The 48601-nt window shown below is 73.0% G+C and carries 37 protein-coding genes and 2 tRNA genes; 20 read left to right on the plus strand and 19 right to left on the minus strand.

The genetic code is table 11. The features are described from left to right. The first annotated feature begins 56 nt into the window (after positions 1 to 56). The 3 genes from ACIQOW_RS36245 (at position 57) to ACIQOW_RS36255 (ending at position 3870) form a co-directional block, all read left to right on the plus strand. Positions 57 to 1580 (plus strand): MFS transporter, encoded by a 1524-nt coding sequence (locus ACIQOW_RS36245; RefSeq protein WP_401092101.1) that lies wholly within the window; start codon positions 57 to 59, stop codon positions 1578 to 1580. Positions 1581 to 1742: 162 nt separating this feature from the next. Further along, a complete protein-coding gene (locus tag ACIQOW_RS36250; protein WP_401092102.1) occupies positions 1743 to 2387 on the plus strand; it encodes a dihydrofolate reductase family protein in 645 nt (214 codons plus the stop codon). Between the two features lie 472 nt (positions 2388 to 2859). Then, positions 2860 to 3870 carry a methyltransferase domain-containing protein gene (locus ACIQOW_RS36255; protein ID WP_401092103.1) on the plus strand — a complete coding sequence of 337 codons (1011 nt, stop codon included), beginning with the start codon at positions 2860 to 2862 and terminating at the stop codon, positions 3868 to 3870. Positions 3871 to 3972: 102 nt separating this feature from the next. Here ACIQOW_RS36255 and ACIQOW_RS36260 read toward each other — a convergent pair whose 3' ends face one another. The 4 genes from ACIQOW_RS36260 to snpA (ACIQOW_RS36275) form a co-directional block, all read right to left on the minus strand. Further along, positions 3973 to 6057, minus strand: a complete 2085-nt coding sequence (locus ACIQOW_RS36260; RefSeq protein ID WP_401092104.1) for a phosphocholine-specific phospholipase C — start codon at positions 6055 to 6057, stop codon at positions 3973 to 3975. 199 nt (positions 6058 to 6256) lie between these two features. Next, positions 6257 to 6916, minus strand: a complete 660-nt coding sequence (locus tag ACIQOW_RS36265) for a pentapeptide repeat-containing protein (RefSeq protein ID WP_401092105.1) — start codon at positions 6914 to 6916, stop codon at positions 6257 to 6259. Positions 6917 to 7146: 230 nt separating this feature from the next. Continuing rightward, the gene (gene snpA, locus ACIQOW_RS36270) at positions 7147 to 7770 is read right to left on the minus strand and encodes a snapalysin (protein WP_401092106.1); all 624 of its coding nucleotides are present in this window, start codon (positions 7768 to 7770) and stop codon (positions 7147 to 7149) included. 312 nt (positions 7771 to 8082) lie between these two features. Further along, positions 8083 to 8733 (minus strand): snapalysin, encoded by a 651-nt coding sequence (gene snpA, locus ACIQOW_RS36275; RefSeq protein WP_401092107.1) that lies wholly within the window; start codon positions 8731 to 8733, stop codon positions 8083 to 8085. A gap of 404 nt (positions 8734 to 9137) precedes the next feature. On the opposite strand from snpA (ACIQOW_RS36275), the gene ACIQOW_RS36280 reads away from it, so the two are divergent. Next, the gene (locus tag ACIQOW_RS36280; protein WP_401092108.1) at positions 9138 to 10115 is read left to right on the plus strand and encodes a LysR family transcriptional regulator; all 978 of its coding nucleotides are present in this window, start codon (positions 9138 to 9140) and stop codon (positions 10113 to 10115) included. 20 nt (positions 10116 to 10135) lie between these two features. Here the strand turns inward: ACIQOW_RS36280 and ACIQOW_RS36285 are convergent, their stop codons facing one another. Together ACIQOW_RS36285 and ACIQOW_RS36290 are read right to left on the minus strand one after the other, a co-directional pair. Further along, a complete protein-coding gene (locus tag ACIQOW_RS36285) occupies positions 10136 to 11350 on the minus strand; it encodes a low temperature requirement protein A (protein WP_401092109.1) in 1215 nt (404 codons plus the stop codon). 493 nt (positions 11351 to 11843) lie between these two features. Beyond that, positions 11844 to 13550: an ABC transporter family substrate-binding protein gene (locus ACIQOW_RS36290; RefSeq protein ID WP_401092110.1), complete on the minus strand. Its 1707-nt coding sequence runs from the start codon at positions 13548 to 13550 to the stop codon at positions 11844 to 11846. 340 nt (positions 13551 to 13890) lie between these two features. Here ACIQOW_RS36290 and ACIQOW_RS36295 point away from each other — a divergent pair, with 340 nt between their 5' ends. The 5 genes from ACIQOW_RS36295 to ACIQOW_RS36315 all read left to right on the plus strand — a co-directional run bounded on the left by ACIQOW_RS36295 (position 13891) and on the right by ACIQOW_RS36315 (position 18900). Next, positions 13891 to 14871: an ABC transporter permease gene (locus tag ACIQOW_RS36295; protein WP_401092111.1), complete on the plus strand. Its 981-nt coding sequence runs from the start codon at positions 13891 to 13893 to the stop codon at positions 14869 to 14871. A gap of 16 nt (positions 14872 to 14887) precedes the next feature. Continuing rightward, the gene (locus ACIQOW_RS36300) at positions 14888 to 15901 is read left to right on the plus strand and encodes an ABC transporter permease (RefSeq protein WP_401092112.1); all 1014 of its coding nucleotides are present in this window, start codon (positions 14888 to 14890) and stop codon (positions 15899 to 15901) included. Further along, on the plus strand, positions 15898 to 17982 hold the full coding sequence (locus tag ACIQOW_RS36305; protein WP_401092113.1) for a dipeptide ABC transporter ATP-binding protein: 2085 nt from the start codon (positions 15898 to 15900) through the stop codon (positions 17980 to 17982). Before ACIQOW_RS36300 ends, ACIQOW_RS36305 begins: the two co-directional genes overlap by 4 nt. Positions 17983 to 18042: 60 nt before the next feature. Continuing rightward, positions 18043 to 18116: transfer RNA gene (locus tag ACIQOW_RS36310), tRNA-Lys, on the plus strand. Positions 18117 to 18189: 73 nt separating this feature from the next. Next, on the plus strand, positions 18190 to 18900 hold the full coding sequence (locus tag ACIQOW_RS36315; protein WP_401092114.1) for a GPP34 family phosphoprotein: 711 nt from the start codon (positions 18190 to 18192) through the stop codon (positions 18898 to 18900). Positions 18901 to 18978: 78 nt separating this feature from the next. Here ACIQOW_RS36315 and ACIQOW_RS36320 read toward each other — a convergent pair whose 3' ends face one another. Together ACIQOW_RS36320 and ACIQOW_RS36325 are read right to left on the minus strand one after the other, a co-directional pair. Next, the gene (locus tag ACIQOW_RS36320; RefSeq protein ID WP_401092115.1) at positions 18979 to 19860 is read right to left on the minus strand and encodes an alpha/beta fold hydrolase; all 882 of its coding nucleotides are present in this window, start codon (positions 19858 to 19860) and stop codon (positions 18979 to 18981) included. Further along, entirely contained in the window at positions 19857 to 20654 is a 798-nt protein-coding gene (locus ACIQOW_RS36325) for a DUF998 domain-containing protein (protein ID WP_401092134.1), read from the minus strand. Before ACIQOW_RS36325 ends, ACIQOW_RS36320 begins: the two co-directional genes overlap by 4 nt. A 221-nt stretch (positions 20655 to 20875) precedes the next feature. On the opposite strand from ACIQOW_RS36325, the gene ACIQOW_RS36330 reads away from it, so the two are divergent. The 3 genes from ACIQOW_RS36330 (at position 20876) to ACIQOW_RS36340 (ending at position 24890) form a co-directional block, all read left to right on the plus strand. Then, positions 20876 to 20949: transfer RNA gene (locus tag ACIQOW_RS36330), tRNA-Lys, on the plus strand. A gap of 224 nt (positions 20950 to 21173) precedes the next feature. Beyond that, the gene (locus ACIQOW_RS36335; RefSeq protein ID WP_401092116.1) at positions 21174 to 23621 is read left to right on the plus strand and encodes a transglycosylase domain-containing protein; all 2448 of its coding nucleotides are present in this window, start codon (positions 21174 to 21176) and stop codon (positions 23619 to 23621) included. 165 nt (positions 23622 to 23786) lie between these two features. After that, positions 23787 to 24890 carry an EamA family transporter gene (locus tag ACIQOW_RS36340; protein ID WP_401092117.1) on the plus strand — a complete coding sequence of 368 codons (1104 nt, stop codon included), beginning with the start codon at positions 23787 to 23789 and terminating at the stop codon, positions 24888 to 24890. On the opposite strand, the gene lepB is transcribed toward ACIQOW_RS36340, so the two are convergent. Both lepB and ACIQOW_RS36350 read right to left on the minus strand, forming a co-directional pair. Further along, entirely contained in the window at positions 24853 to 25629 is a 777-nt protein-coding gene (gene lepB, locus ACIQOW_RS36345) for a signal peptidase I (RefSeq protein ID WP_401092118.1), read from the minus strand. The two genes, ACIQOW_RS36340 and lepB, sit on opposite strands and share 38 nt — an antisense overlap. Positions 25630 to 25772: 143 nt before the next feature. Then, the gene (locus tag ACIQOW_RS36350; RefSeq protein WP_188295319.1) at positions 25773 to 26108 is read right to left on the minus strand and encodes a chorismate mutase; all 336 of its coding nucleotides are present in this window, start codon (positions 26106 to 26108) and stop codon (positions 25773 to 25775) included. A gap of 280 nt (positions 26109 to 26388) precedes the next feature. On the opposite strand from ACIQOW_RS36350, the gene ACIQOW_RS36355 reads away from it, so the two are divergent. After that, positions 26389 to 26814, plus strand: coding sequence for an OsmC family protein (locus tag ACIQOW_RS36355; protein WP_401092119.1), 426 nt, complete (start codon positions 26389 to 26391; stop codon positions 26812 to 26814). A 679-nt stretch (positions 26815 to 27493) separates the two neighbouring features. After that, positions 27494 to 29359: a putative bifunctional diguanylate cyclase/phosphodiesterase gene (locus ACIQOW_RS36360; RefSeq protein ID WP_401092135.1), complete on the plus strand. Its 1866-nt coding sequence runs from the start codon at positions 27494 to 27496 to the stop codon at positions 29357 to 29359. A 50-nt stretch (positions 29360 to 29409) separates the two neighbouring features. On the opposite strand, the gene ACIQOW_RS36365 is transcribed toward ACIQOW_RS36360, so the two are convergent. Continuing rightward, positions 29410 to 30501 carry an LLM class flavin-dependent oxidoreductase gene (locus ACIQOW_RS36365; protein WP_401092120.1) on the minus strand — a complete coding sequence of 364 codons (1092 nt, stop codon included), beginning with the start codon at positions 30499 to 30501 and terminating at the stop codon, positions 29410 to 29412. Positions 30502 to 31144: 643 nt separating this feature from the next. Between ACIQOW_RS36365 and ACIQOW_RS36370 the strand changes: the two genes are divergently transcribed. Both ACIQOW_RS36370 and ACIQOW_RS36375 read left to right on the plus strand, forming a co-directional pair. Beyond that, the gene (locus ACIQOW_RS36370; protein ID WP_317619947.1) at positions 31145 to 31732 is read left to right on the plus strand and encodes a VTT domain-containing protein; all 588 of its coding nucleotides are present in this window, start codon (positions 31145 to 31147) and stop codon (positions 31730 to 31732) included. Between the two features lie 449 nt (positions 31733 to 32181). Further along, on the plus strand, positions 32182 to 33459 hold the full coding sequence (locus tag ACIQOW_RS36375; RefSeq protein ID WP_401092121.1) for a hypothetical protein: 1278 nt from the start codon (positions 32182 to 32184) through the stop codon (positions 33457 to 33459). Positions 33460 to 33555: 96 nt separating this feature from the next. On the opposite strand, the gene ACIQOW_RS36380 is transcribed toward ACIQOW_RS36375, so the two are convergent. The 6 genes from ACIQOW_RS36380 to ACIQOW_RS36405 form a co-directional block, all read right to left on the minus strand. Next, positions 33556 to 34461 carry an alpha/beta fold hydrolase gene (locus ACIQOW_RS36380; protein ID WP_401092122.1) on the minus strand — a complete coding sequence of 302 codons (906 nt, stop codon included), beginning with the start codon at positions 34459 to 34461 and terminating at the stop codon, positions 33556 to 33558. Next, the gene (locus ACIQOW_RS36385; RefSeq protein ID WP_401092136.1) at positions 34458 to 35585 is read right to left on the minus strand and encodes a branched-chain amino acid ABC transporter permease; all 1128 of its coding nucleotides are present in this window, start codon (positions 35583 to 35585) and stop codon (positions 34458 to 34460) included. The genes ACIQOW_RS36380 and ACIQOW_RS36385 overlap by 4 nt, the downstream gene beginning before the upstream one ends. A 206-nt stretch (positions 35586 to 35791) precedes the next feature. Further along, positions 35792 to 36658: a branched-chain amino acid ABC transporter permease gene (locus ACIQOW_RS36390; protein WP_074005092.1), complete on the minus strand. Its 867-nt coding sequence runs from the start codon at positions 36656 to 36658 to the stop codon at positions 35792 to 35794. Then, positions 36658 to 37473 carry an ABC transporter ATP-binding protein gene (locus ACIQOW_RS36395; protein ID WP_401092137.1) on the minus strand — a complete coding sequence of 272 codons (816 nt, stop codon included), beginning with the start codon at positions 37471 to 37473 and terminating at the stop codon, positions 36658 to 36660. Before ACIQOW_RS36395 ends, ACIQOW_RS36390 begins: the two co-directional genes overlap by 1 nt. 56 nt (positions 37474 to 37529) lie before the next feature. Beyond that, positions 37530 to 38345 (minus strand): ABC transporter ATP-binding protein, encoded by an 816-nt coding sequence (locus tag ACIQOW_RS36400; RefSeq protein WP_401092123.1) that lies wholly within the window; start codon positions 38343 to 38345, stop codon positions 37530 to 37532. Positions 38346 to 38350: 5 nt separating this feature from the next. Then, complete coding sequence (locus ACIQOW_RS36405) at positions 38351 to 39622, minus strand: substrate-binding domain-containing protein (RefSeq protein WP_401092124.1); 1272 nt, start codon at positions 39620 to 39622, stop codon at positions 38351 to 38353. 516 nt (positions 39623 to 40138) lie between these two features. Here ACIQOW_RS36405 and ACIQOW_RS36410 point away from each other — a divergent pair. The 4 genes from ACIQOW_RS36410 (at position 40139) to ACIQOW_RS36425 (ending at position 46353) form a co-directional block, all read left to right on the plus strand. Further along, positions 40139 to 40900, plus strand: coding sequence for a CoA transferase subunit A (locus tag ACIQOW_RS36410; protein ID WP_401092125.1), 762 nt, complete (start codon positions 40139 to 40141; stop codon positions 40898 to 40900). 4 nt (positions 40901 to 40904) lie between these two features. Then, the gene (locus ACIQOW_RS36415) at positions 40905 to 41630 is read left to right on the plus strand and encodes a 3-oxoacid CoA-transferase subunit B (RefSeq protein WP_401092126.1); all 726 of its coding nucleotides are present in this window, start codon (positions 40905 to 40907) and stop codon (positions 41628 to 41630) included. Between the two features lie 564 nt (positions 41631 to 42194). Next, positions 42195 to 44327, plus strand: coding sequence for a glycosyltransferase family 2 protein (locus ACIQOW_RS36420; protein WP_401092127.1), 2133 nt, complete (start codon positions 42195 to 42197; stop codon positions 44325 to 44327). Positions 44328 to 44421: 94 nt separating this feature from the next. Beyond that, on the plus strand, positions 44422 to 46353 hold the full coding sequence (locus tag ACIQOW_RS36425) for a galactose oxidase-like domain-containing protein (protein WP_401092128.1): 1932 nt from the start codon (positions 44422 to 44424) through the stop codon (positions 46351 to 46353). 95 nt (positions 46354 to 46448) lie between these two features. Here the strand turns inward: ACIQOW_RS36425 and ACIQOW_RS36430 are convergent, their stop codons facing one another. After that, complete coding sequence (locus ACIQOW_RS36430; protein WP_401092129.1) at positions 46449 to 47486, minus strand: glycoside hydrolase family 6 protein; 1038 nt, start codon at positions 47484 to 47486, stop codon at positions 46449 to 46451. 227 nt (positions 47487 to 47713) lie between these two features. Beyond that, positions 47714 to 48439, minus strand: a complete 726-nt coding sequence (locus ACIQOW_RS36435) for a uracil-DNA glycosylase (RefSeq protein ID WP_401092130.1) — start codon at positions 48437 to 48439, stop codon at positions 47714 to 47716. Positions 48440 to 48601 lie beyond the last annotated feature (162 nt).

Below are 48601 nucleotides of genomic sequence, written 5' to 3' on the forward strand. Positions count from 1 at the left end.
TGTGGAGGTCTTGCCCACTCACTCCGGGAGTTCGTTTCATGCGTATCTGGGGGCCCTTGGCAGCGATCTGCCTGGGCACGTTCATGCTGCTGGTCGATGTCACCATCGTGCTGGTCGCCCTGCCGTCCGTGTCCGGATCGCTGGACGCGTCCTTGTCGCAACTGCAGTGGGTGGCCGACGGCTACGCGCTGGCGGTCGCCGCCACCCTGCTGGGCGCGGGCATGCTCGCCGACCTGCACGGCCGGCGCCGCGTGTACGCGGCGGGCCTGCTCGTCTTCGCCCTCGCCTCCGTCGCCTGTGCGCTGTCGCCGGACATGGGCCGGCTGATCGCCGCCCGCCTGGTGCAGGGCATCGGCGCGGCCGCCATGTTCGCCACCACCATCTCCCTGATCGGCACCCTGTACTCGGGGCGCCGGCTGGGGACGGCCTTCGGCATCTGGGCGGCGGTGGCCGCCAGCGCTGCCGCGCTCGGCCCGGTCCTGGGCGGCCTCCTCACCGAGGCCCTGGACTGGCGGTGGATCTTCTACGTCAACGTGCCCGTCACCGCGCTCGCCCTGTGGATGACCTTCCGCTACGTCCCCCGCTCCACCCCGGCCAAGGACGCCGCCCGGCGTCTGGACGTGCCTGGTCTGCTGCTCTTCGCCGTCGGCGCGGGCGGCCTGGTCTACGCCCTGACCGGGTCGCACTCCCACGGCTGGACCACCCCGGCCACTCTGGTCCCCCTCGGTGTGGCCCTGCTCGCGCTCGTGGCCTTCGTCGGCGTGCAGAGGCGCGGCGTCCACCCGCTGCTGGACCTCTCGCTCTTCCGTCGGCCCGCGTTCACCGCGGCGATGATCACCATCGCCGTCGGGGAGGCGGCGGTGTACGGGATCCTTCCCTACACCTCGATGTGGCTTCAGTCCGTTCAGCACCTCTCCCCGGTCGGCGCCGGCCTGGTCGTTCTGCCGCACGCCCTGGCCGCCGCCCTGGTCGCGATCGTGAGCGGCCGGTGGATGCCCAGGCCCTCCCCCCGGGTGGGCGCCACCCTCGGCCTGTTCCTCGCGGGCCTCGGGGTGTCGGCGGAGGGCTTCCTGGGCCCCGACTCCGGGTGGCCCGTCCTGGTCGGCGGCCTCGCGCTGAGCGGCCTCGGCATGGGTCTGGTCTTCCAGGTCGCCGCCGCCCTCGCCCTGGGCTCGGTGCCGTACGACCGCGCCGGAATGGCCGGCGGCACCTACAGCACCTTCGAACAGCTCGGCTACGCCTTCGGCGTCGCCGTCTTCGGCACACTGGCCGTCTCCACCATGGGCCGATCCATGGAGGGCAAGGTCACCGACCCGCACCAGGCCGCCCAAGCCCTGTCCGGCGGCGGAGCCGACGGCCTGATCGCTGCCGCTCCGGCCGGGGGGCGCGGTGCCCTGGAGGACACCCTGCGCGCGGTGTTCGCCACCGGGCACAACACCCTCGCCCTGACCGCGGGTGCCCTCGCCATGGCCGGTGCGGCCCTGGTCCTGTTCCTCACCCGGCACACCGGCGGCGAACCGCCCGCCGCCGACGACCGGGAACAGCCGGCGGACCCGGAACTCCAGACCACGGGCGGCTGACCCCCGCAGCGCCGGGCGGGCTCACCGCCCGCCCGACGCCGGCGGGGCCACTCCGGAAACGTCTGGAAAAAAGTCCCGCCCCGGTGTCAAGGCTGCCGGGTCCGCTCCGACGTCATGGTGTGCGGCGTCCGGCCGCACGACGGTGCGACAGGAGCTTCAGCCATGGAACAACTGCTCAGAGTCATGAACTTCAACGTCTCGAGCGACGGCGTCGCCGCCGGCGAGCACCAGACCCTCGAACTGCCGTTCGGCCTCGACCGCGCCGAGCGGCTGTTCTCCTGGGCGGGCGCCACGGCGAGCTGGCCGATGCGCACCGATCCCGGAGGCAGCCGGGGTCTGGACGACTACTTCACCCGGGACTTCGCCCGCAACATCGGGGCCGAGATCATGGGCCGCAACAAGTTCGGGCCCCAGCGCGGGCCCTGGCAGGACCACGAGTGGCAGGGCTGGTGGGGTGGCCAACCCCCCTTCCACACCCCGGTGTTCGTGATGACCCACCACCCGCGCCCGTCGTTCACGCTCTCCGACACCACGTTCCACTTCGTCGACGGCGACCCGGCCACGGTCCTCGCACGGGCCCGGGCGGCCGCCGACGGCAAGGACGTCCGGCTCGGCGGCGGCGTCACCACCATCCGGCAGTTCCTCGACGCCGGTCTCGTCGACACCCTGCACGTGGCGGTCTCCCCGGTGAAGCTCGGGTCCGGACTGAAGCTCTGGGACTCCCCCGACGAGCTGCTCGACCGCTTCGACCTGGAGGTCGTGCCCAGCCCGAGCGGCGTGGCGCACCACCTCTTCTGGCGGCGCTGACACGAAGGCCCCACTGCCCGACGGGGGTGGGCGGTGGGGCCCGCGGCCTCAGCCGGCGGCACCGGCCCCCGGGTGGCCGGTGAACCGCCCGGTTCCGGGGCGCCGGAGCAGCCGGTGTTGCGGCGCATCCGGGCGACGGTCAGTATCGAATGGCCGACCCGAGAACCGAAGGGCACCGTCCCCACGAGTGGGAGGCCCAACGGAAGAACCCCTTCGGTGGTCGGGTGGGGAGGCCGCTTCGAGCGCCGCCCGCACACGGCAGGGGCGAAGCCCCACCTCCCCCGTCCGGGTGTGAGCCGTGTCCCTCCTCGGGGGAGTGAGTCGCGAGCACCGGATACGACGGACATCGCTCCATCCGTAGCCGGGGAACCCGCTCGCGCCGGGCCTGGTGTTCGCCACCGTGCCGCGACGCCCCGTCGCCGCACCGGTCGGCGGGCACCGGCGCCACCCGCCTTCGGAAGGAGATCCCCCCATGCCTGACACGTACCTTCCGTCCATGTCACTGGATGCCTACCTCCGCACCATCGCGAGCGACCATGCCCAGCTGAGTTCCCTGATCGACCGTGCCCGGCTGCGGGAGGTCGCCGTGGACGGCGGTCTCGCCGCCTGCGACAACGAGTTCGAGTCCGACGCCACCGGCCGGGGCGACTCCTACCGCCGCGCCCAGCAGGACGCCTCCGTCCGCTGGACCGGAGCGCGCCGGCTGCTGGAACTCGCCGCACCGGCCCACGCGGCCGGTGACGCCACGGTGCTCGACGTCCTGGGCGGGGACGGGACCATCGCACGGGCGCTGACCGCGCACGGCGACGGCGCGAGCGCGAGGCTGCGGATCCTGACCGGTGACATCTCGGGCGCGATGGTGGAGCGGGCGCTCGCCTACGGGCTGTCCGCGCTCCGGCAGTCCGCCGAGGCGCTGATCCTCAGGGACGACTCCGTCAGCGCCGTGCTCCTGGCCTACGGCACCCACCACATCGCCCCCGAGCGACGCCCGCTCGCCATCGCCGAGGCCGTCCGCGTGGCGAGGCCCGGAGGCCGGGTCGTGGTGCACGACTTCGACGACTCCAGTCCCATGGCCGGGTTCTTCGGCGAGGTCGTCCACTCGTACTCGGCGGTGGGCCACCCGTACGAGCATTTCAGCCGGGCCCGGATGGTGGCCCTCTTCGACGGGCTCGACGTGCCCGTCAGCGTCTCGGACGTCTACGACCCCCTGATCGTCCGGGCGGAGACCGAGGACGAGGCCCGCCGGCGGATGTGCGACTACCTCGCCGACATGTACGGCATCCATGCCTTCTTCGCTCAGTTGGACCGGAACGAGGCCTGGCACCGCGTCCGGCAGCACTTCGACCACACCGCCTACCTCGCCGGCACCGATGCGCCACCGGGCACCCGGGTCCGCCCCACGACGTACCGCGTGGACGGCGGCTACGCGGCCGAGGTACCCCGGATGGCACTCGCGGCCGTGGCCACGAAGGCACCGGCCTGAGTCGGACGACGGCACCGGGCACAGCGGCGTGGCGGACCACCTGTTCCGGCGCCGCCGGCGCGAAGGCCCCACCGCCCGGCGCGGGCGGTGGGGCCCGCGGCCTCAGCCGGTGACGCTGGCGGCGCCCGTCTCCAGGTGGCCGGTGAAGCGCTGGGACCAGCTGCCGTCGGCGTCGACCGTCACGGTGAAGTCGTACCAGCCGTTGGTGTAGGCCACGGCGTTGAAGAAGTCGGTCACGCTGCCGCCGGCCGGGACCTGGTACGTCCAGGGACCGTCCGTGCGGTAGTTGTCGGACGCGATGGTGAAGGTCAGCGGCGTGGTGCCGGAGTTGGCGAGCCTGAAGTACACCGCCGGCTTGCCCGTGCCCGGCTCGACCGCGTACGAGGCGGTGACCGCCGCGTTCTTGCCCGCCTTCGTCGCGTCGCCCTTGAATCGGCGCAGGAAGCGGTTGGGGCCGACCACCGTGAGGTCGTACGGGCCGCCGCCGAAGCCGCTGCCGCAGTTGAAGAAGTCGCTGGTGCTGCCGCCCGGGTCGACCGTGTACTGCCAGGGGCCGCCGCCGCGGTAGGCGTTGGCGTACGCGGCGAAGTGCGCGGACTTCGCCGCCGGCGCCCCCACGTTGGCCATCGTGATCCAGACCTTCATCAACCCGCCCGAGCCGAACTCCAGGTGGTCCAGGTTGGCGTTGGGCTGGTACGGCAGGGCCCGCGCGGGCCGGGTGCCGGGCTCCTGCACCGGGAGCTGGTTGTTCACCGGGGCCGGGTTGGGCAGCGGACCGCAGGCGGCGAGGCCGATGGTCTGCGAGGTGTCGGGCAGTGCGGGCAGGCCGTACACCGGGTTGGCGAAGTCGAACACGCCGGTCAGGTCGCCGCAGACGCGGCGGCGCCAGTCGCTGATGTTCGGGCAGGTGGCGGGCTTGCCGAGGGCGGCCGTCCAGGACTCCAGGAAGCGCAGCACCGAGGTGTGGTCGAAGGTCTCGGAGTTGACCCAGCCGCCGCGGGTCCAGGGCGAGACGGCGATCATCGGGACGCGGAAGCCGAGGCCGATGTTGGTGCCGCCGTAGAACTCGCCCGGGGTTCCGGCCGGGGCGGCCGGCGGCGGGACGTGGTCGAAGAAGCCGTCGTTCTCGTCGTAGTTGATGAACAGGATCGACGAGTCGAAGACGTTCGGGTCAGCGTTGAGCGCGTCGATCACCATGTGGACGAAGTGCGCGCCGTCCACCGGGGTGGAGTACGGGTGCTCGGAGGAGGCCTGGTCGGGGACGATCCAGGAGACCTGCGGGAGCGTGCCGGCCAGCACGTCGGCCTTGATCGCGGCGGCGATGTCGTCCGGGGTCCTGCCGGTGACCTTGGGCACCGAGCCCATGCCCTTGACCGCGAGCGGGCTGCCGGCCGGGGCGCCGGAGAACTGGCTGAAATAGGCCAGCGCGTTGTCGCCGTAGTTGTCGGCGGCGTTCTGGTAGACCTTCCAGCTCACCCCGGCGCTCTCCAGCGCCTCGGCGTAGGTCTGCCAGCGCAGGCCCTTCTCGTCGCCGCCGTCGTAGGCCGGGCCGCCCGCGGTGCCGGCCGGGTCGATCTGGCCGGACCAGTGGTAGGTGCGGTTGGGGCCGGTCGCGCTCAGGACGGAGCAGTGGTAGGCGTCGCAGATGGTCCAGTTCTCGGCGAGCGCGTAGTGGAACGGGAGGTCCTGGCGGGTGAGGAAGCCGAGCGTGCGGACGTTGCCCTTGGCGGCGACCCAGGAGTCCATCCTGCCGCCGTTCCAGGCCTTGTGCTGATCCAGCCATCCGTGGCTGAGGTCGCCGTTGCATTGGGCGAGGCGCTCGGGGTCGGCACCGCCGGCCGGCTTGGTCAGGCTGAACTGCCACGGGTACTGGCGGGAGAGCAGGCCGTTCGGCTGGTTGAAGACGCTGTAGCCGCCGGAGATCTGGATGGCGCTGCGGTCGGCGAAGCCGCGCACGCCGCGCAGCGTGCCGAAGTAGTGGTCGAAGCTGCGGTTCTCCTGCATCAGGATCACCACGTGCTGGGCGTCGCGGATGGTGCCGGTGGTGCTGAGCGCGGTGGTGGCGGCCGTCGCGGCCGGGCCGCCCGGGGCGGCACCCGCGGCGCCGGCACCGGTGCCGGCCACGGCGAGGCCCGCCGCGGCGGCACCGGACAGCGTGACGAACTTCCTACGACTCAACTCGGCCATCAGAACCGGTCCGTCCCTTCGCTGGCGATGTTGTGCACACAAGTCGGGGCCATCGATCGCGGAGAAGTCTCCACCGCGGCCGAACCGGGCCACCAGATGCGGGCGCCAGGGTTGGCGGACTGTTCGCCGGAACGCCACCGGGGTTCGCCCGGTCGTCACCGAGCGACGCCCGGCTGAACGGACGAAGGGGCCGGGGTGCTCAGCGGTCCTTGACGTCGATCCCCAGCGCCTGGGCGAACTGGGGGGCCAGCTCCATCAGTTGGAGGGAGCTGATGACCGCGCCGCGCAGCCCCTGGTGGCCGTCGGTCAGACCGAGCCGGACGGCCCCGCGCAGGTCGGTCTTGCTCAGCGTCGCGCCGCGCAGCCGGACCTCCTCCAGCGTGGAGCCGGGGAAGGACACCCCGGTCAGCTTCGCCTCGCCGAAGTCCACGTCGCGCAGCAGGCAGTCCTCGAAGACGACGTCCCGCAGGACGGCCGAGCGCAGGTTGACCGCCTCCAGCTTGCAGCCCCGGAACACCACCCGGCGCAGCGCCGAGCCGTACCCGGCGACCCCGGCGAGCACCCCGCCGACGAAGGAGCTGTCCTGCCACTCGGAGCCGCTCAGGTCGCAGGCGACCCAGCGGCCGGCCTGCACCCAGACCTCGTTGAACCGGGCCTGGCGCAGCTTGACCCCGTTGAGCGCGACGCCGGTGAAGGCGCACTCCAGGAAGGACCCGCCGGCGCCGGACTCGTCGGTGTGCTCGCCGCCGTCGAAGTGCGCGGTGTCGTACCGCTCGTCACTGCGCAGCGGCCCGGTGTGCGGGCTCAGCAGTTCGGCGTACGGGAGGTCGGCGAGCCGGTCGGGGACGGCACGGGACATGGCGGTGGCTCCTGCGGTCGGGGGCGGATGGATCTCGCCCGCATGCTCGCACGCGGCACCGACAACGGCCCGTACCGACAACTGCCCGCACCGACGACGGCCGCCCTGCAACGGGCCGCCCGTACCGACGACGCCTGCCGCGGCCCCGCCCTGCGACACGCCGCCCGACAACCGCGGCGCCCCGGACCGGCCGCGTCGAGGCGGCCGGTCCGGGGCGCTCACCGCTCGGGTCAGCCGCGCGCCCAGAGCGAGTTGACGCGGCTGCGCTCGGTGGTGTTCGGGTAGGCGTTGGTGCAGGAGGTGCCGGGGCCGCCGCCCGACATCAGCTCGCTGCACGGGCCGGAGTAGTGGTCCGGCAGGCCGAGCACGTGCCCGGTCTCGTGCGCCACCACGCGCACCGAGCTGTACTGCTGGTTCTGCTGGTAGTCCAGGAAGACGTAGCCGCGCCCGTGGCCGTCGGTGCTGGCGTACGAGCCGCGGCTGTCGTTGCCCTCGTAGTAGCGGAAGTCGGCGGCCGAGCCGGACTGCAGCTTGACGTTGGCGACCGAGCCGTTCCAGATCTGCGCGGACTGGGATATCTGGTTGCGGAAGGACGGGGCGGAGCTGGCGTCGTAGGTGACGGTGACGACCGCCAGGCCGGGGTTGGCCGCCTGCTTGGCCTTGGCGGAGGCCATCACGGCCTGGAAGAAGGCCTGGTTGTTGGCCGTCTCCTCGGCCGAGCCCGCGTACGTCGTGGCGGTGTAGCCCTGGACGGCCGGGGCGGCCGGCGCCGCGGCGGCGGCAGTGGTGGGCAGGACCGCGAGGCCGGCCGCGAGGGCGAGGCCGAGGGTGGCGGACAGCACGGATCGCTTCATGTGGGGGCTCCGATTCGTGGGGTGTCGTGGCCGGTTGGGGGCCGGCCCGGGGGAACACCTGGTCAACGGATGGTGTCCCCAGAGCTTCGGGCAACCCGGTGCGCCCGCGGATGATGGCAACCCGCGATAGCACCGTCCAATACCCTGCCGGCGGAGCCGAATTGAGTGGCCTTTTCCTCGCCTTGACCCAATCGTGCCCCTGGCATTCAGTTCCGGTGGCGGCTAGGCTCCGGTCCGGGGAAGTACCCGGAGTGGCGGGCCGACCGATTCCGGCCGGACGGCCCGCCGCGCCGAACTTACCTGCCGGACATGTCAGTTCCGGGCCGCGAGACCGTTGGCCCAGAGGTAGTCGACCTGGCTGCGCTCGTTGCCGTCGGGATAGGGATTGGTGCAGGACGGGCCGGGGCCGCCGCCCGACATCAGCTCGCTGCACGGGCCGGCGTAGTCGTCGGGCAGGCCGAGCACGTGCCCGGTCTCGTGCGCCACCACGCGCAGCGAGCTGTACTGCTGGTTCTGCTGGTAGTCGAGGAAGACGTAGCCGTGGCCGTGGCCGTCGGTGCTGGCGTACGAGCCGCGGCTGTCGCTGCCCTCGTAGTACGAGAAGTCGCCGTTGCCGCCGGTCTCCTGGAGCCGCACTCCGCTCACCGAGCCGTTCCAGATCTGCGCGGCCTGGGATATCTGGCTCGCGAAGGAGGGCGCGTTCGCGGTGTCGTAGGTGACGGTGACGCTCAGCAGCCACGGGTTCGCGGCCTGCCGCGCCTTGGCCGAGGCCATCACGGCCCGGAAGAAGGCCTGGTTGTCCGCGGTCTCCGCGGCCGGGGCGGCGTGTGTCGAGGGGGTGTAGCCCTGGACGGCGGGGGCGGCGGGCGCTGCCGGTGCCGCGGTGGCGGCGGTGACGGGCAGGGTCGCGAGGCCGGCCGCGAGGGCCAGGCCCAGGGCGGCGGACAGCACGGATCGCTTCATGTGGGGGCTCCGATTCGCGGTGCGCCGGCTCGCGGGGGCCGGTGGGGGCCGGGCCCGGCGACGGCGCACGGTGGGGGCCGCCCCACGGGTGTGACCGGGGGCGGGTTGCTGCTCCCGAGCTTCGACCCGCCCGGGGCCGTCACGGATGATGTCAACCGGCGATAGCACCGCCGCATGCCGGCCGGGCCCGGCACGCGGTCCGGCCGGGCTGACCCCACCGGACGAACCCGTCGAGCGAACCCCCCGGACGAACCCGCCGCACGAACCCACCCCACGTCCGCCACACGTCCACCGCACGTCCGCCGCACACGACGCCGGCCGTTCCGTCGGCCGGCTCCCCGACACGCCTTGAATGCCTGTCATGTCCTTGGCGAGACGGTGGGGCGGCGTCTATGCTCCCGGACGTGGAGCTCGACGTGAGACACCTCCGGGTGCTGTGCGCGATCGCCGACACCGGCAGCCTCCGCAAGGCCGCGCTCCAGCTCGGCATGACCCAGCCCTCCCTCACCACCCAGCTGCACCGCATCGAACGGGCCATCGGCGGCACCCTGTTCACCCGTGAACAGACCGGCAGCCGGCCCACCGCGCTCGGCCACTCGGTGCTCTCCCGGGCCCGGCCGGTGATCACCGAGATGGCCGCCCTGGTGGCCGCCGCCCGCCAGGAGGCCAGGGACTCGGCCGGGCCGGGCCGGCAGCGACGGCTGCGGATCGGCAGCGTCGGCAGCCGGGCGGTCGCGGCCTGGCTGCGCCGGGTGCACGAGCGGCTGCCGGACACCGACACCACCATCCACGTGGACATCTCGGCCAGCGCGCTGCTGCGGATGGTCGCCGCCGACCAGTTGGACGTGGCCTTCGTGTACGAGAGCGAGGGCTTCCCGCTGCGGGTGCCGCCGGACGCGGAGCAGCGGGTGCTGATGGCCAGGGAGCCGCAGTTCGTCGCGCTCGCCGCCGGGCATCCGGCCGCCGCCCGGCCGGTCGTCCACCTGGCCGACCTCGCCGAGGACACCTGGATGGTCGACCCGACCGCCGACCACGAGTACGCGGCGATGCGCCGGGTGTTCAGCGAGGCCGGGCTCAACCCCCGGGTGCTCCAGGTGCGGGACAACGCCACCGCCGCCGAGCTGGTCGCCTCCGGCGAGGCCGTCCGCCCCTGCCAGCCGACCTCGCTGCCCGGGCCCGGCACGGTGGTCCGCCCGGTGCACGGGGACCCGCTGGCCGTCCGGCTGCTGTTCACCTGGCGTCCGCGCGTGCTCAGCGCGCCCGCGCTGGACGCGCTGTACGGCGAACTGCGGGCCGCCTACCTGGATCTGGCCAAGGTCAACCCGGCCTACCTGGCCTGGCTGGCCCGGCACGAACCGGTACTGCTGGGGCGGGCCGGCTAGCCCGTCCTCGCGGGAGGGAGTCAGCGGGCGATCCCGTGCCTGCTCTCCCGGCCGTGGACCAGCACGCCACCCGCCACCATCAGCGCGCAGACCAGGCCCGCCGCGAGCACCCCGGAACCGCCGAGCGCGGTGCAGGCCAGCACCAGCACGGCCCCGGCCGGGGCCAGCGACTGGGCCACCACGCCCCGCTTGGTGTGCCGGGAGTGCAGGAGCCAGACCGTGACCAGGAAGACCGCGGTGGGCACGGTGACCGTCGCGGTGGCGGCGGTCTCGGAGATGTGCGCCTGGTGCACCGCCGACTCCACGGCCACCTCCAGCCCCGCGCCGATCGCCGCCGCCGAGCCGAACACCAGGTAGTGCCCGTAACCCCAGACCAGCGCCTGCCGGTTGGAGCGCAGGTGGTCGTGGACGGGCCGGGCGAAGTAGATCCACCAGGCGGCGAAGCAGATCAGCAGCCCGCCGATCGCCACCGGCACCAGCCGGCCCAGCTCCTCGTGCTCGTCCACCGCCGACTGCACCGCGACGGTCGCCGCCGCCACCGTCTCGCCGAGCACGATCAGGGTGAACAGCCCGTACCGCTCGGCGATGTGGTGCGGGTGCCAGGAGGTCCGCATCCGCAGCTCGGCGACCACCGGCACGGCCAGCTCGCACAGCACCCCGACCGGGATGGCGTAGGGCCGGGCGCCGGGCGGGAGGAACAGCATCACCACCCAGCCGATCTGGCAGAGCGTGATCCCGGCCGCGTAGCCCAGCGCGACCCGGCGTGCCGTGCCCTGCTCGCTGGCGGCCGCCCGCAGCCACTGGGTGACCATGGCCAGGCGCATCACCACGTAGCCGGCGATCGCCAGCGACAGGTCCTGGGTGGCGAACAGCCGTGGCACCCCGGCGGCCAGGATCAGCACCCCGGCGATCTGCACCAGGGTGGTGACCCGGTACGGCACGTCGTCGACGTCGTACGCGGAGGCGAACCAGGTGAAGTTCATCCAGGCCCACCAGATGGCGAAAAATGACAGGGCATAGCCGGTTCCGCCCGCTCCGTAGTCCCCGGCTGCCAGGGAGTGGGCCAGTTCCCGCCCGGCCTGGCCGACCGCGACCACGAAACAGAGGTCGAAGAAGAGTTCCAGCGGGGTGGCGACCCGGTGCGGCTCGTGGCGGTCGCGCGGAACCATCCGGCGCACCGGCGGCGGGTCGACGGGGTGGCTGCGGGGTACCGCGGCGGCGGGGTCACTGGCCATCGGAGCTGCTCCGGGGGTGTGCGGGAGGGATCGTCCCGGGCATCCTGGCAGCGGCCCTGGCCCGGCGCACGTACCGGCGCGGCAGCTGTGCACGCACCGGCACATCAGTGTGCACGCTCCGGCGCACTCCTGGACTACCGCACGCCCCCGCCGTGATCGACCCGAATGTCCGCTTTTTTTCCTTGCCGTCAGCCCCAGTTGACGCTTCGGTGCGCGAACCGGGTGACAGCGCGGCGGGATTCCGGGCGCGTCCCGCGCGCTGCGCCGCGGGCGGCCGGAGCGCCGCTAGATTCTTCCCCGGTTGGAAGAGCGCGGGTCCTGCCGGGCCCCACGACACGGGTGGCGTGCGGGCAACGCGGAAGGTCAAGGCGGGTGGCGGGACAGCGGGGGCGGCGGAGCCGATCCTCCCGCGTCCGCGCCACCGGCCTCGTGATCACCGCGCTGCTCGCCAGCGCCTGCCGCGCGGCCCGACCGGCCCCGGCCGTGGCGGCGGCTACTTCTCCCAGCCGAGCACGCTGTAGTCCTCCGTGGCGAGGCCGAAGGCGCCGTAGTTGGCCAGTCCCTTGCGGGTCGCCACCACGGAGGGCCGCTGGTAGAGCTCGACGGTGTGGCCGAGCTCCCAGATCTTCGCGTCCGCCTGGTTGTAGAGCTTCGCGGCCTCCACCGGGTCGACCGTCCCGGCCGCCTTCTTCAGCAGCGCGTCGATCTCCGGAGTGCCCAGCCGCGAGGGGTTGCTGAAGGTGTTGTCGCCCACCGGCAGGCGGAAGTTGGCCAGGCCCTTGGAGTTCGGGAACGAGTCGGTGTTGCGCCAGCTCGCGATGTCGAACTTGCCCGGGGTGACGTACTTGGCGAAGTAGTCGTTGGCGGCCACCTTGTCCAGGTCGACCTTGACCCCGACCGTCTGCCACATCGCCGCCGCCGCGGTGGCCAGGTCGAGCTGGGCCTGCGTGGTGCCGTCGCTGAGCACCCAGTGCAGTTCCAGCGGCCTGCCGTCCCTGGTGCGCGGCCGGCCGCCGCCGGACTCCTTCCAGCCGGCCTCGTCCAGCAGCGCCTTGGCCGCGGCCGGGTCGAACTTCGCCCAGTCACCCGAGTTGTCCTGGTAGCCCGCCTGGTTGGGCATGATGATGTGGTTGCCGAGCGGCTTGAACTCCACCGGCACCCCGTTGTTGGCGATCTTGATCAGCGCCGAGCGGTCGAGCGCCCTGCCGAGCGCCTGGCGGACCTTCCGGTCGGCCAGCGCGCCGGTGCCGCCGAAGGAGATGTGCACCTCGTCCCACGGGCTGGCGGCCCGGATCACGGTGTCCTTGGCGTTCTTGAGCTGCCCGTACGCGGTGGCGGTGCCCGCCGAGGCCAGGTCGATCTCGTTGTTGAGGTACGCCTGGATGCTCGCGGCCTTGTCCATCACCCGGAAGGTGATCCGGTCGAGCTTGGCCCGGGCGCCCCACCAGGCCGGATCGGGGACGAGGCTGAGGGTCTGCGCGGTCTTGTCCGCGACGCCGATCTTCAGCGGGCCGGCGGTGATCGGGATCCTCTCCACCCAGCCCTTGTTGAAGTCGTCCGGGGTGGCGATGCCGGCCGCCGGGATCAGCGGGCGGAACAGGTTCTGCCAGTCCGCGTACGGCTCCGAGAAGGTGACCTCGACCTCGCCCGGGCCGGCGCCCTGCTCGACCGCGGAGATCAGCTCGTAGCCGGACGGGTCGTAGATGTTGTACGCCGGATCCTTGCCGCTGCCCGCCTGCCAGTCGGCCCTGAAGTCCAGGTAGCTCAGCGGCTTGCCGTCCGACCACACCGCCTTGGGGTTCAGCCGGTACGTGATCACCTGCGGCGAGGTCGAGGTGACCTTGGCCTCCACCAGGTAGCCCGGGTTCGGCCGGAAGGTTCCGGAGGCGTCGGTGCGGAAGAGCGAGGGCTCCAGGGCGCGGATGAGGTTCACCGTGTCGGTGTAGGAGCCGCCGTCCACCTGGAGCGGGTTCCACTGGGTGATCCACTGGTCCAGCTGGAGGCGCACCTCGCCGCCGTCCTTGACCTGGTCCGGCGGCCTGGCGTTGATGTCCTCGGAGTCCTGTCTCGGCGGCTCGCTCTTGGCCGCGCTGTCGGCCGAACCGCCACCGCCCGAGGTGCACGCGGTGACCGCGAGCACGACGGCGACGGCGAGGGCGGCCGCCCGGCCGAGACGGCGGGCCGTGGTGGAAGCGTCCATGAGGGTCCCCCTGGGACTGGTGACGGGAGTCGGGGCGCGCGAGGTGTGACGGGTCTTGATCGTGGGCAGCCAATTCGGCACCGGGCCAGCAGAACGTAACAGCGGATCAGATCCGCCACCAGGGGGAGGAGCGCACACCTGATCGAGACGTCACGCGCGGCAACACCGCCGCAACACCCCCTCAGTGCGCCGGTGCTTCACTCTGACCTGCGCGTCCCCAATTCCCTTGTCGCAAAAGTCATCTGACACCAAAACAGGAACACGACAGGACCCGGACCGGAGGCCACCACCCGATGCCCACCAGACGCGTCGGCCCCACCCGCACCACGGACGGCCGTTGATGCTCCGCTACCTGGCGAAACGGCTGGGCTACTACGCGGCACTGCTGGTCGCCGCCGTCTTCCTGGCGTACGCGGTCTCCGCGACCGCCCTGCAGCCGCGCACCTACTTCGAGGCCAAGGTGCCCCGGCCGTCCGCCGAGTCGGTCGAGCGCCAGCTCACCGCGCTCAACCTGAACGACCGCACGCCGGTGGTCGAGCGCTTCGGCCACTGGGCCGGCGGGCTGCTCGACGGCGACCTCGGCCGGAGCATCCACGACACGCCGGTCACCGACGACTTCGGCCGCCGGGTCCTGGTCTCGCTGCGGCTGCTGCTGCTCGGCAGCCTGCTGGGCATGGTCCTCGGCGTCGCCGCCGGCGCGTGGAGCGCGGTGCGCCAGTACCGGATCTCCGACCGGCTGCTCACCGTGCTGTCCTTCGTGCTGCTCTCCACCCCGGTCTTCCTGGTCGCGCTGTTCCTCAAGAACGGCGCCATCGCCGCCAAGGACGCGGCCGGCCACGAGGTCGTCCCGTTCACCGGCTACGAGACCCCGGGGCTCGCCGGCGGCCTCGGCGCCCACCTCGCCGACTGGGCACTGCACCTGCTGCTGCCCACCATCTCGCTGGCCCTCGGCGGACTCGCCACCTACAGCCGCTACCAGCGCGGCACCATGCTCGACGTGCTCGGCTCCGACTACCTGCGCACCGCCGAGGCCAAGGGCCTGACCCGCGGCCGGGCGCTGCTCAGGCACGGCCTGCGGACCGCGGTGATCCCCATGTCGACCATGTTCGCCTACAGCTTCCTGGGCATCTTCACCGGCGCGATCTTCACCGAGACGATCTTCGGCTGGCACGGCATGGGCGAGTGGCTGATCAAGTCGATCAACGAACAGGACGTCAACTCGGTGGTGGCGATCAACCTGTTCACCGCCGTCGTCGTGCTCGCCTCCGGCTTCCTCGCCGACACCCTGCACGCCGCCCTCGACCCGCGCGTGCGGTCCTGACCGGAGGAGAGCCGAGTTGACCACCACCGCCACCGCCACCGCCGGACCGGCCGGCCCCGACGACCCCTCTGGTCCCGCCGGTCGCGGCCGGCTCGTCCTCTCCCGGCTGCTCGCCGCCCGCGGCGCCGTGGCCGGCGCCGTCGTGGTGCTGCTGCTGTTCGCGCTCGCCTTCGGCGGGCCGTACCTGACGCACTGGGACTACGCCGCCCCCGACTTCTCCGCACTGCACCGGCCGCCCTCCGCCGAGCACCTGTTCGGCACCAACGGAGTCGGCCAGGACGTCTTCGCGCAGACCGTCCGCGGCTTGCAGAAGTCCCTGGTCATCGGCCTGCTGGTGGCCCTGTTCTCCACCGCGCTGGCCTCCGTGGTCGGCGCCTGCGCCGGCTACTTCGGCGGCTGGGCCGACCGGGCGCTGATGTTCCTGGTGGACCTGCTGCTGGTCTTCCCGGCCTTCCTGGTCATCACCATCGTCTCGTCCCGGCTGAAGAGCGCCGGCTGGATCGCCTTCGTCCTGCTGCTCGCGCTGTTCAACTGGATGATCACCGCCCGGGTGGTCCGCTCGATGACCATCTCCCTGCGCGAGCGCGAATTCGTCCGCGCCGCACGGTTCATGGGCGTCCGGCCGCTGCGGATCATCAGCCGGCACATCCTGCCGAACGTCGCCTCCTTCCTCGTCATCGACGCCACCATCGCGGTCGGCGGCGCCGTGATGAGCGAGACCGCGCTCTCCTACTTCGGCTTCGGGGTCAAGGCGCCGGACGTCTCGCTCGGCACCCTGCTCGCCGCCGGGACCGGCGAAGCCCCGGTGTTCCCCTGGCTGTTCTACTTCGCCGCCGCGCTGCTGGTGCTGTTCGTCCTCGCCGTCAACCTGATCGGGGACGGGCTGCGCGACGCCCTCGACCCCACCTCCGGTGCCGCGCCCCGCCGTTCGCGGGCCACCCGTCGTTCCCGCCGTTCCACCGACCGTTCCACCGACCGCTCCGCCGGCCGGTCCACCAGCCAGTCCGCGAGTCGTAGGAAGCGCCCGTGACCACCACCGTCGACACCCCGCTGCTCGCCGTCCGTGGCCTCCGGGTGGACTTCGCCGGGCCCGCGGGCCCGGTCCCCGCCGTCCGCGGGGTGGACCTCACCCTGCGGCGCGGCGAGACCCTCGGCATCGTCGGCGAGTCCGGCTCGGGGAAGTCCGTCACCGCGCTGTCCGTGCTCGGGCTGCTGCCCGGCACCGCGAGCCTCAGCGGCTCGGTGCGGCTGGACGGACGGGAACTGGTCGGACTGCCAGGCCGGGAGCTCGCCGCGATCCGCGGCCGCCGGATCGCCATGGTCTTCCAGGACCCGCTCTCCGCGTTCACCCCGGTCTACCGGATCGGCGACCAGATCGCCGAGGCGGTCCGGATCCACCAGCGGGTGGACAAGGCCGCCGCACGGCGAAGGGCCGCCGAGCTGCTCGACCTGGTCGGCATCCCGGCACCCGGCCGGGCCCTGGACAGCTTCCCGCACGAGTTCTCCGGCGGCATGCGCCAGCGCGCGATGATCGCCATGGCGGTCGCCAACGAGCCCGACATCCTGCTCGCCGACGAGCCCACCACCGCGCTCGACGTCACCATCCAGGCCCAGGTGCTGGACGTGCTGCGCACCGCCCGGCGGGAGACCGGCGCGGCGCTCGTCCTGGTCAGCCACGACCTCGGGGTGATCGCCGGAACCGCCGACCGGGTCGCGGTGATGTACGCCGGACGGGTGGTCGAGACGGCCGGGGTGGACGAGCTGTTCGCGGCCCCGCGCCACCCGTACTCGCTCGGCCTGATCGGCGCGCTGCCCCGGCTCGACGGGCGCGGCGGTCCGCTCGTACCGATCCCCGGCACCCCGGCGCCGACGGCCGAACTGCCCCCGGGCTGCCCGTTCGCGGCGCGCTGCCCGCTGGCGGAGGAGCGCTGCACGGCGGCCGAGCCGGCCCTGGAGGGGGCGGCCGGTCATCTGTCGGCGTGCGTCCGGTCGGCGGAACTCGCCGACCGGCGGCCCGCACCGGCCGAGGTCTACCCCGTCCCCGAGCCGCCGCCCGTCGCCGGCCCCGGCGACCGCTCGTCCCGGACACCGGTGCTGTCGGTGAGCGGGCTGGGAAAAACGTTCCCTCTCCTCAAGGGAACGGTGTTCAAGCGCAAGGTCGGCGAGGTGTACGCGGTGGACGGCGTCGACCTGGACCTGCGGGAGGGCGAGACCCTCGGCCTGGTCGGCGAGTCCGGCTCCGGCAAGTCCACCACCCTGTTCGAACTGCTGCGGCTCGGCGCCCCGGAGACCGGCCGGATCGAACTGCTCGGCCGGGACGCCGCCGCGCTCACCCGGGCCGAGGCCCACCGACTCCGCGCCCTGGTGCAGATCGTCTTCCAGGACCCGATGGCCAGCCTCGACCCCCGGATGCCGGTCGGCGACATCGTCGCCGAACCACTGCTCGCCCAGCGCGCCCCGCGCGAGGAGATCGCCCGCCGGGTGCCCGAACTGCTCCGCCAGGTCGGCCTCGACCCCGGGCACGCCGTCCGCTACCCGCACCAGTTCTCCGGCGGCCAGCGCCAGCGCGTCTCGATCGCCCGGGCGCTCGCCGTCCGGCCGAAGCTGCTGGTGCTGGACGAACCGGTCTCCGCCCTGGACGTCTCCATCCAGGCCGGGGTGCTCAACCTGCTCCAGTCGCTCAAGGCCGAACTGGGCCTCTCCTACCTCTTCGTCTCGCACGACCTCTCGGTGATCCGGCACCTCGCCGACCGGGTCAGCGTGATGTACCTCGGCCGGACGGTCGAACAGGGCGAGGTCTCCGCCGTCTTCGACCGCCCCCGCCACCCGTACACCCGTGCCCTGCTCTCCGCCGTCCCGCTCCCCGACCCCGCCGCCGAGCGCGCCCGCGACCGGATCCTGCTGGCCGGCGACCCGCCCCCGCCCACCGAGCGCCGCACCGGCTGCGTCTTCCGCACCCGCTGCCCGCGCTACGCCGGGCTCACCTCCCCGGCCGACCGCACCCGCTGCGAGCAGGAGCGGCCGGCCCTGGCCGACAACGCGCCCGGGACGGACCACCAGGCGGCCTGCCACCACCCGGAGCCCACGACCGGAACCGGTCACCGAAGGTGAAGCATCGAACACGATTCGGCGGATCGGGTGAGCGCCGTGTAAAGTCTCCGACGTCAGCAGGCGCCGCTAGCTCAGTTGGTTAGAGCAGCTGACTCTTAATCAGCGGGTCCGGGGTTCGAGTCCCTGGCGGCGCACATGGCAAGGTCTCAGGCCGTCCACTCCGGTGGGCGGCCTGAGGCGTTTCCGGCCCGGGTAGACCTTCTCCTCGTGAAATCCTCCGACACCCGGCCCCTGGCCGAGGAACTGCTGCTGCTCTGCGCCGACCCGGCGGGCGGACGCCTGCGGATCCCCTCCCTCACCGTCTCGACGGCGGTCGCGGGCGCCGCCCTCGCCGAACTCCTGCCGGCCGGCGCGATCACCGTCGACGAGCGCCGGATCACCGGCCACCAGCCACTGGGCGGCCACGACGAGCCCGGCACCGCCGTCCTGGCCGGCCTCGAACGGGCGGGCAAGGGCCGGCCCCGGACTCTCGACCACGCGCTGCGCGAACTCACCCACCCGCACGGCAGGACGACCCGCCACTACCTGGACCGGATGGTCGGACAGGGCGTGCTGACCGCCCGGAGCCGCTGCTTCCCCGGGCTGCCCCACCGTCGCTGGACGGCCGTGCGGCCGGATGCCCGAGCGCTGATCGCCGGGCGGATCGCGGCCACGCTGGCGCGCACCGGGCCGTCCGACACCACCGTTCCGTCCGACACCACCGGGCCGTCCGATACAGCCGTTCCGTCCGGCACGACCGACGAGCGGGACCGGCAACTGGCCGGCCTGGTCGGGGCGGCCAGGCCGGAACGCCGGCTCTACCCGGGATCGAAGGGTGCCCGGACCCGGCAGGCCGTCCGGCAGCCGGCCCGCGGCCTGCCCGTCCCCCGGGCCGTGGAGCGGGAGATCGCACGCCGGAGGTCCCAGTCGGGGAGTTGAGCCGGCCTGCCGGGCGCCCGCCCCGGGGCTTCCGGCCGGTCGTCGCGACATCTCGGCACGGCGTCCCGGCGCGGCGCCTCAGCGGGTGTCGAGCACCGCCGAGGCCACCGCGTCCGGGCGGTCGAACATCACCAGGTGCCCGGCCGGGGCGGTGGTGCGGAAGTCGGCCCCGAGCAGCGCCGCCAGCTCCCGCTGCCGGGCCAGCCAGTCCTCGGTGTCACCGGTCCGGCAGCCGTCGTCGGCGGCCAGCACGGTGATCGGAAGGTCCTCGGCCAGCGGCCGGGTGCGCCGCAACCCGTCCAGTTCCGCGGCCGTGTCGAGGTAGCGCCCGTTCTCCCGGAGCAGCGCGCGCAGGGCCCGGCCGGTCCGGTAGCAGCGCCGGACCAGCGGCTTCGGGGCGAGGTCCTCCCGGCGGACGGTGGACAGCCGGGCGGTGGTCCGGCGGACGGTCGGGCCGAGCAGGTAGGGCACGGCGAGGGCGGTGGCGAGGCGGGCCGCCGCCCGGGCCGCCAGGTCGCGCGCGCCGGGCGCCGGGAACGGGCGGGCCGCTTCCTCCACGCTGCCGTCCACCAGCACCAGCCCGGCGGTCCGCTCGGGGTGCAGCCGGGCGAAGGCCTCCACGTGGAAGCCCGCCAGCGAGTGGCCGGCCACGGTGCAGGGCCCGCGCAGTCCGAGGCCGTCCAGCACCGCCAGTATTCGCCCGGCCTCGCCGGCCGCCGTCGGCGCGGGCCGCCCGGTGGCGGGTTCGGCGGCGCTCAGCCCGTAACCGGGCCGGTCGAAGCGGACCACGGTGCGGTACGGCGTGAGGAAGGGGACGACCAGGTCCCAGTCGACCCAGCTGCTGCCGAGGCCGCCGGAGAGCAGGCAGACCGGGCCGCTGCCCTCGGTGCGGACGTGCAGCGGGACGCCGTCGACGCGCAGGAAGCGCGCCCCGGCGCCGGGGTCGTCGGGGCTGGTCATGCCGGCCCCCGTTCCTGGACCGGCTCGGCCGGGCGTTCCCGCCCGACGGCCTCCTCGTCCGGCCCGTCCGGCCCGTCCGAACCCTCCGACCGCTCCGAACCCTCCGACCGCTCCGGTGCGTCCGGCGTGGCCGGGCGGGCGGAACGGGCGACGCCCAGGGCCAGCAGGCCCAGCCAGAGCGCGACCAGCAGCACCTGGAGCCGCTGCCCGGCCCCCAGCGCCCAGGTGCCGCGTCCGGCCTGGAAGGCGGCGATCGAGGCGAGGCTCCAGCCGGTGGCGAGCAGCTCGGCCCCCAGCAGCCAGGGCCCGATCCGGCGCACCGGCGGCCACCAGCGGTAGCGCCGGGCGGCCACGGTGAGCGAGACCAGCGCGGTGAGCGCGCCGGCCATGGCGAGGCTGCTGGTGACGGCGTGCGCGGTGTGGGTGGCGGGGACGAGCCCGGCGGTCTCCCGGGCGGCGCACATCTCGTCGCTGGTGGGGGTGCAGCTGAGCGGCAGCCGGGAGTCCGCGGCGGTCGCGGCGCCGAACAGGGCCAGCGCGGCCCAGCCGGCCAGCGCCCAGCGGTTCCGCCGGGAGGCCCCGGCCCGACCGGTGGCGAGGGCGGTGCCGGCGGCGGCGAGCAGGCAGAGCCCGGCGGCCAGGTCGGTGGCCCGGAACAGGCCGCCCAGCGGCTGGTCCTCGGCGGCGAGCTCGCTGATGTACGCCTGCACCGGGTCGAGGCCGGTGCTCAGCACGACCTCCAGTACCCAGGCGGTGTACGCCACGGCGCTGAGCAGCAGCAGGGCGGCGACCATGGCCGGCGCGGCGCGGTGTCCGGGCTCGCCGCGTCCCGACCCGTCGCGTCCTGACCTGCCGGATCGTGCTCGGGGGTGTCCTGGCTGGGGGCTGGGCACCGTTCCACCCTAACCAGAGGCGAACTCCAGCCCAACCGGGCGGAAAGGGGCGGATCGGGCGGTGGCGACCGGACCGGTTCGAGGCACCCCTCGGAACCGTGTATTGTTTTCCAGGTCAGCAGGCGCCGCTAGCTCAGTTGGTTAGAGCAGCTGACTCTTAATCAGCGGGTCCGGGGTTCGAGTCCCTGGCGGCGCACAGACAGTTGGGGAGTCTCTCGCAACAGCGAGAGGCTCCCTGATTTTTTGGCCTCCGACGTCCGTTTTGCGTGTGATGTCGGTCTCGATCGGCGATCCGCCGGAGCCATCCGGCCCGTTCTGCTCGTCCAGGGCAGTAAAACCGGAATCGGGACAAAGGTCCCCAACCGCCGATGTCCCCGTCCGTGCAGGCCGCTTCGCGGTGCTCGCAGGAAAGGCCGCGCTTTGTCCAGAAACGCCCAGAGCGGCCGTCGCACGCCGTCGATAAGCCTCCGGCCGGTCAAGCGGCTCAAGCGCTCCGCCGGCCCGGCCGGCGGGTCCGGCAAGTCCGGAGGCTCCGGCGGCAAGAAGTCGCGCCGCCCGAAGCGCACCGGCTGGCGCCGGCTGATACCCACCTGGCGGATGACCCTGCTCGGCTTCGGCTCGGCGCTGCTGCTCGGCATCGGACTGTTCGCGCTGGGGATCGCCCTGGTGAAGGTGCCGGACGCGCACGCCGCCGCGACGGCCCAGAGCAACACCTGGCTCTACTCGGACGGCTCGGTGCTCACCCGCACCGGCCAGACCAACCGGCAGAACGTCACCCTGGACAAGGTCTCCCCCGCCGCCCAGCACGCCGCGCTGGCCGCCGAGGACCGGAACTTCTACAACGAGGGCGCGGTCAACGTCCAGGGCCTGGCCCGGGCCGCGATCAACACCGCCAAGGGCGGCTCCACCCAGGGCGGCTCCACCATCACCCAGCAGTACGTGAAGAACACGTACCTGAACCAGAAGCAGTCGATCACCCGCAAGGTGAAGGAACTGTTCATCGCCATCAAGGTGGACGCCACCGAGAGCAAGAACGACATCCTCTCCGGCTACCTGAACACCTCCTACTACGGCCGCGGCGCCTACGGCATCCAGGCCGCCGCGCAGGCGTACTTCGGCATCGACGCGTCGGCGCTCAACGCCGCCCAGGGCGCCTACCTGGCCACCCTGCTGAACGCCCCGAGCGCCTACGACGTCGCCACCGCGACCGCGGCGGGCAAGCAGAACGCCGTCAACCGCTGGAACTACGTGCTCGACGGCATGGTCAAGGAGGGCTGGCTCCCCGCCGAGGAACGGGCCGGGACCGCCTTTCCCGACGTCCGTGACCCGCAGCCCAACCCGGGCCTGTCCGGCCAGGCCGGCTACCTGGTCGACGCGGCCACCGAGTACCTCACCTCCAGCGGCGTGATCAACGAGACCGAGCTGGCCAAGGGCGGCTACACGATCAAGCTGAGCGTCGACCCGGCCCGCCAGCAGGCCCTCCAGGACTCCGTCCAGGCCCAGCTGCGCGACAACCTGAACCCGGAGAAGCGGAAGAAGGACGCGGCCGCCCAGGCCGGCGCCGTCTCGGTGGACCCGAAGACCGGCGCGATCGTCGCCCTGTACGGCGGCGTCGACTACGTGAAGCACTACGTCGACAACGCCACCCGGCGCGACTACCAGGCCGGCTCGACCTTCAAGGCGATCGCGCTGGCCGCCGCCTTCGAGAACAACGCCAGGACCCAGGACGGCCGCAGCATCACGCCGCGCACGGTCTACGACGGCACCAGCGGCCGGAAGGTCCGCGGCGGCAAGGGCACCCCGTACGCGCCGCCGAACGAGGGCGACAAGAGCTACGGCCAGATCAGCCTCCAGCAGGCCACCGACTGGTCGGTCAACTCGGCGTTCGCGCAGCTGGCGCAGGACACCGGGCTGCAGAAGGTCAAGGACACCGCCGTCGCGCTGGGCCTGCCCGGCAACACCCCCGGCCTCGACCCGGTGCCCTCCATCCCGCTGGGCGCGGCCACCCCGAGCGTGCTCGACATGGCGGGCGTGTACGCCACGCTGGACAACGGCGGCAAGCAGATCACCCCGTGGCTGGTGCAGTCGGTGGACCGCGAGGGCGAGAACGTCGCGCTGCCCGCGCACAAGACCACCCAGGCGATCAGCGCGGACACCGCCGACCAGGTCACCTCGATGCTCCAGGGCGTGGTGAGCGACCCGGGCGGCACCGGCTGGCGAGCGAAGTCGCTGGGCCGTCCGGTGGCGGGCAAGACCGGTACCACCGACGACCAGAAGTCGGTCTGGTTCGTGGGCTACACCCCCGAGCTGGTCACCTCGGTCGCCCTGTTCGGCCAGGACCCGGGCAACGGCGCCCAGGTCAGCCTGAGCGGTGTCGGCGGCATCGACGGCGCGGCGGGCGGCCAGTTCCCGGCCCAGATCTGGACCAGCTACATGAAGGCCGCGCTCAAGGGCCAGCCGGTGAGCGACTTCCCGACCCCGGCCGGCGGCGACTCCTCCGGTGCCGCCGACCTGCCGACCGCCCCGAGCACGCCGAACAGCGCCCCGTCGACGAGTGCGCCCACCGGTACTCCGAGCTCCGGTCCCACCACGACGCCGGGCAACGGATCGGGTTCGGGCTCGGGCTCGGGCTCGGGCTCGGGCTCGAACACTCCGTCGGGTGGCACCGACGGCGGCGCGACCACCGCGCCGACGGCTCCCGCGACCACCGAGCCGACCCAGCAGCCCACCCGGCCGACCCGGCCCACCTCGCGGCCGACGCCGACCACCCCGCCGACCCAGCAGCCCACCCAGCAGCCGACCACCCCGCCCACGGGCGGGACGGACGTGCTCACCGGAACGGGTGCCTCGTCCGGATCCGGGGGCTGACCGGGGCCCGTACGACCCCGGCCGGCCCGGTCGCGTGACCGGGTCGGCCGGGGTCGCGTGATTGCGCCACCGCGCACAGTTCGGGGCAGGACCGAATGACGGAATGGCGCCTTACTCGACCGTCGATATGACTGTCACAATGCGGCAGTGCACAGATCATCGGCCTTGCCCACCCGCCCGTCGCGCAGGACCGTCGGCCTCGGCCTCGCGCTGGTCGCCGCCGTCTCCTTCGGCGGCTCCGGCACCGCGGCCAAGCCGCTGATCGAGGCCGGCCTCTCCCCACTGCACGTGGTGTGGCTCCGGGTCACCGGAGCGGCGGTGGCGCTCCTCCCGATCGCCTGGCGGCACCGGGACGCCGTACTGCGCCGACCCGGCCTGCTGTTCGGCTTCGGCCTGCTCGCCGTGGCGGGCGTCCAGGCCGGCTACTTCGCGGCGATCTCCCGCATCCCGGTCGGCGTCGCCCTGCTCATCGAGTACCTCGGGCCGCCGCTGCTGATCGCCTACGTCAAGTTCGTCCAGCGCAAGCCGATCAGCCGGGGCGCGGCCGTCGGCGCCGGCGTCGCGGTGGCCGGGCTGGCCTGCGTGGTCGAGGTCTGGAACGGCCTGAGCTTCGATGCGCTGGGCGTGCTGTTCGCCCTCGGCGCGGCCTGCTGCCAGGTCGGTTACTTCGTGCTCGCCGACGCCGGCCGGCGCGGCGACCGCCCGGTCGACCCGCTGGCCGTCAGCGCGTACGGGCTGATCGTCGGCGCCGTGCTGCTCACCGTCTTCACCCTGCCCTGGAAGGCCGACTGGAGCCTGCTCGGCGGGTCCGTGGTGATGAACGGGCACACCCTGCCCGCGCTCCTCCCGGCCGCGTGGATGGTCCTGGTCGCGACCGTGCTCGCCTACCTGACCGGCGTGATCTCGGTCGGCTACCTCTCGCCGCCGGTCGCCGGGGTGGTGGCCAACCTGGAGGCGGTGGTCGCCACCGTGACGGCCTGGGTGCTGCTCGGCGAGCACCTCGGGATGCCGCAGATCGCGGGCGGCCTGCTGGTGCTGGCCGGCGCCATCGCGGCGCAGGCGAGCAAGCCCCCGGCGGACGGGGACGGGACGGCGGACGGGAAGGCGGCGGGCGGTACCGCGGGACTGGCGGAGGGTGCCGACGTGGCGGAGCTGGACGCGGGGCCCCGAGGCGCCGGGCGTGGCGCTGCCGGGCCGGGGGCTCACGACCGGGTGGCCGCCGAGCGCGGGATCAGCGGCCGGTCCAGCCGAACCAGTCGAAGTGATTGAGCGGCCAGACGACGGCCGACACCGGGCCGACCACGTTGTCCACCGGCACGGCGCCGCCACCCGGGCCGTGCTGGTGGTAGCGGGAGTCCGCCGAGTCGCTGCGGTGGTCGCCCTCGACCCAGACGTAGCCCGACGGCACCTTCACCGGCCCGAAGTCCAGCCCCGCGCAGGAGTCGTCCCCGGGATGCAGGTACGGCTCGTCGAGCTTGCGCCCGTCGACGGTCAGCGTGGTGCCCTCGCACTGCACGGTCTGACCGCCGGTCGCGATGACCCGCTTGACCAGGTAGTTGTCGTCCTTCGGCGGCACCAGGCCGACGAAGCTGAGCGCCGAGCTCACGGCGTTGGTGAACGGGTTCGGGTCGGTGGGCTGCGGCGGCAGCCAGCCCCCCGGGTCCTTGAACACCACCGGCTGCCCCGGCTCCGGCTCCCAGCCGGTCAGCGGCGCCAGCTTGTTCACGCCGACCCGGTCGCCGATCCGCAGGGTGTTCTCCATCGAGCCGGACGGGATGGTGAACACCTGGAACAGGCAGGTCTTGATCAGCAGCGCGACCAGCAGCCCGACCGCCGCCATGACCGGCAGCTCGATCCACCACGGCCGGGGGCGCCGGCCCGGGCGGCGGGCCTTGCGGCCGCGCGAGCCGCGGCTCTGACGGCGGGCCTCGGCGCGGCCTCCGGGGGTGGGCCGGGCAGCGGAATCGCTGGGGGCTCCACCGGGCGTTTCGGGCAGGTTCACCGCCATCGTCGCTGCTCCACCTCTCCGGCTGGGGAAACCTGCACGCTACGCCACCCGGAGAGCCTGACGAAATCGGGCATTTAGCCGCCCCCGACATGCCCGGGCAGCCCGGGCAGCCCGGGTCCGCTCCGGGGGAGCCGCTCCGCGCCTCAGGAGCGGGCGATGGCCTCGTGGTGGCGGATGACCTCGGCGATGATGAAGTTCAGGAACTTCTCCGCGAAGACCGGGTCCAGCTTCGCCCCGGCCGCCAGCTCCCGCAGCCGCTTGATCTGGTCCCGCTCCCGGGCGGGGTCCGCCGGCGGCAGCTTGTGCTCGGCCTTGAGCCGGCCGACCCGCTGGGTCGCCTTGAAACGCTCGGCCAGCATGTGGACCACCGCGGCGTCGATGTTGTCGATGCTCTCGCGCAGGCTGGTCAGCTCGGCCCGTACGGCGTCGTCGATCCCCGTGGGCAGGCCGGCGTCGGGGGTCGTGGAGTGGTCCGTCATCGGGGCGGCTCCCGGTGTCTGCGGTGGGCGCCCGACCGCGCTGCGGCCGGGCTCGGGCCCGGGCAAATCTAACAGGGCCCCCGCCCGGGCCCCGCACCGTCCGACGGAACCGTCCACGATCCGGACGGCGGCCCCGGACCGGCCGCCTCGGCCCCGCTCCGCTCCGCCCGGCCACCGCGGGCGTGACACGGCTGACCGGGAGGGGATCTGCCCGTAGGCTGGGGCCCGCATGACCGAAAGTGACCATTCGAACACCCCCTCAGCACCGGAGGACCCGATCGTGGCAACTACCCGCACCGCCCGCACCGAATGGGAGGGCAACCTCCTCGACGGCAAGGGCCTGGTGACCTTCGAATCCTCCGGGATCGGCGAGTACCCCGTCTCCTGGCCGGCCCGCGCCGAGGCGCCCAACGGCAAGACCAGCCCCGAGGAGCTCATCGGGGCCGCCCACTCCGCCTGCTTCTCGATGGCCCTCTCGCATGGTCTGAGCGGCGCCGGCACCCCGCCCGCCAGGCTGACCACCCGGGCGGACGTGACCTTCCAGCCCGGTACGGGCATCACCGGAATCCACCTGACCGTCGTCGGCGAGGTCCCCGGACTGGACGAGGCCGGCTTCGTGAAGGCCGCCGAGGACGCCAAGGCCAACTGCCCGGTCAGCCAGGCCCTGACCGGCACCACCATCACCCTCACGGCCTCGCTGGCCTGAGCTGCCCCTCCCCGACACCGCCCCTCCCCTTCTCCTGCGCCGTCCGATCGCCCCCGACTCCCGGCCCGCTCCGTTCCACTTCCGGCGCGCGACCGGCGCCCAGGGGCGCGGCTTCGGCGCACGCGCCCCCGGTGCACATCGTGTGATGTGCACCGGGGGCGTCTGAACGTATCGCCGCACATGATCACAAAGCGGGCGAATCACCCTGGCGGCGGTCACCGCGTGTTGCCGTCGCGGCCTATGATCGGCCGCAGCGCCCTGTCCTTCGGGCGGGTCTCCGCACGCCAGCGCCCCACGGCGGGCGGCCCCGCAGCGGACCGGCTCCGAGGACCGCGACAGAGTGCGGAGCCGGCCACCGGGTCCCGACTGGCCGGCCGGACCATCGTCAAGCGTCAGCAGCGGACGGGAGCATGCCGTGCCGGGCCAGAACGAGGGGGCCGACGCACACCACCCGGGCGTGCGGCACGAGGAAGCAGCACGCCACCGCCACCTCACCGCGCCGGTCCTGGAACCGGCCGCCGGCTCGTCCCCCGGATCGGCCACCGGCTCAGTCACCGCCCTCAGCGCCCTCGGGACGCTGGCGGAACCCGAGCTGCTGCTCTGCCCCACCTGCTCGGCCCCGCTCACCGGCAACGGTCACCGGGGAGCCCTCGGCGGCCCCGACCGGACGAGCGGCGGCATCGGCAGGGCAGAAGGCGGCACGGGCAGGGCAGAGGGCGGCGCCGACCGGCTGCTGGCCGCACTGCGGGCCAGCGAGTCCCGGTTCAGAGCCGCCTTCTGCGACGCCGTCATCGGCATGGCCCTGATCGATCCCGAGGACCGGATCATCGAGGTCAACCCCGCCTTCGCCGGCCTGATCGGACGGGGCGTCGGCGAACTGGTCCGCACCCACCTGCACGAGATCATCGACCCCGAGGGCATGCCGGACCGGCTCTTCTCCGAACTCGTCCGCGGGGAGCGGGAACGGTTCCGCGTGGAGAAGCAGCTCAAGCACCGCGAGGGCCACACCGTCTGGAGCAAGCTCACCGTCTCGCTGATCCGGAACGGCGCCGGGGAGCCGCTCTACACCCTGGCGCTGGTGGAGGACATCACCGAGCAGCGCCGGCTCGGCGACCGGCTGGAGTACCAGGCCCTGCACGACCCGCTGACCATGCTGCCCAACCGGGCCTACTTCTTCGAACGGCTCGACGCCGCCTGCCTCGCGCCGGCCGACGAGCCCGGCCCCGGCGGAGCCCGGGACGACCGCCGGGTCGGGGTCTGCTACCTGGACCTCGACGGCTTCGCGGCGATCAACGAGGCGCTCGGCCACCACATCGGCGACCAGCTGCTGGCCGCCGTCGCCACCCGGCTGCGGCGCGGGTTCGACGGGCACGACACCCACCTGGTGGCCCGGCTGGGCGGCGACGAGTTCGCCGTCCTGGTCACCGACAGCCTGGGCAGCGAGCAGCTGACCGAGCTGGCCGCCCGGATCCTGGAAGTGCTGGAACGTCCCTTCGACGTCGCCGGGCACCGGCTGGTGATCACCGCGAGCGTGGGCGTGGTCGAGCGGTCCGTGCACGAGACCACCCCGACCGACCTGGTCAAGGACGCCGACGCCACGCTCTACTGGTCCAAGGCCGACGGCCGCGCCCGCTGGACGCTCTACGACCCGGACCGCGGCGCCCACCAGCTCACCCGGCAGCTGCTCGCCACCGCGCTGCGCCCGGCTCTGGAGCGCGGCGAGTTCACCATCGAGTACCAGCCGCTGGTCGGTCTGGCCGACGGCACCGTGCACGGCGCGGAGGCACTCGTCCGCTGGCGCCACCCCCGCTACGGGACGCTCTCCCCGGACCGCTTCATCCCGCTCGCCGAGGAGACCGGCGCGATCGTGCCGCTCGGGACCTGGGTGCTGGAGGAGTCCTGCCGCCAGGCCCGGCAGTGGCTCACCGAGTTCCCCGGGACGGAGACCTTCGTGAGCGTCAACCTGGCCGCCCGCCAGATCTGGGACTCCGACATCGTGGCCGACGTCGCCCGCGTCCTCGAACGCACCGGGCTGCCGGCCGGGCTCCTCCAGCTGGAGATCACCGAGAGCGCCCTGCTCGGCCCCGGCGGACGCCCCCTCCAGGCGCTCCAGGCGCTCGCGGACATGGGCGTGCGGATCGCGATCGACGACTTCGGCACCGGTTACTCCAACCTGGCCTACCTCTCCCGGCTGCCGGTGCACGTGCTCAAGCTCGACGGCACCTTCATCGAGGGCTTCCGGGAGCCCGCCGCGGCGGACCGGCCCGGCCTCCCCGAGCTCGGCTCCCGCCGCAGCGACGCGGACGAGCAGATCGTCGGCGCGATGGTGCAGCTGGCCCACACCCTCGGGCTGACCGTCACCGCCGAGGGCATCGAGAGCGCCGCCCAGGCCGAGCGCCTGCGGCTGACCGGCTGCGACACCGCCCAGGGCTGGTACTTCGCCCGCCCCGGCGAGGCCGAACTGGTCGCGGCCATACTCCGCGAGGGGGCCCCGCCCTCGACCGCCGGTAGCGGCGGGGGCGGGGCGGTTCCCGACCGCCGGTAGCGGCGGGGCGAGGCCGTTCGCGACCGCGCGGGGCGGTCAGGCGGTGGCCGTCAGGCCGTACCCGTCAGGCCGTACGCCTCGGCGATCAGGCCGTAGGAGCGGAGGCGGGCCTCGTGCCCGTGGATGTGCGAGGTGACCATCAGCTCCTCCACACCCGTCCGCTTGCGCAGGGCCTCCAGGCCGTCGGCGACCCGGCCCGGGTCGCCGAGCACGACGTTGTCGAGCCAGCTGTCGATGAAGTCCGCCTCGACCGGGCTGTACGGGTACTGCTCGGCCTCCTCCGGAGTGGGGATCGGGCCGGGGTTGCCGCGCCGCAGGCGGAGCATGCCGAGGGCCGCGGAGCGGGCGAGACGGCGGGCCGAGGACTCGTCGGCGGCGGCCACCGCGCTGACGCCGATCAGCGCGTACGGCTCGGCGAGCACCGCGGAGGGGCGGAACGACGACCGGTAGAGGTCGAGCGCCGGGATGGTGTTGGCGCTGCTGAAGTGGTGGGCGAAGGCGAACGGGAGGCCGAGCCGGCCCGCCAGCTGGGCGCTGAAGCCGGAGGAGCCGAGCAGCCAGACCGGCGGGCGGGCCTCGCCCTTGGGGACGGCGGTCAGCCGGGCGTACGGGTGGCCGTCCGGGAAGTCGCCGTCGAGGAAGTGGGTCAGCTCGGCGAGCTGCTGCGGGAAGTCGTCCGCGCCTTCGGCGAGGCCGCGGCGCAGCGCCCGGGCGGTGGCCGGGTCGGTGCCGGGGGCGCGGCCGAGTCCGAGGTCGATCCGCCCGGGGTGCAGGGCCTCCAGCAGGCCGAACTGCTCGGCGATGGCGAGCGGGGCGTGGTTGGGGAGCATGACGCCGCCGGAGCCGAGCCGCAGCGTGGTGGTGTTGGCCCCGAGGTGGGCGAGCAGGACGGCGGGGGTGGAGCTGGCCACTCCGGGCATGCCGTGGTGCTCGGCCACCCAGAAGCGGTGGTAGCCCCACTGCTCGGCCTTGCGGGCCAGCTCGGTGGTGGCGGTGAGGGCCTCGGCTGGCGTGTGGCCGACACCGACGGTGGCCAGGTCGAGGATCGAGAGCGGAGCGGGTGCCGTTCCGCGGGCGGTGCCCCGGATCGCCGCGCCGGCCGTCGGCCCCGTCCCGCGCTCCTGCTGGTCCTCGGTGGTCATGCCGTCCGCCCTCCTGGCTGTCTTCGAGCCGGCCTTCGTGGGTGACCGCGCGGGCTCGGACGGCCCGCCGGTCGATCTGCTCGACGACCGGGGTCAACCACGGCCGACGGCTCGCTGTTCCCGCGCCCCGGAAGTCGTCCGGCCACGGTCCGGGCGGGTTTCGGCCATTTCGCACGGGAGTCCGACCCGGTCGTCCGACTGACGGAGAGCCAGCGGGCGAACACGGTTGGCGACTTCCCGCCAGCGCCGGAAGTCGCCAGCGCCAGGTCTCGCGGCAGGGGGCCGGAGTCCGGCAGGCTGGGGTCAGGGAGCGGGTCACCGAGCGGGGACCCGCGCTCCACCAGCAAGATCGTCGGGCTGGACCAGCTCCGGACGATCACTGCGAGCCCTCGGCGCGGCACCCCGCCCCGGGGGCTCGTTCGCTTCTCGCACCAGGCACGACGCCCCTCCACCCGGCGGTCGGCCCCCGCCCCGGCCGCCCCGCGCACCCGATCCGCCACGGCGGAGTCCGGCCGGATTCGGGGTCCGTGATCCACGGCATACCGGGGTGCTTCATGACATGAAAAGTCAAGGCGCTAGCGTTGACCCCAGCAGCCACCTGCTCCCTCGGGCGGCGTGGAGGGAGTAAAGGGCCTTGAACTTCGTGGCGGCGATCGGATCCTCGTGGATCTGCGCGCTGGCGCTCGTCGCCGTGCTCGGAGACGCCCTCCTGCCGTTCATCCCCAGCGGGACGCTCGTCATCCTGGCGGTGCTCAAGACGTCGCAGATCGACGGCGCGCCCCTGATGCTCGCGCTGGGCGTGGCGGTGGCCTCCTTCCTGGGCGACCTCCTGCTGCTCAACCTGGCCCGGCGCGGCGCCCCGATGCTGCATCGACGGCTCGCCCGGCGCCCGCAACTGGCGGCCAGCGTGACCCGGGTCCAACAGGCCCTGATCGAGCGCCCCCACGGCGCGGCCGCGGCGATGGTGGTGATCGCGCGGTTCGTACCGGCCGGGCGGACCGTCCTCGACCTGGCCATCGGCCACTCCCCCGCCCATCCCCACCGGTTCCTGCACTGGTCGGCACTGGCGGCGCTGGTCTGGGCCGCCTACATCGTGACGCTGGGCTGGCTGAACAGCCACTGGTTCAACACCGCCTGGCTGAGCCTCGTGGTCTCCTGCGCGGCGGCGACCGTCATCAGCACCGCGGTCGCGCGAATAATCCGCCGCACCCGGCGGCTCGCCGCACTCTGACGGGCCCGCCCGTCGCCCGCTGCCGGCCTGCCCGCTGCTGGCCTGCCCGTTCCGGCCCGCGTGCTCCGACCTGCCCGTTCCGGCCACTCCGCCGCCCTGTGCCTCCGGGCGGACTTCAAACCATCCGGTTCTGCAAGGGGCAAAAGTTTCCCCAAAAGAGCGACCAACCAGGCCGAACGCTGACGAACTCCCCCGGAAGGCGGGCAGGCCGGCGGTAGCGTGATGACCGGGCCAGCCGGGGCGGGAAGCGTCACAGGACGGCAACAGTCGGCGAATCCCCGCAGCCCAGCCGGATGCTTCCGGCGTGTTGAGAACCGTCGGCTCTCGGCGACCTTGGTCGCCTTCGCAGTGACATGACATGCTAACGGCGGAATATTCATCAATTGCCCGATTTGACCGGTGCGGCTGCGGGCCACCCTCACCACCGGTATCGGTACCCAGGGGAGACCATGACCAGCATCTCGCGCAGGACGGTGCTCAGTGCAACCGCTGCGACCGCGGCCCTCGGCGCGGTCGCGGCCTGCTCCAGCGGCGGATCCGGTTCTGGCCAGGGCTCCGCCTCCCCCGGTCCCGGCGGCGCGAGCAGCACCCAGGGCGGCACCGGCGACCCGACCCAGGCGGTGGTGCCCAAGGGCACCCCGATCGGTGACGGCTCCAACGCGGACACCGGTCCGCAGCCGAACCAGCCCAAGCCCGAGAAGCTCAAGCCGGGCGAGCGGCCGCCGCAGTTCGTGGTCTTCTCCTGGGACGGCGCGGGCGGCACCGACGACGGCCAGTTCCCCCGCTTCCTGAAGCTGGCGGAGCAGCACAAGGCCACGATGACCTTCTTCCTCTCGGGCATCTACGCCCTGCCCAAGGGCAAGTCCGACCTGTACCACCCGCCGAAGCACTCGGTCGGCGCCTCCGACATCCCGTACCTGTCGGACGGCGCGGTGAAGAGCACGCTCAAGCTCGTCAGCCAGGCCTGGCTGGCCGGGCACGAGATCGGAACCCACTTCAACGGGCACTTCTGCTCCAGCCGTCCGGACAAGAACGGGGTCAACGTGTGGACCCCGGAGGACTGGCAGAGCGAGATCGACCAGGCGATCGGCTTCGTCACCCAGTGGCGGACCAACACCGGCTTCACCGACGTCGACCCGCTCCCCTTCGACTACAAGAAGGAGCTCATCGGCGGCCGCACCCCGTGCCTGGAGGGCCAGAAGGCGCTGCTGCCGACCATCGCCAAGCTGGGCTGGAAGTACGACGCCAGCTCCTCGGGCGGCCTCCAGATATGGCCGCAGAAGGTGCAGGACGGCAAGGTCTGGGACTTCCCGCTGCAGTCCATCCCGTTCCCCGGGCACACCTTCCAGGTCCTGTCGATGGACTACAACATCCTGGCCAACCAGTCCAAGGGCAGCACCAAGGGCGACCCGGCCATGTACGACGAGTGGCGCACCCAGGCCGCGAACTCCTACCTGGCGGGCTTCGAGCGCGCGTACAACGGCAACCGCGCGCCGTTCTTCGTCGGCAACCACTTCGAGCAGTGGAACGGCGGCATCTACATGGACGCCGTCGAGCAGACCCTCAAGGCCGTCGCGGGCAAGCCCGACGTCCGGCTGGTCTCCTTCAAGCAACTGGTCGAGTGGCTGGAGGTCCAGGACCAGTCCACCCTGCGCAAGCTGCGCACGCTGAACGTCGGCCAGGCGCCGACGGGCGGCTGGGAGAGCTTCCTCGGCGCGGCGGGCTGACACGCCGAAGGGCGGTGGGACGGGGAACCGGCACCGGCCGGCGGGGCTCGGCCCCGCCGGCCGGCGTCGTCCCGGTCGGACGCTCGGCCGGGCCCGCTACCCGGCGGTGGGGACGTCCGCGAGCAGGCTGCGGACGATGCGGTCGGCCCCGGCGCCGCCCCAGAGGATCGAGTAGTGGTTGGTGTCCGGCACCGGCGAGGCGGGCACCCGCTCCTGGTCCAGCCCAGCCAGACCGATCCGCCCGTGGTCGTAGAGGCCCTGCGGCTCGTCGAGCAGGCCGCGCTCGGCCCAGAGCAGTTCGGCCGGGCAGGGCAACCGGTGCACGGCGGCGGCCGCGTCCTCGTCCAGCAGGACCTGGGCGCCGTCGACCCGTACCGCCTCCAGCACGCAGGAGGAGTGCAGTTCGGGCTCCGTGCCGACCAGGTCGCGCTGGGTGTAGGCGTCGATCCCCTCGCTCCAGGCGCCGGCGAAGGCGGGGTGCGCGCGCCAGAACTCCCGGTAGGCGTCCCGGTCCTGGAAGGTCGTGGACAGCCGGGCCAGCGCGGGGCCGAGCACCGCGGCCAGGGCGTCCTCCTCGTGGACGCCCTCCGGCAACGGGAAGGTCAGCGCTCCGTCGACCAGCAGGACGCGGCGGACCAGGCCGGGGTGCCGGACGGCGGCCAGGGCGGCGACCCAGGCCCCCATCGAGTGGCCGACCACCGTGACGGGGCCCGAGCCGAGCGCCCCGATCAGCGCGGCCACGTCGTCGGCGTGCCTGGCCAGCCCGTACGGTCCGGCGACCGAGCGGCTGGCGCCGCGGCCCCGCAGGTCGGGTGCGAGCAGGGTCGCCCGGCCGGCGAGCCGGTCGGCGACCTCGTACCAGGCGAGGCCGTTGGCGGTGATGCCGTGCACCGCCACGATCGTCGGGGCCTCCGGGTCCTCGGCGGGCCAGCGCAGGACGGCCAGGTCCCCACCGGGCACGGGGACGGTCGACTCCTCGGGCTTCAGCGGCGACTGGCTCACGCGGGGGTACCTCCGGTCGGGCGGGCGGTTCCGAGGCCGGCCGGCGCCGGGACGGCGCGGGCGGATCGGACCGCGCGGATGCGGGCAGGCAGTCTAGCCAGCCCGCCGGGCAGCAGGTAGACCACGGCGACGAACAGGGCGCCCAGCAGGAAGAGCGGCTGGGAGAGCGGCACACGCAGCACCCCGGGCAGGTCGGCGACGGTCGACGAGTTGGCGAGGTCGCCGAGCCGGTGGCCGGCCCAGGTGTACAGCACCCCGCCGAGCAGCGGCCCCCAGCGGGTGCCGGAGCCGCCGAGGACGACCATGACCAGGAGCGCGAGCGTGGCGTCCGAGGTGGCGGCCTGCGGGGTGGCGCCGCCGGTCAGCAGCAGGTAGACCACCCCGCCCAGTCCGGCGAGCCCGCCGGACAGCACGAAGGCGACCAGCTTGTAGCCGTAGGGCCGCAGTCCGAGCACCTCGACCCGGCGCTCGTTCTCCTTGATGCCCTCCCAGACCCGGCCCATCGGCGACTTGACCGCCCAGTGGACCGCGGCGACCGTCAGCACCAGGTAGCCGACGGCGATCCAGTAGAGGTTGGCGGTGTTCTCGATCCCGAGCAGGCCGGAGGGCAGCAGGTCGGCCGGAGCGGAGCGGCCCTCCTCGCCACCGGTGACGCCACCGGGGTTGCGCTGGACGAGGATCGAGCCGGCCTGGGCGAAGGCGAGGGTGACCATGGAGAAGCCGATGCCGGTGACGCGCAGGCTGACCGAGCCGAGCAGCAGGGCCAGCAGCACGGAGCAGGCGACGCCGAACACCGCGGCGGCGACGAACGGAAGCCGGAGCTCCAGCATGCCGAGGTCGGTGGCGTAGAGGCCGGTGGCGAAGTAGAGCGCGTGGCCGAAGGAGAGCAGTCCGGTACGGCCGAGCAGGAGGTCGTAGCCGGTGGCGAGGCCCCCGTAGAGCAGGCACAGGGCGAGCAGTTGGAGGCTTCCGGGGCTGCCGAGCGGGCCGTCGAGCAGTCCCGGTACGGGAAGCGCACTATAGGGGGCGACAAGGAACGTGATCAGCAGAGCGATCGGCCACCAGCGTAGCGCTCTGTGTACGCCTGTCCAGCGATTAGTGACTGGATCACCCGTTCGAGGGATGGCGCCGGACGCGGCCTTGTGTTCACAATGGGTCTCGGCAAGGCCGGTGTCAGTCCCCCTTGCCACAGTGGTGGTGTCGGCGGAGCTGGTGTCAGTCCCCTCCGTCGGCATGGTGGTCACGGCAGGGCCGGTGTCAGTCCCCCCTGTCGGAGCGGCGCCGCGGTCGGCCGCGGGGCCACCGGTGCTCGTGATCGGTGTTTCGGCGCTCACGCGAGCCTCCCGGTGAGTCCACGGGGTCGGACGAGAAGCAGCACGGCGAGCAGGACGACGACCGAGAGGTCGCCGAGCCCGGCGCCGGTGTAGTAGTTGGCGAACTGCTGGACGAGACCGACGCCCACCGAGGCGACGGCGGCTCCGGTCACGGAGCCCATGCCGCCCATCACCACCACGACGAAGGCGAAGATGAGCAGGCCGGTCCCCTGGCCGGGATTGACCGAACCGAAGTAGAGGCCGCCGAGGGCGCCGCCGAGCGCGGCGGCCGCCCCACCGAGGGCGAACACGAGGGTGAACGCCTTCCGGACGTCGATGCCGAGCGCGGTGACCATCGCCCGGTCCTCGACGCCGGCCCGGACGATCAGCCCGTAGCGGGTGCGGGCGAGGAACAACCGAAGAGCGAGCAGCAACAGTGCGGCGGCAGCCACCAGCACGAAGCGGTTGACCGGGACGGTCGCACCGAGCACGTGCCAGGTGCCGGACAGCAGCTCCGGCTGGGGGAAGGGGCGGGAGTCCGCGCCCCAGATCCCCATCAGCAGGGCGGGTACGGCGAGCCCGACCCCGACAGTGGCGAGGATCTGGTCGCGCGGGCGGCTGTAGAGCGGCCGGATCAGGAAGAGCTCCAACAGGACGGCGGCTGCCGTCCCGACCAGGGTGCCGAACGGCACCGCGAGCCAGAAGGAGAGACCGGCTTCGGCGCCGGCCCACCAGGTGGCGTACGCGCCGATGGAGAGCAGGGCGCCGTGCGCGAAGTTGAGCACGTCCATCAGCCCGAAGATCAGCGACAGACCGGAGGCGACCAGGAAGTACAGCGCACCAAGACCGAGTCCGGTACAGAAAAGGAGGACGACAGTGTCCATCAGGGCTTCACCTCCGCGGTGACGACAGGGGTGGCCGGGGAGACCCCGGGCCGGGGTCCGCCCGCGAGCGGGTGACGGGAGCCGACGCCGAGCAGGCGGCGGGCGGCCTCCTCGTCGGCCAACAGCTCGGCGGTGTCGCCGCGGTGGGCGGTACGGCCGTCGGCCAGGACGGCGCAGGTGCCGGCCAGTCGGCGGACGAGGGCGAGGTTCTGCTCGACCAGCAGGACGGGCACGGCTTCGGCCGCACGCGCCAGCACATCGGCCACCTCGGCGACGATCTTCGGGGCCAGCCCCTTGGTGGGCTCGTCGGCGATGATCAGCCGGTTGCGGTTGAGCAGCGTCCGGCCGATCGCCACCATCTGCTGCTGGCCGCCGGAGAGCGTCCCGGCCAACTGTCCGGCCCGCTGCTTGAGTTCGGGGAAGAGCTCGTGGACGAGCGCGTAGTTCGGCTCACCGGCCCCGCCCCCACCTCCGGCGACGCGCTCGGCAGCACGCTCGGCAAGACGGAGGTTCTCGGCGACGGTCAGGCCGGCGAAGATCCCCCGGTCCTCGGGCGCGTAGCCGATGCCCTGGCGAACGACCAGATGCGTGGGAAGGGAGGAGAGTTCGGCGCCGGAGAACCGGATGCTTCCGGTGCGCGGCACCAGGCCCATGACGGCCTTGACGGTGGTGGTCTTGCCCGCGCCGTTGCGGCCCAGGAGTGCGGTCACCCCGGCGGGGGCCACGTCGAGGTCGACGCCGTGCAGGATGTGCAGCCCGTCGATGACCACCCGCAGATCGCGAACGGAGAGGAGGGGTTCGGCAGTGGACGGCAGCGAGGAGGACGAGTGCGCCGAAGAAGAGGGGCGCTGATCGGAGAACGGAGAGGAGGTCACAACGCCTCACCCAGGTAGGCCTGTTGAACGGTCGGATCGGCCATCACGGCCTCGGGGGTGTCCAAGGCGAGCAGGGTGCCGTGGTGCATCACCGCGAGCCGGTCGGCCAGGCCGAGCAGGACGTCCATGTGGTGTTCGACCATCAGGACGGTCCGGCCCAGGTCACGGTGCACGGAACGGATCAGCTCGGTGAGGGCGGGCACCTCCTCCGCGCTGACACCGGCCATCGGCTCGTCCAACAGGATCAGCCGGGGCTCGGAGACCAGCAGGACGGCCAGCTCCAGCTTGCGCTTCTCCCCGTGCGAGAGCGCACTGGCCAGGGTGTCCGCGCGGTGGGTGAGCTCGGTGCGTTCCAAGGTGGCGGCCAGCTGCCGCTCGTAGCGGTCGGCACGGCGCCAGAGCCGGTACGAGGCGCCGGGCCCGGCCGCCGCCTGGGCGGCCAGGCGGACGTGGTCGGCGACGGTCATCCCCGGCCAGAGGGAGGAGGTCTGGAAGGTGCGTCCGAGCCCGCGCCGGGCCCTGGCGTGCACCGGCTCGGCGGTGATGTCCGCGCCGTCGAGGTGGAGGCTGCCGTGGCTCGCCGGGTAGATGCCCGAGATCAGGTTGAAGAGGGAGGTCTTGCCGGCGCCGTTGGGTCCGATGAAGGCGATGAACTCGCCTTCGTCGACCGAGAAGGAGACCTCCTCGACGATCGGCACACCGCGGACGGACCAGCCGAGCCCGTCCAGGCTCAGCACCGGTGAGGAGGACGAGGAGGAACGCGCCGGCGGAGCGGCAGAAGCGGCAGGAGTGGAGACGGTACGGGCGGGCATCGGGATCAGCCCGCCATCGGGACGACCGGGGGCGCCGCCTCGTCCGCGGTCAGGGTCTTCTCCACCGAGGGCTTGGCGGCGGCACCGTTGCCGGTGAGCCGGGCCTGGAACATCGGTTGGAGCAGGGCGTGGTCCTCGGCGCGCACCGTGGTCTTCCCCTTCACCCCGTCGAAGCTCCAGCCCTCCAGGGCCTTGATCAGGGCCGAAGTGTCCTCGGCGGAGCCGTGGTTCGCCTCGACGGCGTGCACGATCATCTGCGCCGCGGTGAAGCCGTCGGGGGTGAAGATGTCGGTCTTTCCTCCGGCGGCGGCGACGGCCTCGGTCATGGCCTTCTCGACCGGGGTGCCGGCGGCGCCCTCGAAGTAGTGGTTCAGGAAGGAGATCTTCTCGCCGGCCGGGCCGAACAGCGGGTAGGAGGCGGCCAGGTCGAGGCCGGTGACGACCTTGGTGTCGGCGAACACGTCCTGCTGGTTGAGCGCCGTCCACAGGGCCGAGGCGGTGTCGCCGGCCCAGGCGACGAACAGCAGGTCGGGCTTGGCGGTCTTGGCCTGGGTGGCGAAGGGGGTGAGGTCGGTGGCGCTCGGCGGGGCGAGCACCTGGTCGACCGTCGCGCCCTCGGCACCGAGCAGGGCCTTCACGGCGGCCACGTTGGCCTGGCCGAAGGCGTTGTCCTGGGCAAGCACGGTGACCTTCTTGCCCTTGGCGTCACCGACGAACGAGGCCGCGGTCTTGATGTCCTGGTAGGACTGGCGGCCGGAACGGAAGGTGTACTTGTTCAGGCCGGTGGCCTTGTCGGCGGCGGCCGGGCCGCTGATGAAGAGCACCTTGTTCTGGGCGGCGATCGGACCGACCTGGAGGGCCACGCCGGAGGCGGTGGAACCGGCCAGCACCTTGTGGCCCTTACCGATCAGGTCCTTGGCGGCGGACACCGCCTTGGCCGGGTCGCCCGCGTCGTCCTGCTCCTCGAACTCGATCTTGTGCCCGTCGACCGCGCCGGTGCCCTTGGTCGCGTAGCTCAGGCCGGCCTTGAAGCCCTCCAGGTACTGCTTGCCGTAGGCGGCCAGCGGCCCGGTCTTGGAGTACACCAGGCCGACCTTGATCGGGCCCTTCGCCCCACCGTCCGCCGTGTTCGTCCCGGCCGTGCCGGCCTTGGCGCAGCCCGAGGCGAGCAGGACGCAGGCCGCGAGGGCGGCGAACTTCCGAGCCGGGCCGCCGGTCAGGGAGTCGCCCAGGCGGGCGCCGGAGGCGGTCCTGGAGGGGGCTGTCGAGCTGCGCATGGTGACCGACTCCTGTGGTGCGGCGGGGTGGATGCGGGAACCGTAGGTGTGCGGTGGGAGCGGCGACATGTGCCCAACCGACGCATCACCCGGCCGGGATGTGGCTCCGGTCGACATACCGTCGGCCCGGTCCCGTTCCCCGGGCGCTCTGGTGTGGCCGGCCGACACGACCCAGGGCTCACCCATGGGGGTGGCCGCCATGGCTGCCCCGGCCCGTGTCCGGTGACGGTGGAGGGGCGCGGAGCCCGTCCGGCGGCAGCCACCCCAGCGGCGTGCCCGACCCCGGTCCGGCCCGGACAGGACCCCAGCCCCGCCCGGTCCGACCGCGGGCTCCGCGCGGTTCCCGAGCCCGCCGGCCACCCCGATGTCCGCTCCACCCCCGACCCCTGGTTCACCCACGACGCCCGGCCGTCCCGATGCCCGGCCCGTCCCCGACGCCCGGCCCTCACGGACGCCTGCCGGCCCCGCGGTCGACCCGCCCACCCCCTTTCCTCCCACTCCTCACGAGGTGATCCCTTGGACAAGGTCCTGGACTCCCCCGCCGACGCCGTCGGGGACATCCCCGACGGCGCGGTGCTGGCCGTCGGCGGCTTCGGCCTGTGCGGCATCCCGAGCACGCTGATCGGCGCCCTGGCGGACTCCGGTGCCACCGGTCTGCGGGTGGTCTCGAACAACTGCGGGGTGGACGACTGGGGGCTGGGCCTGCTGCTGCGGGCGGGCCGGATCGCCCGGATGACCTCCTCGTACGTCGGGGAGAACAAGGAGTTCGCCCGGCAGTACCTCTCCGGCGAACTGGAGGTGGAGCTCATCCCCCAGGGCACGCTGGCCGAGCGGCTGCGGGCGGGCGGCGCCGGCATCCCGGCGTTCTTCACCCCGGCCGGGGTCGGCACCCAGGTCGAGGAGGGCGGGCTGCCCTGGCGCTACGCGGCGGACGGTTCGGTGGCCCTGGCCTCCCCGCCGAAGGAGGTCCGGGAGTTCGGCGGCCGCCGGTACCTGCTGGAGGAGGCGATCACGGCGGACTTCACGCTGGTCCGGGCCGAGGTGGCGGACCGGCACGGCAACTGCGTGTTCCATGCCGCCGCCCGCAACTTCAACCCGCTCTGCGCGGCGGCCGGCCGGATCACCCTGGTCGAGGCGGACCGGATCGTCGAGCCCGGCGAACTCCCCCCGGACGCGGTGCACCTGCCCGGGCTGTACGTCGACCGGGTGGTGGCCGCCGACCCCGAGGACCGCCGCATCGAGCGCCGGACCGTCCGCCCCGCACTCCAGGAGGCCTGACCCGATGCCCACCCCGACCATCACCCCCACCGCGGCCGGCCCCACCGCGGCCACCCCCGACATCTCCGCCGCGCCCGCATCCGCGCCCACGCCCGCCCTCGACCCGCGCAACGCCCTGGCCGCCCGCGCCGCCCGGGAGTTGCGCGACGGCCAGTACGTGAACCTGGGCATCGGCCTGCCGACGCTGATCCCCAACCACCTCCCGCCGGGCGTCGAGGTGGTGCTGCACTCGGAGAACGGCGTCCTCGGCGTCGGCCCGTACCCGGAGGAGGGAGCCGAGCACGCCGACCTGATCAACGCCGGGAAGGAGACGGTGACGGTCGCCGCCGGCGCCTCGTACTTCGACTCCGCCTTCTCCTTCGGCATGATCCGGGCCGGGCGGATCGACGTCTCGGTGCTCGGCGCGATGCAGGTCTCCGCCGCCGGGGACCTCGCGAACTGGATGATCCCCGGCAAGATGGTCAAGGGCATGGGCGGCGCGATGGACCTGGTGCACGGCGCCCGCCGGCTGATCGTGGTGATGGAGCACACCGCCCGCGACGGCTCACCGAAGATCGTCGAGGAGCTGTCACTTCCGGCGACCGGACGGGGAGTTGTGGACCGGATCGTCACCGACCTCGCGGTGGTCGACGTGACCCCGGAGGGGCTGCGCGTGGTGGAGACGGCCCCGGGCGTGGGGTTCGCCGAGGTCCAGGCGGCGACCGGCGCCGCCCTGCTGCCTCCGCTCTGACCAGCCAGGACCCGTACGGACGGCCGGATCGCCCCAGGGCGGTCCGGCCGTCCCGCTGCCCCTCGCCGCCGTCCCCCTTCCGCCGCCCCTCATCGCTGGCCCCTCACCGCCGCCCCCTCGGCACCACCCCCGCTCCGCCGTCCGGCCTCCGCCGGGTAGCGCGGATCGGCCGGGCAAGGAGAATTCGCCGCAATAGCACCAACACCCGCCAGATTGGCCGGGAACCGTGGCATCTTCATGCCTGGACGACGGTGATCCCCCGGATTGGTTGCGATCACCGTTGCGCTCAGGGAGAGTTGAGGAAGTCGAGGATCCCGACGTGTCCGGAGGGGAAGCGGGAAAAGCATCGGGATCCCGGATTCGAGGCCGCCGTACCCGCGCACAACCGAACCGGTCGCACACGCTGGACCTGCCGGACCGCCCGGAAACCGCCTGAGAAGCGCGGTTCCCCGGGCCGCGTTCTCACCGGTTCCACCTGGTTCCACCCGGCCGGCTCCGAGTCGAGGCAAGCCCACGCAGAAGCCGAGCGAGTGAAGCAAGGCGCGAACTCCGGGGGGAGCAGCTATGACCACGCCGTTCTCACGACGAAAGGGCGTCGGAACGGCCCACGGGCGAGGTGAAGGGCGAGGTGAAGGGCAGCTGGACGAGGCCGTCCTGAGCACCGTAGCCGTACCCGAAGCCCCGTACGACTACGGCCACTTCAGCCGTCTCGCCGGCCCGGCACACGACCCGGACGAGGACGACGACCTCGGCGGCGGCGTCTACTGGCCCGACCCGGCCGTCTCGTACGAACCCGCCCCGGCAAGCTCGTACGCCCCAGCCCCAGCTCCCGCCCCCACAACCGCCCCCGCAACCGCCCCCTCGGCCGCGTCCCACGAACCACCGCCCACGGAACCCCCGTACCGCGTCCGCTACCGCAGCCTGCTGCGCCGCGAGCCGCACCGGATCCGCGCCGCCCTGCTGCTGATGGCCGCTCCCGTGGTGGAAGTAGTGCTGCTGGTCTGGCTGCTGCTGCCGGAGCACTGGCCCGAGCGGCTCGACGAGACCAACACCCTGGTGCTCCTCGGCGACAAGGTGATGATCGGCATCATCGCCGTCGTCGAGGTGTTCCGGCTGGTCAACGTCGTCTCCAACACCCACGCCACGCTGGTCGCCCGCGATCCGATCCCGGTGACACCGGTGCCGGGCACCCGGGTCGCCTTCCTCACCACCTGTGTGCCGGGCAAGGAGCCGCCGGAGATGGTCCGGGCCACGCTGGCCGCGGCCCGCGCCGTACGGCACGACGGACCGTACGACGTCTGGCTCCTGGACGAGGGAAACGATCCTGCAATGCGGGAGCTCTGCACCGAGCTGGGCGTGCGTCACTTCAGCCGCGCCGGCCGGCCGCACTGGAACCGGCCGAAGGGCCGGTTCCGCGCCGGGACCAAGCACGGCAACTACAACGCCTGGCTCCAGGCCCACGGCGACGACTACGAGTTCTGGGTGTCCGTAGACACCGACCACGTTCCGCTGCCGGACTTCTGCGAGCGGATGCTCGGCTACTTCCGCGACCCCGACGTGGCATTCGTGGTCGGCCCCCAGGTGTACGGGAACTACCGGAGCTCGGGCTCGGCCGTCACCAAATTCTCCGAGAGCCAGCAGTACCTCTTCCACGCCCTCATCCAACGCGCCGGAAACCGCTACGGCGCGCCCATGTTCGTGGGCACCAACAACGCCGTCAGAATCCGCGCACTCCAGTCGATCGGCGGGTTGTCCGACTCCATCACCGAGGACATGGCGACCGGTCTGGAGTTCCACCGGAGCCGGAACCCGGAGACCGGAGAGCGCTGGAAGTCCGTGTACACCCCGGACGTGCTCGCGGTCGGCGAGGGCCCGTCGTCCTGGACCGACTTCTTCTCCCAGCAACTGCGCTGGAGCCGCGGCACCTACGAGACCCTGCTCACCCAGTACTGGCGGGTGCTGTGGCAGCTGTCGCCCGGGCGGCTGCTCAACTACTCGCTGATGGTGGGCTTCTACCCGATGGCGGCGCTCACCTGGCTGCTCGGCGGCCTGTCCAGCGTCCTCTACCTGGGCTTCGGCGCCTCGGGCGTGCACGTCTCCTCGGAGATCTGGATGATGCTCTACAGCGACGCCGCCGCCCTCCAGCTCCTGCTCTACACCTGGAACCGCAAGCACAACGTGAGCCCGCACGAGCCGGCCGGCTCCTCCGGGGTGGCCGGCATGGTGATGTCGGCGCTCTGCGGCCCGGTCTACGCGGCCTCGCTGCTCCAGGCACTCGTGCGCCGCCGCAGCCGCTTCGTGGTGACGCCCAAGGGCCGCTCGGCCAGCACCGACCGCCTCGGCGCCTTCCGCTTCCACCTGTTCTGGACGCTGGTGTTCGGCGGCGCGATCACCGCCTCCTACTTCACCGGCTACGACCACGCCGCCATGCGCGCCTGGGCCTGGATCGCCCTGCTGCTCACCCTCCTGCCGGTCCTGATCACCGCCGGCGACGCCGTCCGCCGTCGCCGGACCCGCCCCACCGCCACCCTCACCGTCACCGGCGGCCCGACGGCGACCCCGGCGGTCCTCCTGGAGAAGCGCCGCCCGCGCCACGCCCGCGACCGCCGGGCCGCACCGCCCGTACGGACCGCGTCACCACCGTCGTTCACCCCGCCCGCACCCGACCGGACCGGGAGCCGCACGCCCTCCCACTGACCGGAACAGCACAGCGCCGAGCCGGACATCCGCCCGAGCAGAACAGCCGCCCGAACAGAACAGCCCCCGACCGCCTCCCGAGGGAGCAACCACCGTGAGGATCCACAAGGCCGGCCGCACCAAGCGCCTCGCCCTCGGCAGTACCGTCGCGCTGACCGTGGCCGGGATGAACGCACCGGCCGTCCTCGGCTTCGCCTCCGAGCAGTACCACAGCTACGTGATCAACCGCCCCGACTACAAGGCGCGGTACGGCCACTGGCAGACCCTGTCGCTGCCCGCCGAGTTCCGGGTCAACGCCGTGCACGCGACGCTGCTGCGCACCGGCAAGGTCCTGATCGTGGCCGGCTCCGGCAACGACGAGAAGCAGTTCAACGCGGGCACCTTCAAGAGCCTGCTCTGGGATCCGGCCGAGAACTCCTACAAGCCGGTCCCCACCCCGGCCGACATGTTCTGCGGCGGCCACACCTCGCTGCCGGACGGCCGGGTCCTGGTGGCCGGCGGCACCCAGCGCTACGAGAAGCTGGCCGGCGCCGTGAAGAAGGCCGCGGGCGTGATGCGGGTGCGCAACGAGAGCCCCGACCGCGACCGGACCTTCCCGAAGGGCACCGTCTTCGTCTCCCCGAACGGCCACGAGTACGCCAGCACCGCCGAGGTGACCGTCCCGGCCGCGACCAAGGCCGGCTCCGGCAAGCAGACCGTGGTCACCGCCGGCGAGCAGCACGTGTACGTGGAGGCGGTCGCCGCGGGCCCGGACTACGTCTCCGACTCCCCCGCCCAGTACCGGATCAAGGGCCTGAGCGGCACCGACGCCCACAACCTGTACGGGCAGAACACGAAGCTGACCCTGGACAAGCAGGAGTACCAGGGCATCCGCTCCGCCTTCGAGTTCAACCCGGACACCGAGCTGTACGAGCCGGTCACCGACATGGCCCACGCCCGCTGGTACCCGACGCTGACCGGGCTGGGCGACGGCCGGGTGGTCACCGTCTCCGGGCTGGACGACACCGGGGAGATCCTCAGCGGCAACGACAACGAGATCTACGACCCGAAGTCCAAGTCCTGGTCCAAGGGCCCCGACCACTACTTCCCGACCTACCCGGCGATCTTCCTGACCGCCTCCGGCAAGCTCTTCTACTCCGGCTCCAACGGCGGCTACGGCCCCGGCGACAAGGGCCGCGAGCCCGGCGTGTGGGACGTGTCGACCGGGGCCTTCCAGCCCGTCCCCGGCCTGCGCGACCCCGGCCTCACCGAGACCTCCTCCTCGGTGCTGCTGCCGCCCGCGCAGGCGCAGAAGGTGATGGTGCTCGGCGGCGGCGGCGTCGGCGAGTCGCCGCTGTCCACCGCCCGCACCGACATCGCGGACCTCTCCGCCGCCGCGCCCGCCTTCGCCCCGGGCCCGGACCTGCCGGCCGGCGGCACCCGCTACCTCAACAGCGTGATCCTCCCGGACGACACCGTCTTCACCACCGGCGGCTCCAGCGGCTACCGCGGCCGGGGCGACAGCGACCTGCTCAAGGCGCAGGTCTACCACCCGGACTCCAACAGCTTCAGCACCGCCGCCGAGCCGGCCGTCGGCCGCGACTACCACTCCGAGGCGCTGCTGCTGCCGGACGGCCGGGTCGCCGTACTGGGCTCCAACCCGCTCTTCGCGGACAAGGCCGAGACCCAGCCGGGCGGCTTCGAGCAGCGCATCGAGATCTACACCCCGCCGTACCTGTACCACGGCGACCGCCCGCAGGCCGGTGCCGTTCCGCGGACGGCCGGGCTCGGCAGCACCGTCGCCGTTGGTGCGTCCAGGCCGGAGGCGGTCGCCACCGCCAAGCTGATCCGGCCGAGTTCGGTCACCCACGTCACGGACGTCGAGCAGCGCTCGGTGGCCCTGGAGATCACCGGACGGACGGCGGACGGCGTCTCGCTCGCCCTGCCCGGCAACCCCAGTCTGCTGCCGCCGGGCTGGTACATGCTGTTCCTGACGGACGCCGTCGGCACCCCGTCGGTCGCCCGCTGGATCCAGGTCACCGCCTGACACCCCGGAACGACGCGAGCGGCCCGGGCCGGCCGGGGCGACGCGATCAGCCCTGATCGCCCGGGCCGGGTGACGCAGCCGGTGCAGGCCGTGCCTCAGCGCGCCGCCTGCGCCAGCCCGAGCGCGTACGGCAGCCAGAACTCGCCCGCCCTGGGCTCGCCCCGGCCGCAGTCGCCGTCCGACTCCCCCGGGTTCTTGATCCACAGGTAGGCGTCCACCCCGGGCCGCCCGGTCTCGGTGGTCGGCCGGTCGCCGAGCGCGCGCCCCTGCGGGTTGCACCAGGAGTCCCCGCCCATCGCGCCGTTGCCGCTGCGGCTGGTGTCGACGACGAAGTGCTTCCCGCCCAGGGCCGCGGAGAGCCTGGCGCCGTACGCCGCGTTCCGCTCGGTGTCGTAGAAGTTGGCGACGTTCACGGCGAAGCCGTCCGCCGCGGCGATGCCCGACTTGCGCAGGGCGGCGGCCAGTTCCTCCGGGTCCTGCGCCCAGCCGGGGTTGCCCGCGTCCAGGTAGACCCGGGCGTTCGGGTTCTTCTTCAGCTCCTGGACGGCGAAGGCCAGCAGGCCGTACCGCTCGGCGGCCAGGTCGCCCTTGATCCCGCAGGTGTCCAGGGTGTGCGCGACGGCGTCCGGTTCCAGCACCACCCAGGCCTTGCGGTCGCCGAGGGCCTGCGCGACGCCGGTGATCCAGGACCGGTAGGCGGCCGCGTCGGAGGCTCCGCCGGCCGAGTACTGGCCGCAGTCGCGGTGCGGGATGTCGTACGCGACGAAGACGGCCGTCCGGCCCGACTCGGTGGCCCGGCGGCTCACCTGCTCGGCGATCTCCTTGGCGCCCTGCTCGCCGAGCCACTGCGAGGAGGGCTGGGAGGCGATCCGCTGCAGCGTGTCGGCCTCCACCGTCCGGCCCTGGCCGCGCAGCGCGGCGGCCTGGCGGGCGGCGTTGGTCTGGTCGGAGACGTAGAAGGTCTGCCCGGGGAGCTGGGCGAGCCCCCCGGCCTGGCCCGTCCCCGCGGAGGCGCCCCCACCCGCGGTGGCACCCGTCCCCGTGGCGGCGCCCGGTTTGCCGCCGTCCGAACCGCTACAGCCGGACACGGCCGCCAGCACCCCGGCCAGCACCGCCCCCACGGCCCACCGCAACGTCCCTGTCCGCCCCAGCCCGTGCACGTACCGCCCCTCCCCGGCACCGGTCAGGCGACCGGTCCGCACCAGCTAAGCACACCCGGCACCGGCCGGCGGCCACCGGTGGTGAACGGCAAGTGGCCGTGGGCGAACGGGACATCGAACCCGCCCGGCCCACGGCCACCAGCACCCGACAGCGCCCGGGAACGCCCGAGCCGGGGCTCAGGCACCCCGCGACCCGGGGCTCAGCCCTTCAGGTTCGGCACCTGCCAGTCGATCGCCTCGGCGCCGAAGGAGTCCAGCGCGGTGTTGATCTGCGAGAACGGGCGGCTGCCGAAGAACAGCTTGGCCGAGAGCGGCGACGGGTGCGCGCCCTGCACCACCACGTGCCTGGTGGTGTCGATCAGCGGCAGCTTCTTCTTCGCGTAGTTGCCCCACAGCACGAAGACCACCGGCTCCTCGCGCTCGCTCACCGCCTTGATCACCGCGTCGGTGAACTTCTCCCAGCCCTTCGCCTTGTGCGAGTTGGCCTCGTGCGCGCGGACCGTGAGCACCGCGTTGAGCAGCAGCACGCCCTGCTCGGCCCAGTGCATCAGGTAGCCGTTGTCCGGCGCCGGGATGCCCAGGTCGGCGTCCAGCTCCTTGAAGATGTTGCGCAGCGACGGCGGCGTCTTGGTGCCCGGCAGCACCGAGAAGCTCATGCCGTGGGCCTGGCCGTTGTCGTGGTACGGGTCCTGGCCGAGCACGAGCACCCGGACCTTGTCGTACGGAGTGGCGTCCAGCGCGGCGAACTCCTGGCCGCTCGGCGGGAACACCTCGTGCTCCGCACGCTGGGCCGCCACGAAGGCCGCCAGCTCCGCGAAGTACGGCTTCTCCGTCTCGGCGCCCAGCACCCCGCGCCAGGACTCGGGCAGTTCCAGCCCGCCGTCCGCGCCGGCCCCGACCACGCCCGCCTCGACAGTGTCCGTCACGACATCTACCTCCCACACCGCGGCTGCTGCGCCGCACGCCCTCTTTCACCCCGAACGCTACACAGCCCCACTGACATTGATGCTGATACTCAGGTTCCGGTGGTCGTGGCTCTCCCACTGACTGACGCCCTGCTGGGCTGTCTTCGGGTTGTTCTGTCCGGC

The sequence above is a fragment of the Kitasatospora sp. NPDC091335 genome, assembly GCF_044757205.1.
Classification (GTDB): Bacteria; Actinomycetota; Actinomycetes; order Streptomycetales; family Streptomycetaceae; genus Kitasatospora.

Bases quoted from the DNA above. Each gene is read 5' to 3' on its own strand.
- ACIQOW_RS36265 (WP_401092105.1), bottom strand. From the start codon at position 6,916: ATGTCCCGTGCCGTCCCCGACCGGCTCGCCGACCTCCCGTACGCCGAA.
- ACIQOW_RS36405 (WP_401092124.1), bottom strand. From the start codon at position 39,622: ATGCGCAGCTCGACAGCCCCCTCCAGGACCGCCTCCGGCGCCCGCCTG.
- ACIQOW_RS36290 (WP_401092110.1), bottom strand. From the start codon at position 13,550: ATGGACGCTTCCACCACGGCCCGCCGTCTCGGCCGGGCGGCCGCCCTC.
- snpA (WP_401092106.1), bottom strand. From the start codon at position 7,770: ATGAAGCGATCCGTGCTGTCCGCCACCCTCGGCCTCGCCCTCGCGGCC.
- ACIQOW_RS36285 (WP_401092109.1), bottom strand. From the start codon at position 11,350: ATGGCCAGTGACCCCGCCGCCGCGGTACCCCGCAGCCACCCCGTCGAC.
- ACIQOW_RS36415 (WP_401092126.1), top strand. From the start codon at position 40,905: ATGCCCACCCCGACCATCACCCCCACCGCGGCCGGCCCCACCGCGGCC.
- ACIQOW_RS36420 (WP_401092127.1), top strand. From the start codon at position 42,195: ATGACCACGCCGTTCTCACGACGAAAGGGCGTCGGAACGGCCCACGGG.
- ACIQOW_RS36350 (WP_188295319.1), bottom strand. From the start codon at position 26,108: ATGACGGACCACTCCACGACCCCCGACGCCGGCCTGCCCACGGGGATC.
- snpA (WP_401092107.1), bottom strand. From the start codon at position 8,733: ATGAAGCGATCCGTGCTGTCCGCCGCCCTGGGCCTGGCCCTCGCGGCC.
- ACIQOW_RS36400 (WP_401092123.1), bottom strand. From the start codon at position 38,345: ATGCCCGCCCGTACCGTCTCCACTCCTGCCGCTTCTGCCGCTCCGCCG.
- ACIQOW_RS36375 (WP_401092121.1), top strand. From the start codon at position 32,182: ATGACCAGCATCTCGCGCAGGACGGTGCTCAGTGCAACCGCTGCGACC.
- ACIQOW_RS36250 (WP_401092102.1), top strand. From the start codon at position 1,743: ATGGAACAACTGCTCAGAGTCATGAACTTCAACGTCTCGAGCGACGGC.
- ACIQOW_RS36320 (WP_401092115.1), bottom strand. From the start codon at position 19,860: ATGACCAGCCCCGACGACCCCGGCGCCGGGGCGCGCTTCCTGCGCGTC.
- ACIQOW_RS36260 (WP_401092104.1), bottom strand. From the start codon at position 6,057: ATGGCCGAGTTGAGTCGTAGGAAGTTCGTCACGCTGTCCGGTGCCGCC.
- ACIQOW_RS36390 (WP_074005092.1), bottom strand. From the start codon at position 36,658: ATGGACACTGTCGTCCTCCTTTTCTGTACCGGACTCGGTCTTGGTGCG.
- ACIQOW_RS36365 (WP_401092120.1), bottom strand. From the start codon at position 30,501: ATGACCACCGAGGACCAGCAGGAGCGCGGGACGGGGCCGACGGCCGGC.
- lepB (WP_401092118.1), bottom strand. From the start codon at position 25,629: ATGGCGGTGAACCTGCCCGAAACGCCCGGTGGAGCCCCCAGCGATTCC.
- ACIQOW_RS36325 (WP_401092134.1), bottom strand. From the start codon at position 20,654: ATGGTCGCCGCCCTGCTGCTGCTCAGCGCCGTGGCGTACACCGCCTGG.
- ACIQOW_RS36255 (WP_401092103.1), top strand. From the start codon at position 2,860: ATGCCTGACACGTACCTTCCGTCCATGTCACTGGATGCCTACCTCCGC.
- ACIQOW_RS36295 (WP_401092111.1), top strand. From the start codon at position 13,891: ATGCTCCGCTACCTGGCGAAACGGCTGGGCTACTACGCGGCACTGCTG.